Below are 57,671 nucleotides of genomic sequence, written 5' to 3'. Positions count from 1 at the left end.
AGCAACATCCCGCGTAGCGAAATATTTTTAACCACTAAGGTGTGGAACAATAAGCTCAATAAAACCGACTTTATTGCCAGTGTAAAAAAATCGCTTGAAAAGCTACAAGTAGAGTCTGTTGATTTACTACTTATTCACTGGCCATCACCAGCAAATGATGAACCAATGAGCGAATACCTTACTGAACTTTTAAAAGCTAAACAGCTTGGTTTAACTAAACATATTGGTGTATCAAACTTCACTATTGCAAATTTAAACGAAGCAATGCAAACGCTCGACTCGCGTGAAATTTTTACCAATCAGGTTGAGGTTCACCCATACTTAACTAATACTAAATTGCGCGCATTTTGTGCTCAGCACGATATACACGTAACAGCGTATATGCCATTTGTAGTAGGCAAAGTACTTAAAGATGAAACGATTATTGATATTGCCAATAAGTATAATGCGTCGCCAGCGCAAGTGGTTATTGCATGGGTAAACGCCAATGGCATGACAACGATCCCCTCATCTACTAAGCGTAAAAACTTAGAAGATAACTTTAACGATCATGTTAAATTAGATGATGAGGACATTGCCCGTATTGACGGCCTTGATTGCGGCGACCGCCAAGCAACGCCAGATTTTGCGCCGCAGTGGGATCAGTAATAAAATACGCAATACGGTGTTAGGTGCAGAAAATCTGCACCTTTATTTTTAAAAGGACTGAGCATGTTAACGGTAATCGCCACTATTTCGAGTAAAAATATTGATGCAGACGTTGTATTAACCGCACTCGAAAACCTACAAAAGTACTCGCGACAAGAAGTAGGTTGCCTGCGTTATGAGCTATCGGTTAAAAGTGATGCGCAGCAAACTACTTATTTAGTGAGTGAGCAGTGGGCATCTGATGAGCATTTTGAAGCACATAAAAATGAGCCGCATTTTAAAGCCTTTGGCACACAAGTGACGGGCCTAGTAACCAGCAGTAATATTGATGTATATAAATCAATTGGCTAGGCATAACTAATTGATTCAATGAATTTAAACGGCGGCGTAAATCTACACCGCCTTTTAAAGTTTTATATTCCCTTGCTAAGGTTTAGCTTTACTATTTTTTATTTTATGGATAAGTCGTACTTTAAAATAAGCGCATCTATATAGCGAGCGCGTAGGGTTTGCTGTTTTTCGTGATCGGCCCCGTGGCCTAGTGCTTTGTTTAATAGTTTCATAGCGGGGTGTAGTTGTGTACGCTCTTGTTGATTTAAGGTTGCTTTAGTGCGCAGCTCAGTGATGTCGTCTACCAATAGGCGGCCAATATCTACACATACTATTTCATCAATTAACCCGTTTTGTGTAAGCACACCATATTTACTACATAAAAACTGCTGCCATACTTGTTGTAGGTGTTCTTCTATTTCACAACCGAACAATTCTTCGTTAAAGGTAAAGCCCTGCTGAGCAAGTTTAGTAAGGCTTGCCGTGTATTGCTGTGCAAAATAATTAAAGGCATTACTTGATGATTCAATTTTTTGTTTAATTAGCCCTTGCCCCCAATTTACACAACCGCGCGGGTAATAGTCATCGTACTCTTCACACTCATACAATCCAGAATACGAACTGCAACTTAATTGACTTTTTATGCAATAGCTTGGTTTAGGAAATACGCTGTGTTGCTGCCATGTATCTAGCTGCTCGGCGTCAATATTTAAAGCATGGCAAAGCTCATCAGTATTATAAAAATGAGTGGCTAAGTAGTTAGATAAACGCATAAAGGCTCGCTTAAAGTTAAAAATATAAACACTGTTTAAATGTACAGTGTTTATATTTTGTATTATCAAACTAAATAACACAAGCCATTTTACGTTTATTATTAGCTTAAGCCTGCAAAAATGCGTGTAAGTGTGTTACAAATAGCGCAAGTTTTTTAAATAATGAATTTTTATGCGCACCCTAGAACGAATTAAACAAGCAAGCTTAATTACCGCTATTAAAACCCCGTACTTAGCCAATGGTGAAATAGACCTAGCAAAGTACGACGAACTCGTTGAAATACAAATAACGGCAGGAGTAGATGGCATTGTGGTTGGTGGTACAACCGGCGAAGGCCAGTTAATGAACTGGGAAGAGCATTTAATGCTTATTGCGCATAGTGCAAACAAGTATGGCAATAAGCTACTGATTGTAGGTAATACAGGTAGCAACAATACACGTGAAGCAATAAAAGCCACTAAATACGGCTTTGCCAGTGGTATGCATGCAGCGCTGCAAATTAACCCATATTATGGCCGCACGTCTATCGCAGGTGTTAACGAGCATTTTAAACGTGTACTTGATATAGGCCCTGCGTTTATTTACAACGTTGCAGGGCGTACAGGGCAAGATTTAACCCCTGATATTATTGAGCCATTAGCACAGCATCCTAACCTAATTGGTATAAAAGAATGTGGCGGCAATGAACGTATTGCCCATTACGAGCAGCAGGGAATTGCATGTTGGTCAGGTAACGATGACGAAGCCCACGATGCGCGCCATGTACACAAAGCACACGGTGTTATTTCGGTTACCTCTAATCTTATTCCTGGGTTGTTCCGCCAATTAATGGATACTAAAAATGATTCGTTAAATACCGCATTACAACCTTTAATGAACTGGCTGTTCTGCGAGCCAAACCCGATTGCAATTAACACCGCAATGATGATGACAGGCGCAGTAAATCCCGTATTTAGATTACCGTATTTGCCTTTAAATGAAGAGCAGCAACAAATAGGGTTGCCACTTATTAATCAGTTAAATGAAGCCGATGTAGTTGGTGGCAAGGCTAGTTTACTTAACAGCGATGAAGTATTAACTCTTTCTTAATTAAGGTATGAGGCTAAAAGTGAAGCGTAAATAATTTCACTCTTGGCCTTTTTTATTGCCAGTAATAATTTAATTTAAGTTTCCAGCTTGTTAGGTTTGAATGTTTGTAACTAACGCGAATGTCAAAATTTTGATTTATAGGAATTGATATTTCAGCTTGGGTTGATGACTTATCATCATTTCCTAATATAAATTGTTCGTGAGAAGTTCTTAATTTAATATCTGAGTATAGTGTTGTTATTAGACCTAGTTCTAACGATGCATCATAAATATTGTCTGTAGCAGCAAGATCTCCAATATACCCGTTAGCAAGCGTAAAGAGCAGGGTTTTATTATTATTGGTCAGATAAGATTTACCTATTCCACCCATTACAAACGTGTTTGTGCAGCTTTGGCAAAGTGTATTCTGCCTTTCAAAACCAGCATTGATTTTCCATGAAAGGTTATTTTCTTTTGGCCATTTAACATAGGCTGGTGAAAATGACTCTAAATCCAGTAAGTGCAGTTTATCTAGATACAAATTAGAGTTTAAGATAGAGACTTCAGTATCAACCATTTCTAAATTGGAAAACGCAATGCGTGCAACATCTGACGCTAAAGAGTCAAAATAACTGAGTCTAAATCCCAAACCAAAGTTGTGTTGCTTGTTTACCTGGGTTGACGAAACAGACATATTTGATGGTTTTTGTCCTTTATGAGGCGCTTGCTGGGTATATGATGAAACGTGCACTTCATTGCCAATTGGGAGCGTTAAACGCGTTTTAATTAGTGCTTTTTTTAAGCTTTTAATATGCTCAATATTGTGTTTTTTTATTTGCTGTAATTGGGCTAGCTCAAATAATATTTCAATAATTCGCTTTTTACTTTTTATATTGAGTGAGATGAAATCATCTTGCTCAAGAAAGTCAGGTGTTTTGTATATTTGCTCTGCAATGGTTGATTCGTTGCTAGTCAGCTTTTTCATATACTCAATAAAAACAGTACTTCGAGATGGCGTAAAGCGTACCTCTTGAACCAGCTTTTTATTGTTATAAGTAGCCTGATTTAACTTTGAAAAAACAGTTGTCGGGATCATCCATGGCGAGCTGTTATTTGTTAACTGCTCTCCTATAACAAGTTCTATTAGTTGCGCAATATGAAACGCGCAGTTTTCATCAGCAAAATAGTAATCGAATTGCGCACCGAGTATTTCCCATAAATGATTAGCAATAAACTTTGTATCGTCATTTTTTAAGGCAAGCTTATATTCCCAAAGATCTCTAAGTTCTATTTCACCGTAATTATGTTGATGACGGTAAAATAATTGATCCGAAAACCCTGCTTTATAACCGCCAAACAAGCCTTTTGTTATATAAACTAGACCATTTTCGTTATCCGGTACATGAGCACCATAATTTATGCTGTAATCGAGTAATTTATTATTTTTGGCCGATGACCGATTTAGTTTTAACAACAAATGCCCATAAAGTGATGCCGGATTACTCATATAACCAGATGCAAATATTAGGCTTATAGAATGTATGGGTTGCGCATCTCGCCATTGTTCTAGTTCAATACAGGAGGACTTAGGCTGCGTAAATGTTAACCCTTGTTTTTGTAGCCAGGTGTATCGTGCAGGATATTTACATTGTGCTAGTGGGTCTTTGTTAAAGCTTTGCACTGTCGCTTTTAGCTCTTCAAAAGGGCTTGTTGCTCCGCGAGAAGATATAAAAAATGATGTGTTCGTAATATAGCTTTTATTAAACGCTGGTTTTTTGTAATGGCCTAAATTTAACCACGTGGGATGTTGGGCTAATTGTTTTAATGTTGCAGATGCTTGAAGATTAAACGAAGCAATGAAAAAGATAAAAATTATAAAAGAATAAATTTTCATAAATACCCAACAGGCTTGGGGTAGAAAAGGCTAAAAGGGCTAAAATTAGCCCTTTTATATATTATATTGCAGAACAGTTAGCTGAGAACTGGCTAGCAATATTGCTTTCAACAAGTGTGTATAGAGCCTGAGCATCGTTTACAGATGTTTGTGCAAAATCATTACGTATCGTTGTGATCATTTGAGAATGAGCTGAGCTATCACACCCACGTACATTTAGCATTGCTGAGATGTACTCGCCTTCACCTTGTGCAATTTCTTGCTCTAGGATTGGGAATGTTTGTTGTATAAATTGTGCAGTTTTAACGTTTGCACCTTTACAGCTTTCTACAGATGAAACATTTGAAGAAACAGCAGTTGTTCCTAAATCCCAAATAACATTTGAGATAGCAGCGGCTGTGCCATTATCAGGAAAAACCATTGCACCAATACCACATTGCTGCCATGGGTTAACATCTGCTTGCGCTGGTGTTACTACGAAAGCGCTTGCTAATACTGCTGCAGCTAAACATCTTTTTATCATTATTAAATCCTTATTTATATGTCCCTTAAATGGGGCTTGAATTCTATACATAAGAAAGCTTAAGAACAATAACCAGTTTTAAAAAAATTAATAATAAGTATATTTTGTAAATTTTATGGGGTAAATATTTTCGATAAGTGAGGCTCTGAACACTTTGTGAGAGAAGCTATTGATTTATTGGTAAGCAATTTTAATAAAACAAAATATTTAAATAGTAATATTGTTTAAAACTAACTGTTGGCTCATTTTTACTGTATAATTTGCGACCCTTGATAATGTGGCCGTAGGTTATACAGCATGAATTTTAAATCTTTTAGTTTCGCACCTGAAATCATCCAGGCATTAGACGAACTTAACTATCACACTCTTACGCCCATTCAGCGCGCAGCTATTCCAGCTGTTCGTAAAGGTAAAGACGTTTTAGCCAGTGCACAAACTGGTACCGGCAAAACTGCCGCGTTTGCTTTACCTGTTATTCAAAAATTAATTGAGTCAGACTTAAGTACAACCAACGCACCTAGTGCACTGGTATTAGCGCCTACACGCGAATTAGCAGAGCAAATAGCCAATAACTGCAAAGAGTATGCAAAGCATACCTCGCTAAAAGTAGTGAGTTTATTTGGTGGGGTGAATACTACAGGTCAAGAAAACGCATTAAAAGCAGGTGTTGATATTGTTGTGGCAACTCCGGGCCGTTTATTAGATCACATTCGCCTAGGTAACTTAAGCTTAGCGAATGTAAAGCATTTAGTATTAGATGAAGCTGACCGCATGCTTGATATGGGCTTTATCACAGACATGCAAACTGTGATAAAAAGCTGTGCAGATGATCGTCAAATTTTATTGTTTTCGGCTACATTCCCAGCTGCGATTAAACAGTTTGCCTCTAAAGTACTTAAGCAACCAGAAATTGTACGTGTTGACCAAACTAACAGTACAGCAAGTACCGTTCAGCACGTTGTGTACCCAGTCGAAGAGCGCCGTAAGCAAGAACTTCTTTCAGAGCTGATTGGTAAAAAGAACTGGCAACAAGTACTTGTGTTTGTAAATATGAAAGACACCGCGGACGAGCTAGTTAAAGAACTTAACCTTGATGGTATTCCTGCAACAGTTTGCCATGGCGATAAGTCACAAGGTAACCGACGCCGAGCTTTACGTGAATTTAAAGAAGGTAAAGTGCGTGTGCTAGTGGCCACTGAAGTTGCCGCCCGAGGTATTGATATTGATGGATTACCCCGTGTAATTAATATTGATTTACCTTGGCTTGCTGAAGATTACGTTCACCGTATTGGCCGAACAGGCCGAGCTGGTAACCAAGGTCAGGCAATATCGTTTGTAAGCCGTGAAGAAGAAAATACACTATTTGAAATAGAAACATTAATTGGTCAAAAAATTAAGCGTATTTACCTCGAAGGCTATGAAGTAAGTAACCGTGAAGTACTTATTGATAAGATAGGTAAAAAACCCGCTCATTTACGCCGTACTCGTTCTAATAAACTATCAGGACAGGCAACGGGTGAAGCTCGCGCAGTAAACCGTTCGCGTATATCTAACGTGCGTAAAAGCTTAAAAGGTGCAAAGCTGTCACTTAAGAAATAACAGCTAATATAAGAATTAGTAAAAACCTGAGTTTACTCAGGTTTTTTTATGGTCGAAATAAAAGCTTCGTCGATTATTTGAGCATGCTGATAGGCTGCCTGTTGCTGGTTTTTATTTGCAATAATAGACAATCCAACGGGTAAACCACTTACCTTACCAACGGGAAGGGTAATATGAGTTGTGCCGGCAATTGCTGATAAAGAGCTACTACTGCCTTTAAAGTTATCACCATTTACCAAGTCTGTTTTCCACGCAGGCGATGTGGTTGGAGCAACGACTACATCCACATTATTATTTTTGTATAAATTAGTAATGGCGGCGGTGGCTAATGTGCGGTAACGCTGTTTAGTTTTTTGGTATTTGTCTGTTTGTGTTAAGTCGATAGCGTTGGCTTGTATTAAAATGTCTTGCCCAAAATGGGGCATTTCAGCTGCCTTGTTTTGTTTATTAAAATCAATCAGTGCACTTAAACTTTTTACCTTCACTTGGGCAGCAGTATTTGCTAAGTAATGGTTTATTTCCTTTTTAAAGTCGTAAAGCAATACATAATATTCATCGACAAATAGCGTAGTTAAATCATCTGTTATATCAATATTAATTACTTTATGGCCAGCCTGTTGGAGAGCTGAAAGTTGATTTTGGTATAAACGCTGTGTTTCTACTGTAAATTTATCACTTGGTAGTGCACCAATAACTAATGATGACTTTTTAGCATCTGGCAATGCTTGTAATTGAAAACTATGCGTTGAGGTATCAAGCGTATCGCGACCTTGTATAACTGATAATACAAGGCGGGCATCTTTTAATGAGTGTGCCATTGGGCCAACACTGTCTTGGCTACTTGAAAGTGGCACCACACCAGAGCGCGATACTTGGCCCATGCTTGGTTTTATCGCGTAGACACCGTTTACAGAAGCTGGGCAAGTAATAGAGCCATCGGTTTCTGTGCCAAGGGCTACAGGAGCAAAGTTAAGTGCGATGGCAACAGCTGATCCCGAGCTCGAACCACAAGGATTACGAGTTATGTCATGCGCATTGTGTGTTTGCCCCCCAACGGCGCTCCATCCTGATGATGAGTAAGACGATCGAAAATTAGCCCACTCACTTAAATTAGTTTTACCTAAAATAATGGCGCCAGCATTACGTAACTGCTTAACCACAAAGGCATCATTGTTAGTAATGTTATTTTTAAGTGCTAACGAGCCTGCTGTTGTTGGTAATGAGCCTGTGGTTTCTATGTTATCTTTCAAAAGTACCGGTATTCCATGAAGAGGCCCAGCCCACAGCCCTTTAGCACTAAGCTCATCAATTTTTTTAGCTTGCGTAATAGCACTAGGCTCAATATTAATGACCGCATTGAATTGAGGGTTAAGTTTATTAATACGATTAATATAGTATTGGGTAAGTTGCTGGGCACTAATTGTATTATTTTTAAACGCCGAGTGAATTTCATCTATTGTTTTTAGCTCGTGTGCTGAAGTGTTTAAAGCAACGACACAGGTTAATAATCCTAGTAATATTTTTATCATAAAAAAGCACGCAAATAGTTGTTTGGTTACTTTTAACACAAAAAAGCCCCACAATGTGAGGCTTTACGATAATTAACTAAATATAGCGTTTAAGTGTTTTCAAGCATTGATAGCGCAACAGCTTCGGCTGCTTTTATGCCATCAATGCCCGCTGATAATATACCGCCCGCGTAGCCTGCGCCTTCACCTGCAGGGTAAAGCCCTTTAGTATTAATGCTTTGATAGCTTCTGTCGCGTTTTATACTAATGGGTGATGACGTGCGTGTTTCTACACCCGTTAGTAACCCGTCATTAGTAGAAAACCCACGTATTTGTTTGTTAAAAGCAGGGATAGCCTCACGAAGCGCTTCAATTGCAAAAGCAGGCAACACATTACTGAGATCGGTTAACTTAATCCCGGGCGTATATGAAGGCTTTACATCGCCTAAATCAGCAGAAGATTTGCCTTTTAAAAAGTCGCCGATAAGCTGGGCTGGTGCATCGTAGTTTTCGCCGCCTAACTTGTAAGCTTGCTCTTCTAATTTGCGCTGTAAATCAATACCCGCAAGAGGGTGACCTGGGAAATCTTTTTCAGGTGAAATACCTACAACAATAGCACTATTTGCATTGCGCTCACTGCGTGAATACTGGCTCATTCCATTGGTTACAACACGGCCTTCTTCAGATGTTGCAGCAACTACAGTGCCACCAGGGCACATGCAAAAACTATATACAGTGCGACCGTTATTGCAGTGGTGCACAAGTTTATAATCGGCAGAGCCTAAAATTGGGTTTCCAGCATTTGGCCCAAAACGACACTCGTCAATCATTGATTGTTTGTGCTCAATTCTAAATCCCACTGAAAATGGTTTGGCCTCAATATATATCCCTTTGTCATGAATCATTTTAAAGGTATCGCGTGCGCTGTGCCCAACAGCAAGAACAACGTGGCGTGTTTCAATATGTTCACCGTTAGACAAGGTAAGGCCTGTTACTTGACCATTATCTAAGTGGATATCGTCTACACGCGTGCTAAAACGAATTTCTCCGCCAAGTTCTATAATACGGGCGCGCATTTTTTCAATCATAGTGACGAGTTTAAAGGTACCAATATGAGGTTTGCTTACATACAAAATTTCTTCAGGTGCGCCGGCTTCAACAAATTCAGTAATAACTTTTCGTCCATAATGTTTTGGATCTTTTACTTGGCTGTATAATTTTCCATCTGAGAATGTCCCCGCGCCGCCTTCACCAAACTGTACATTTGATTCGGTGTTTAGTGCTTTTTTACGCCAAAACCCAAAGGTGTCTTTGGTACGCTCTCGAACTTCTTTGCCTCGCTCAACAATAATTGGGTTAAAGCCCATTTGGGCAAGCACTAAGCCTGCAAACAAACCGCATGGACCAAAACCGATAACAACAGGACGCTCGGTGATATTTTCGTTTGCTTGCGCTACAAATTTATAAGATGTGTCGGGTGCTGTTTTTACATGTTGATCTTTTGCAAATGTGGCTAAAAGCTCAGCTTCGTTATCAACTTCTATATCAAGGGTGTAAATGAGTAATATGGCTGTTTTTTTACGAGCATCGTAACCGCGTTTAAATACGTTATAACTGTGTAATTGTGCAGGTTGGATTTTTAGTTTGTTGATAATGGCTTGGCCAATGGCATTTTCATCATGATCAAGTGGCAATTTTATTTCAGTTAAACGTATCATTATTATCTCTATTTGGTGTCTTAGCGGGTGTTTTTCCGCTCACAATAAGAAAGTGTAGGGCACGAATTGGCTTTACATTAAGGGCGCACATACTACGTTAAATTGGCAAAATATGGCAGTTATTTATTGTATTTTTAAGGTGAAAGGGTATGATCGCCCACTGTTAAATTAGCTTTATGGTACAAAAATATTATGGCGTTTGTAGTTACCGAAAATTGCATAAAATGTAAGTACACCGATTGCGTATCAGTGTGTCCTGCGGATGCATTTTTTGAAGGCCCTAATTTTTTAGCTATTAGCCCGATTGACTGTATTGATTGTGGTTTATGTGTTCCAGAGTGCCCAGCAGAAGCAATTTATCAAGAAGATGAACTACCTGAATCTCAAAAAGAATTTACCGAACTCAATGCAGAGCTTGCTCTTATTTGGCCTCGTATTACACAGGTAAAAACAGCCCCTAAAGATGCTGACACATGGAACGGTGTTGAAAATAAGCTAAAGCTACTTGATACCTAAGAATAGAACAAATAATCCTTTATTATTAATTAGTTAATATTTTGCGAAATTATGTTTGCAAGGTATTAACAAATGTACCCGCTTAAATTACACTCCGGTTTAGAAATTACTCATATTGAGTAAAGTTGTTTTAAATGGATGTTTATGCAGTACTTTATAACTATAAAAAAACCACTCACGTTTTTACTTTTATCGTTCTTCCTACTAGTTAATAGCTACAGTGCATTTGCTAAAAAAGAGCAGGTATCGCTGGCTCGAATAAATCAAAATATCAGTGTTGATGGCGTACTAGATGAAGCGCATTGGCAAAAAGCGACCTATGTCCCTTTGCTTGTTCAAGATGAGCCTAATGAAAGAGGTACCCCTCCTGTAAAAACTGATGCGTACATGTATGAAGATGGCACAAATTTGTATGTTGGTTTTATTGCTTACGATCCTGACCCGGATCAAATACGCGCTTCACTTCGTGACCGTGATACCCTTTGGCAAGACGATACTGTAATACTTGTAATAGACACCTTTAATGATGAACGCTCAGGCTATGAGTTTTTTGTTAATCCGTTAGGCGCACAAGGCGATTTACGCATGAGCGATACTGATGGTTGGCAGTCAGATCCATCGTGGAATGCAATTTGGGATAGCGCTGGCAAAATTACCGATGAAGGCTATATAGTTGAAATGCGTATTCCTTTTAAAGCACTGCGCTTTCCAGAAAATAAAAAAGATTTAACGTGGGGGTTTTTATTAATGAGAAACTACCCTAGGGATGTACTTTATCAAATATCCAATATGGGGTTCGACCGCGATGTTAAATGTAGCTTGTGTCAGTTTGATAAGTTAACTGGCTTGAGCGAATTAGCATCAAGTAAAAATGTTCAACTTACCCCAACGCTCACAGCACTTCGCCACGATGATAAAGCCCAACTCCCTGGCGACTGGGAGAACGGTAGCATAGACACTGAGGCCGGTTTAGATTTACGCTGGGGAATAACAAAAGACGCGGTGTTAAATGCGACTATTAACCCTGACTTTTCGCAGGTAGAGACCGATTCTCTTGAGCTTGACGTGAACACAACGTACTCAATATATTATGCAGAGAAAAGACCTTTCTTTTTAGATGGTGCCTCTTACTTTAAAAGTAGCTTGTTTGAGCTTTTATACACTCGAACCATTGCAGAGCCAACGTTAGGGGCAAAGCTAACTGGTAAAACTGATGGGCACAGCTATGCACTTATGCTAGCTGATGACGAAAACAGTAATATCCTATTACCAACAAACCAAGGTTCTGGTTTTGCCTCACTGAATGAGAAAACACAGGCAGCAGTCGGTCGTTATCAATATGATTTAGGTGAACAAGGAACGTTGGGCGTATCAAGTACACACCGACAAAGTAATAATTATCGTAATACGGTGTTATCAGTTGATGGCAGTTATTGGTTTAATCAGTCAGATACATTGCTTTATCAAGTTTCGTCAGCTGATACGCGAAACTCTGACTTTTTAGTTGATAACTATGGTCTCTCTAAAACACAATCAGATCAGGCATATGCAATTGAATTAACTCGTGACAAGCGAGACTATAAACTTTTCACATCTTATGAAAATATTGGCGAGGATTATCGCACCGATTTAGGATACCAAGCCAAGGTCGATTATGAAAAAGTGCTGATTGGTGGCGGCCAAACGTGGTATCGAGATGAGTTGGATTTAATTACGTCATGGTCTTATGAAGCTGATTGGGATAAAACCTGGGCGCAAAGTGGTGACTTGCTTGAAGAAGAATATGAAGGCTTTTTAAGTTTTAAGGGGCAAAAGCAGTCTTTATTTAATATTGGCTTTATTCATCGTAAAGAGAGTTATTACGATGAGTTTTACAATCAAAATATAGGTTACCTTTATACTTCACTTAAACCCACTAAAGACTTGAATCTATCGTTTTATTTAGAATATGCAAGCCGTATTGACTATACAAATCTTGAGCTTGGCGATGTAATTAATACACAAACTCAAGCAGTGTGGGATATAAACGATCATTGGCAAGTGGATATAAGACACAGTTACAGCAAGTTAGATAACCCACGGGATGATCGCGTTTATACAGCAAATTTGGTCGACTTTAGACTGCATTATAAATTTAACATGCGATCAATGTTAAAACTGATTTTACAAGTTGAAGATATAGACAGAAACAAAGAGGCTTATTTTTATCAAGTAAGCCAAACAAATATAGACTATGGTAGCCAACTGGTTTATTCGTATAAGATTAACGCACAAACTTTATTTTATTTAGGTTACTCAGATAGAGGGTATCAGGACGATACACTAGAAAATATTGAGCGTGACCAACGCACCTTTTTCACAAAAGTGAGTTATGCATGGCAGCTCTAACAAGGTAATGTAAATATGGGCTCATAACCAGGCGTCAAATAGAGTCTGCTTATGGGTGCACATTTAAGTTTTATATTTTAGCCTCACTTAAAACCTAAACCCCTCGCTCTTTTTCAGTCATCGCTACACTTTTTTTCGCACAAAATATCGACACATATCAGATAAATAATTGCTTACAAATGAAAATAGGAGATATAATGAACATTTAGTTATTAAGGATCAGTATTGTTAGGGAATTTTTCATGAAAAAATTAAAGCATGTTGGATTAATTTCCTTACTCATTTTGCTATTTTGCTTTTACCTAAATACTGAATTGACGAGCCAGATAAGCCGCACCAATCTGTTCCAGTCTAATTTTAGCGTTAAAAAATTTGATATAAGCAGCACCAATTTAGATATTGCCCCTTGGTACAACCCAGTTCTGAGCGGCCATTATACAATTGACAGTGCTTCTCAAACATTACTCCTTGTTAAAACAACGGAACAATCTTTTATTGCGGCTGATGCCAATGTACTCATTTTGATGGTGCTAACGTCGCCTAAAAACATCATTATTTTCTTCTCTTGTATACTTTTGCTTGCTGTTTATATAAAAAAACAAAGCAGGAAACAAAATCATAAACACAAGTTAAGTCAACTTAATCAGCAGGCTAATAAACTTTTAGAGTCGTTTAATTTAGAGATTGAACCTGCTCAAAACCCTAATGGTATTAGCAATTTAAGTAAATCTATTACCACCCTAAATATGCATGTAGCCAATTATGTAAAACAAACACAAACAAGCATATGCCAAGATAAATTAACCCAACTCATAGATAGACATGCCTACATTGAGCATATTGGTAGGCACATAAACCAAACAGGTCAAAAGAAATTAACCTGTGCATTATTATTCATTGATTTAGATGGATTTAAGCAAGTTAACGACTCATTTGGGCATAGCTTTGGTGATGAGATACTTGTACAAGTGGCAACACGTTTGGCTAATGTTTTGCGTCACCATAAATTAAGTAATATAAACTCAGCTAATCAGCTTGAACAAAATTTATCGCGTTTAGGGGGGGATGAGTTTTCTATTTTTATTGAGTCGTTGGACGAAAGCGACAAGGTTGTCGACATAGCAAAACAAGTACTTAGTGAGCTTGAAAAAGATTTTGTGCTTGGCAATAAAATTGTAAAAATTAGTGCAAGCATTGGTATTGCTACTTATCCAGAAAGCGCATCTACACCACAAGCATTGTTGCAGTTAGCAGATGTAGCAATGTATCGAGCTAAAAGTGACGGTAAGGGTATTTTTAAGGTGTATTCCCCTGAAATGGGTAACAAAATGCGCCGCTATCATTATTTACTCGAAGAGCTTCGCTTAGCCATTGCATGTAAAGATTTTTATCTATCGTTTCAGCCCATCGTGCACGTAGAAGATTGCATGATTGACTATTTTGAAGCACTCACACGCTGGAACCACCCAGTTGAAGGCATGATTTCACCTGCTGAATTTATCCCTATTGCTGAAGAGTCAAATTTAATATTAGAGTTGGGTGATTGGATTATGCTTGAGTCATGCAGGCAAATGGCTGCTTGGCACAATGCAGGTATGCGCAAAGTAAAAATATCGGTAAATATTTCAGGGATTCAGTTAAAACACCGTGATATATATGATTGGATCACAAAAACACTCAAAAGTACGGGGTTACCTGCAACGTCTTTAATGCTTGAGGTGACAGAGTCTACCTTTATTCAGGCAAGTACTAGAATTATTGATGAGCTTAGTAAGCTAAGAGAAGACGGTGTGACTATTGCTATAGACGATTTTGGTACCGGATTTAGCTCTTTAAGCACCCTTGCAGATTTACCTATTGATGTTATTAAAATTGATCGCTCGTTTATAACTCAAGCCAATAAAAGTAAAAAGTATAACGATATACTCAATACTATTAGTGAGCTAGGGCAAAGGTTGGGTCTAAAAATAGTAGCGGAAGGTGTGGAAGAAATTGCCCAATTTGAGCTTGTAAAAAAATTAGGTGTGAGCTCAGTTCAAGGCTATTTAGTGAGTCGTCCAGAGTCTTCTATTAATGTTGGAAATAAAGTATTACGCAATAATAATGCTAATTTATCTGCATCGGGTTCTAGTGCCTGGGAAATTACTAAATAAAAATGTGTTACTTGGGCGTTTACTGGACAATTTTTTAATTAAGACATAGTTTTAGTTACATAAATAATAAAAACGAGATGTTAAGGCTTAGATAATATGCATCGAAGCTCCCTAATCGAAGAAAACCTTAATGATACCGTAAGATTACTTTACGAGAACGCTTATTCAGGTTTACTCGTTTCTTTATTTGCGAGCGCCTGTATTGCTTTTAGTTTTAATAAAGGCGAGTTATTAAGTTATAACGATAAGCTAGTTTGGTGGCTTATTATGCTTTTTGTTTTGGGGGTTCGTTTTTTAGATATCCGCACATTTTTAAAAATAGACAAACGTGCTACTCAATTTGACCTGCTAAGATTTTCATCAGGGGTTATCATAACCGCTATTGTATGGTCCAGTTATGCTTTGTATTTTCACACTTCTTTCGAGCCTTTAGAAGCCACAAGTATCATAATTATATTATCTGCTCTTGGTGGTGGCTCTGCTAATGTGTTGTCTGCACATAAGTTGACCTGTTTTGCTTATGCATTTATTCTGTTATTTCCCTACGCATTATTGTTAATAATGTCTTCACATTATTACGAAAATGTACTTGGCTTTTTAGGTATTGGCTATGGCTCAATTAATTTATTAACTCTCAATAAAGCATCTGCATTTACACAGCAAGCAATACACTTAAAAAATCAAAACAGCGATTTACTTGAAAAAATGGAGTTAAGAGTTGACGCGCGTACTGAAGAAATAATGCACCTGTCAAATTCTGACTCTCTGACCCAATTATTAAATCGAAATGCATTTTTAAATGATGCCAAAAACCGAATTAAACATTATCCAGATCCACCTTTTGCGCTGTTTTTTATAGACCTAGATGGGTTTAAGAATATAAATGATGTGATGGGTCACAAGGTCGGTGATAACGTTCTAAAAAGAACAGCGAAACGTATTTCTGATGTGTGTGCTCATAATCAGCAAAAGTGCCGCTGGGGCGGCGATGAGTTTTTAATTTTAAGTGATTTTGTATGCAAAGAAAATACTTACGATTTTGCTAAAGAAATTATTGATGCAATTACACAGGATCATCCAGAAACTGAGCGCGGCGCACGGGTAGGGGCAACCATAGGCATTGCACTTTACCCAGAGCATGGTAAAGACCTAGAAAGCTTAATTTTAAATGCCGATATGGCAATGTATCACCAAAAAAGAATGAATCGTGGGCAAATTAGTTTTTTTAGCGAGTCCCTTCGTTCAGAATTAGAAAGAAAGCGCCTACTTAGCGAAGAGCTTTTAACCGCGCTTGCCAATAATTGTTTTTCGTTGGTATACCAGCCCATTATTGACTCTAAAACACATGATATATACGCGATTGAGGCGCTCATTCGTTGGCAATTAAAAGGAGAAAACATACCACCTGACGAATTTATACCAATTGCAGAGCAGTATGGGTTAATTTCAAAAATAGGCTTTTGGGTACTTGAAACGGCGTGCGGACAAGCACTTACTTTTCAACAACTCTCCCCAGATTTATCAGTCAGCATTAATGTATCTGTGATGCAGCTTAAAGAAATAGAGTTTGCCAAGAAGGTTAAGAATATTTTGGCGAATTTGAATTTTCCTGCCCATAAGCTTCATTTAGAAGTAACTGAATCTGTATTTGCAAACGATAAGCATACATTTTTGTATGTGGTTAAATCATTACAAGAACTGGGTGTAAGAATTTCAATAGATGACTTTGGTACAGGGTATTCTTCTTTATCGAGCATGCTTGATGTAGGTGTCGATATTGTAAAAGTGGATAAAAGTTTTGTTCAAGATGAGGATGAAAGAGGCTTAAGCATTGTTAACGCAGTAGTGCAAATGGCAAGTTCGCTTAATTTTAATGTTATTGCTGAAGGGGTTGAAACACCTTTGCAGTGTAAGCAGCTTACTCAACTAGGCGTATCGCATTTACAAGGGTATTACTTTTCAAGGCCGCTGACCTCAAGCGCATTAATCGAGTATTTAAATAATAAAAAAGCCTCATAAGGAGGCTTTTTTGAGTATGACGAACCTGAGTTGTGGTTCGCCACGCTAATGTTCAAAGTTAAAATTAATTAATCTTTATAAATCAAATGTTCTTGAAATTGCTAGTACGATGCGCTCATCGGCGTAGTCGTAATCAAGGCTAGTATTCTCAGCGGCTACTTCAATACCAAAGCCTTCGTAACTGGTTTGATAAGCAAGACGGTAGTGACTGTACGATTTCTTTTGGTTTACATCCCACGCCCATTTTTCACCGTCAAGTGAATTAGAAATATCAAAACTTGCACGTATTGCATGATTTGGTGCAAGTTCATAAGTATGAGCAATCATTGAAACTACATGGCCCGCACTTGTTCCAAAATAATCCCAGCTGTACCAAAAATTAAGCTCTGTTTGGCCGTAATCACTGGCGTAACCAAATTTTGTGTAAACCTCAGGGTAATTTCCATCACTGTTATTACCTTGGTATGTGTAGTATGCAATACCGTAGTCAACACTAAACTTATCGTTTAATTGTACATAGCGACCAACGTATCCATCTAGTTCAAAATCGGTATCATCACCAAAGTCTACGTTTGATGCCCATACACCGGCATACACGCCATTATCAAAAGCATAATCCAAACTTGCTTGTAATGCAGGATCGTTATCTGTTTGGCTTACACCGTTAAACGTGTAATCTGATGCTGCTGTAATAGTTGTTGACCAGTCGGCAGCTGCCGTTGTTGATAAAAGAGCGAATGGCACTGCTACTGCAAGTTGTTTTAGTTTATTGTTCATTATAAATTCCTAGCTTTGTGTTTCAATTTTAGTGTAGTCAATTTTGTTTGCTTTTGGTGAGCTATCAATATTCTTAACTGTTTTAAACTTACTGTAGCCAATAAAGCCAGCACACAGGAAGAACAAGGCAATCACTAATGCACCTACCCACTGTATTTGTAAAAATTCTAGCTTAAACAATAATGTTAATAATGAAAGCGCAAGTATGTTTCCAATCATATACTTCGCTTTACCAAAGCGTTTTACAGTAATGTTTAAGTTGTCTGTGTATAAACGCACTAACGAGTCGAGTGAGTTAATTACAAACACAATACCTACAAATACCATGGCAAAGTTTTTAATGCCTTGCGTTGGAATACCCGCTTCGTGGTAGTGGTAAAGTACGCTAAACCAGATTGCAATTGGTATTGAAGGGAAAATTAACATAGCGCCTAGAACTTGGTAAGTTTTTAAACCGCCTACAAAACGAGAGGTAAACTGACCAATCATAATGCTCCAAGCAAACCACCAAAATAAGTAAAACTCATGGTAATCGTTAAGCGGTAAAACAAATTCATTTATGTTGGCAAAGTATGTGCCGATAGAGGCTAAGTTATCAGTGAATGCTGACATTTCACTGTCACCTAATACAAACGCACCTGCCCACATAAAGCCAATTAGTGCTATAAATAACCAAGTAGTAGCAATACTTAAAAATCGTACGTACTTAATGTCTGTACTTGAATATACGGCAAAACAAATTGCTGCAAATACAATTAAGTAAAACTCAGAAACAATACTTGAACCATCGCCAATTTCTGGCAAATACCATGGAAGGTTAGAAAGTAAGAGGTAAGCGGTAAAAGCACATGTACCAATAATAACTACGTTATTAATGAACTTTACCCAAGGTATTTCGAAAAATTTAACTTTAGGTTCTATTACACAGAAATAAAAGCACGTAAGAAAGTAAAATCCCCAGATTAAAAATCCCCAATAACCAAACTCAATGGCCAGTGGATTTGCAAACGCGTATTCTGGGCTTGCTTTTATGTCTGCATAACCTGCAAACTCAGTTAAAGGAAACATTATAAGGCCAACATCAAGGCCTGAGGTAAAGAGTATTGCGATAAAGGTAAGTGTTTTAACTGGTGTAACACCAACAACACGTACATTACCCCATTTTAATAAAATGATCGTAATTGCAAGTAGGGTAAAAATAATACCAGCATTAAGCCAAATGGTCATTGGTACCCTCCAATAGTGAGTTATTCATAAGCACTCCGTTTTTTATTGTTCAATCTTGCATTATTACAACATAACCAATTTATGTTGTTCGCCACTGCAAGGCTCATAGAGTTAGTCTGACGAGACTAACTCTATAAGTAGCTGATTAAATTTTTGCTGCACGCTGTGTTTCTTGCCAGTTTTGAGTCATAGCAACATCAGCATTTGCTTTTTGTAAAGCAACGTTTCCTAAAATGATGTCTGCCGCTTTTTCTGCAACCATGATTGTAGGGGCATTCAGGTTACCGTTAGGTACTGTCGGAAATATTGACGAATCAACAACATGTAAACCTTCAATACCGTGCACCTGCGTATTTGAATTAACTACGGCCATGTCGTCTTCCCCCATTTTGCATGAACAAGAAGGGTGGTAAGCGCTTTCTACGGCTTGGCGTACAAAAGCATCTATTTCTTCATCTGTTTGAATATGTTTACCTGGTTGAATTTCTTCATCCCGGTAATCGTCAAAGGCACTTTGCTCAATAATGTCGCGAGTTAAACGCACACAGGCTCTAAAGCCTTCAATATCGTCTTTATGCTGTAAGTAATTAAACAAAATTTGTGGTGGCTGCTCAGGGTTAGCTGATTGAATAGTTACGCTGCCACGGCTTTTTGGTTTGTTATGACCTACGTGAACTTGAAAACCATGACCTGCAAATGCACTACGGCCATCGTATCGCATAGCGGCTGGTAAAAAGTGATACTGAATATCAGGCCATTCAACACCGGGCTTTGAGCGAATAAATGCACACGACTCAAAGTGGTTAGTTGCGCCTAAACCTTTTCGGGTAAAGAACCATTTAGCACCAATTAAGCCCTTGGAAATAAGGCCCAACTTTCCGTTTAGTGTAATTGGCTGCTTACATTTGTATTGAAAGTAAAATTCAAGATGGTCTTGTAAGTTTTGACCCACACCCGGTAAGTGGTGTTTAACTGCAACGCCCGCTTTTTCAAGGGTGTCTTTATCGCCAATACCAGAGAGCTGTAATATATGCGGAGAGCCAATAGGGCCAGCACTTAAAACCACCTCTTTTGCCGCGTGAGCTGTTTGAACGTGACCGTTAACTTTGTACTCAATACCTGTGGCTTTTTTACCATCAAGAATCACTTTTTGAGCAAGTGCGCCGGTAATGACAGTTAAATTACTACGCGACTTTACAGGGTCTAAATATTCACGAGAAGCCGAGCTGCGCACACCGTTTTTAACGGTCATGTGCATTGGGCCAAAGCCTTCTTGCTGCGATGCGTTATAATCGTCTGTGCTAGCATAACCTGCTTCTACACCGGCTTTTATAAATGTGGTGTACAACGGGTTTTGCATTTCGTTACCGTTATTAACGCCAAGTGGACCTTTACCACCTCGGTATGTGTTTTCACCAAGGTAGAAGCTTTCCGCTTTTTGAAAATACGGTAGACACGATTGGTAGTCCCAACCATTAGCACCGTGCTGTTGCCACTCATCAAAATCTTTTGCGTGGCCGCGTACGTAAACCATGCCATTAATCGATGATGAGCCACCGAGTACCTTACCGCGAGGGCAATGCATTTCACGGTTGTCTAAGTACGGCTCTGGCTGAGTGTGAAACTGCCAAGCATATTTGTCAGTATTCATAGGAATAGATAACGCCGTTGGCATTTTTATAAAAATACTTTTATCACTGCCGCCAGTTTCAAGCAGTAGCACTTTGTTGCTTGAATCTTCAGATAAGCGATTTGCTAAAACACAACCCGCAGATCCTGCACCAACAATAATATAGTCGTAATGATTACTCATAGTTACCACCTTAAAACGGGCTTTCTATGTCGGCCATGCCCACATAAATAGACTTGGTTTGCGTGTAATGATCAAGTGTTTCTATTCCGTTTTCACGGCCAATACCTGATTGCTTATAACCACCCACAGGCATTTCAGCAGGTGAGTTACCATAGGCATTAATCCAACAAATACCCGCTTCTAATTGATGAATAACACGGTGAGCGCGTTTAATGTCGCTCGTAAATACGCCTGCGGCTAAGCCTAGATGAGTGCCATTGGCACGTTCAATAACATCGTCTTCGTCTTCAAAAACAAGTACGCTCATTACTGGGCCAAATATTTCTTCTTTAACGATAGTCATATCATCGTTGCAATCAATAAACACGGTAGGTGCAACAAAGTAGCCCTTAGGCGCAGATTCAGGTGAAAGCGTTGAACCACCGGTAAGTAGTGTTGCGCCTTCATCAATCCCTTTATTAATATAACTCATTACTAAGTCTTGGTGCTTCTTAGAGATAAGCGCACCAAAGTTAGTATTTAAATCTTGCGGATCGCCAGCAATAATATTTTGCTCTGTACGCGTTTTAAGCTCATCAATAAATTGCTGATATATATTTTTATGAACATAAATACGTGTACAGTTAGTGCAAATCTCCCCTTGCGTATAAAAGTTACCTAGCATGGCTGCGCTTACTGCTTGCTCTATGTTTGCATCATCAAATACAACAAGCGGCGATTTACCACCTAACTCCATTGTTACGTCTTTTAAGGTACCCGCAGCGCTTGCTACTACTTTTTTACCTGTACCTACTTCACCAGTAAACGACACTTTGTCAATCTCACTGTGCGAGGTTAACCATTGGCCTACGTCACCTGCACCTTGTACAACGTTAAATACGCCTGCAGGTACACCTGCTTCAACAAATACTTCGGCAAGTTTAATCGCGCCTAGTGGTGTTTCTTCAGATGGTTTAAAAATAAATGCGTTGCCCGCAGCAAGGGCTGGGCCAGATTTCCAACATGCTATTTGTAGCGGGTAGTTCCATGCACCAATACCGGCACAAATTCCTAGTGGCTCTTTACGAGTGTAGTAAAAGTCTTCGCCCACCATTTGTTGTTGGCCAACTTGCGCCGGTGCTAGGCCTGCAAAGTATTCGATTACATCTGCACCGGTTTCTATATCAACACAGTTTGCCTCTTGCATTGATTTACCGGTATCAAGCACTTCTATCAAGGCTAGTTCATCGTTGCGCTCGCGAAGTATTGCTACGGCTTTTAATAAAATACGGCTACGTTCAATAGGGGCCATTTTAGACCACTGTGCAAAACCTTGTTTTGCGCTTTCAATCGCTGCGTTTTGAACAAATTCATCGGCAACTTCAACACGGTAAATAACTTCACCTGTTGCAGGGTTAGTTACATCAAAAGTTTCACCGCTTTGGTTAGCAAGAAAATGACCATTAATAAAGTTTTGATAGACTGGTGTGCTCACGCTAGGCTCCATATTGCTTGATGAGTGAATTTACATAGCTTTTTGCTAAAGTTTCACTGTGTTTAAACTGGTTTTTGTCTGATTTACTAAGTACTGCTCTTAACCATAGGCCATCAATCATAGCGGCGCTGAGTTCAGCAGCTTGTTTTGCTTGCTCAATAGGCATTAATTGCTTAAACGAAAATGCTAAATTACTTTGCAAGCGTGTACTGTTTACATTCTGCAGTCTGTGAAGTTCATCATCGTGCATTGATTGCGCCCAAAAGCTCAACCAAGTTTTGGTGGTATCACTGCGCTGTTGTACAAGCGCAAAGTTAGCTTCAACAATAAACATTAGGCGCTGTGTAGCGCTGGTGTTATGGCTAACTTTTTCAATAAGGTCTTTTTTAAGATTAGAAAGCAAATAGCGAACAGTTGCTTCTATTAACCCCTGCTTACCACCAAAGTAATGACTAATAATGCCTGACGATAACCCTGCATTTTTACTGATGCTGTTAATGGTGGTTGCTTGTAACCCACGCATCGCCACTGACTCAATTGTTGCGTCAATTAACTGTTGACGCCTGACCGGTTCCATTCCAACTTTAGGCATAATTTTTATTAATTGAACGTTCAATAAAGATAAGCTTAAGGTAATAGCTCTAACAATTCAAGGGCGAAGTAAATAGTCAGATACTAAAATGTAGATGAATTATTAATAAAACTAACAGAAGGAGTAGGGATGCTAGAGGTTGTAGCAGTTGATTAATTTATATTTAAAACAGTGAGTTAAGTGATTGACTTTAAATATTTGAAAGTGTAATTATTTCTTTACTCATTGTTCTTAAATAAAAGGTGAATAAAATTATTTGAGTGGTAATAATTAGAGTACTAATAGTATTTTTTTACAGCAAGTGAGCACAAACTCAACAATTACTTAGTGCACTAATAACTTAGGCAAGCAACTGCTCAAGATAAGTGTTGCTTATGTTTCTAAATAAGACACGACAAGATACTTAGCTCTGGCTAAGTATTACTAACCACGCTAATTTCAAACCTAATACACAAAAACCGCTTAGTATTAGTTACATGACTTGCAAATAAATTTTTTTTGTATAAACAAGGTTGCTATTGTTGTTTGCCAACAACACCTTTGAATAAAAGAGGATAACGTCTCAAGCGATTTCCTATATAGTCGTCAGCTAATATTTGGTCACAGATAAAATTAACATCATCGCTTGCCTCAAAAACCCAATCAAAGCGCTCTATAGCAAGTAAAAACCCGCGTTTTAAATGGCGTTGGTCTCTGTACTGTTCAAGATTTTTTTGAATGATAGTGAGTTTTGATGGATCTGACTTAAGCGCAGCTATTACTTGGTTTATAAAGGCTTTGTTGAGCTTGCTGTCGCTGCGCATTCTTACTTTTCGTGGATACATTAGTCTTCATTAGCAATGTTGTTTAATTTTTTTAAAAAATCATCTTTATGTTTATCGTGTTCGTAATCAAGATGATATGTATTATGAAAGCCAAAGCGTAAAAGCACGCCACTACCTTGTAAATAAATTGTGTAACCATCAATATCTGAAAACGCTGTAACGCCTTGATAATGCTTACCTTCGTCGTTTATCTCTCCGCGCTTTTGAATTCGCTCATATACGGCAAGTATTTGTTTGTTGTCGAGTTCATTTTTCATATTTTGCACCTTTAATTTAAGATTCAATACGTATTTGTTATGAGGGTCGATCAGCATAAAAACAACAGATAAAATTGATTGATAATGCTTTGCGATTTACTGTTTATAAATTATGCTCATGGTTCATTTTTTATCGAGCTTTCACCATGATAGACAAGGCGTTACTGCTTAAAACTCGTGAGTTATCAGATCAACTAATTGCACTTCAAACACCTATTCGAATTCTTGATGCAATAAATTGGGATAAACAGATCAAAGAAGAATTTTTTAGGCAAAAGTGTCAAAAAAACCCCCTTATAGATCGTGCATACTACCAACAGCGCGATTTAGGCTTTGTGCCTAGTGAGTTACGCCAGGCCTTTTCAACATTACACCGAAACATTATTAACCAGTTAGGTCAGTTAAACCCTATTTCTCAATATATGGGTAAAATGTGTGGCGAATATAAAACGGTATTAAGTATGTTGGAGTACCGGGGTACACCAGAATTTCACGATTTATCAGTCGAGCTTTTTGGTCATCCTAAAGATTTATTTCATGCGGGTGAGCCTTCACTCTCTGAGCTAGCGAATATGTTAGAGCAACCACTGCAAAATTTATTAATGGCTGACATTTTACCCGATGATCCTAAAAATATAGATGCTAGCGACGCGGTGCGAATTTTATCTGAGCAAGTTAATGCCAGTATGCCAGGCATAAATGTAGAGGTTATGTTGAGCGATGGGATTGTAAGCGACGCAGCAGCAGGTGCTAATAATATAAAGCTAAACCAAGATGTGAAATTCTCACAACGTGAATTAGATATATTAGAAGTACATGAAGGGTGGATTCATGTGGGCACGACTCAAAATGGTTTAGCCCAACCTTATTTAACGTGTTTGAGTAAGGGCACACCAAGCTCAACAGTGACACAAGAGGGGTTGGCCGTATTAACTGAAATTATTACCTTAAAATCTACCCCTAGGCGCTTATCGAAATTGGTTAATCGAATTCAAGCGGTCACCAAAGTAATTGATGGTGCTGAATTTGTTGATATATACCGAGATTACGTAGCTCAAGGAGTATCTAAAGACGATAGTTATACGTTAGCTCAGCGTGTATTTAGAGGCAGCACAGCAACAGGGTTACCGTTTACTAAAGACATTGCCTACATAAAAGGCTTTGTTTTGGTGTATAACTTAATACGTGTGGCAATTCAGTTAGGGCGCATCGATCAGTTACCGTTGTTATTAGTCGGTAAGTTGTCTATTGATGATTTTAGGTTAATTTCTCAGCTTCATGATTTAGGTGTGATTGAAAGCCCTAAGTTTGTTCCCCCGCATTTTAAAGATTTACGCGGGTTAGCAACATGGCTTAGTTTTGGGCGCTTTATAGGTGACTTATCGTTTGAGCAACTAGAAAACGACTATAAACCCTTGTTTTTATGATGTAGGTATTTTATCTGCATGCTTAAGTTAGTGAGCATAAAAAAAGCCCGTAAGGGCTTTTTTTGTTTTCATCAAATTATCGTGCGTTGGTGCTTTCAAATATTTTATCTGCAGACGCTGCAACAAAGCCTGTGTAAAGTTCACCATCAGCTTTAGGGTAACGTATTGCAAACTCATAAAAACAGCTAGGAATGCGCATGTCGTCGTCGCTAAAACTGACAGCGTATTCATCAGCCAGTGTTGATGATTGCTCTAGTAGCACCTCTGGCGAGCCTTTTACTTCACCGCCTGATGTATTAAGCGTAAAGCCGGCATCCTTAAGTGCTTGGTTAACATCGTGAATGTTATCAAACTTAGCAAGCGTATTAATGTTTACAGTGAAATGGTTAGCTCGGTATCCCCAAGCTGACATCCATGCAGCGTATTCACTCTCAGCAAGTAGTTGTTTGTAAGTATCTGTAGACACTTGCCAATGCGTACCTGAATATAGAAAATTATCAGCGGTAACGGCGCTCTCATCTATTTGCTCAACCATGTCAGTAACGATTGCTTGAAGTGCTTGTGAGCACTTTTCTACTAAAAGTTCAGAAATAAATACTTTAGGTTGCGATGGATCAGTATGTTCGTAGTGTTTAGCGTACAGTTTTTTTGCTTCAAAATGGTATTCACCACACTCTTTGTAACCAATTGCCAAAAAGTGCGCAGCTAACTTCTCAAGGTTTACTTTTTCAATATTGAATGTACGAAGTGCAATGTGGTCGTTAATAATATCGTTTTGCTGCGTTGAGCCTAACAGTGAATGAATCTTATCAGCCGACGGGGTTACTTCAACATAATTTTGCCAAAGATTTTCAAATAATGTGTTTACATCTGTATGCATGGTCAATCCTTAAATTTGGTTACTTTATTTATTCTATTATTAAGCCCGGTGCGAGGGTTTGCGGTAGGTTCACTTTATCTGATTCAACAGAAGCTACAGGGTATGCACAGTAATCAGCTGCGTAATACGCACTTGCTCTGTGGTTACCACTGGCGCCAATACCGCCAAATGGTGCGGCACTTGAAGCGCCAGTAATAGGGCGGTTCCAGTTAACAATACCTGCACGAATGCGTTTTAAAAAGTGTGCGTAATCATCTTCGTTGTCAGCTAGTAACCCGGCTGATAATCCAAAGCTGGTGTTGTTAGCTTCGGCGATGGCGCTATTAAATTCAGTATATCGGTATACCTTAATTAAAGGGCCAAAATGTTCCTCATCCGGCATATCTGTAATGTGTGTTACATCAATAATACCTGGGCTAACAAAGCCTGTTCCACCCTTTAAATGTTTTAATTTAACTAAAGAGGTAGCGCCTTTTTTAATAAGCTCATTTTGCGCAGCAACCATACCAAGGGCTGCTTTTTCACTTATCATTGCGCCCATAAATGGCTGCTCTGTTGCAAAGCTATCGTCAACCACAATATTTTTAGTCGCGCTAATAAGTTTTTCTAAAATGGCATCGCCATTGGCTGAATTTTCTATAAACACACGGCGAGCACAGGTACAGCGCTGACCTGAAGTGATAAAACCTGACTGGATAATATCGTGTACTGCAGCGCTTACATCGGCTACATTTTTAACTATTAATGGGTTATTACCGCCCATTTCAAGTGCCAAAATTTTACCCGGATGGCCAGCAAATTGTTTATGTAGTAAATGTCCGGTATTAGAGCTGCCGGTAAAAAATAGCCCATCAATGTCTTGATGAGAAGCAAGGGCCTTACCGGTTTCTATTTCACCTTGGACAAGGTTTATAACACCTGCTGGTAAACCTGCTTTTAACCAAAGTGATAATGTAAACTCAGCCACATGTGGTGTTAATTCAGAAGGTTTAAATACTACGGTGTTACCCGCTAAAATAGCCGGGACTATATGGCCGTTGGGTAAATGCCCCGGAAAGTTATACGGGCCAAAAATAGCAACAACACCGTGTGGCTTATGGCGTATAAACGCTTTTGCACCTGGCATTGGGTTTTCGGTTGTGCCTGTGCGCTCATTGTAGGCTTTAATTGAAATAGCCACTTTACCCGTCATTGCGCCCACTTCTGTGCGCGTTTCCCAAAGTGGCTTTCCTGTTTCTCGGGCTATAATAGTGGCAAATTCTTCGCTGTTTTCTTTTAACTGCTGTACGAAGTTTTCTAGTAGGGCAATTCGTGCTTCCAGCGGTGTATCGGCCCATGAGAGTTGTGCAGTTCTTGCTGCTTTAATAGCACTATTTACTTGATCTGCATTCGCGCCATTGCCTTGCCACACAGTTTCTCCGTTACTTGGGTTCACAGATGTAAATGCTGGGCCTTGGCCGTTGTGCCAACGGTTATTAATTAGTTGTGTGTTCATAAGTGTATTTACAGTCGAAAGAATCGGGCTGCATCTCCTTGACTTAAATTGAGGGCGTCAGCAACGTCTTGGCTGATCACCAATGTATGTTTGGCATGGTTATAATGTGCATGCTGAGTAAATGTAGCTCTAAAACCGCTCACTCCTTGATTGCATACAGCAAGTGTATCTGAGCTTTTTTCACTAATGTGCTCAAGCTCGCCAATAGTAATTGGGCAAACTTGCGACTCTCTAACACTTCTAATATTACCAAGCTTTGCTTCTACAGTTGGGCCTGCATCAAAAAGGTCAACGTAACCTCTGTGTTCAAACCCTTCTTTTTCTAGAAGTTTTAAGGCTGGCTTGGTTTTTTCATGCACATGGCCTATGACTGCTTGAGCTTTTTTACTTAATAAGTTTACGTAAATAGGGTACTTAGGCATGAGTTCACTAATAAACACTTTATCGCCAAGGCCGACTAAATGATCGGCTTGTGGAAATTCAATACTGAAAAAATGTTCTTGTAACCATTGCCAAAATGGTGAGTGGCCGTGTTCGTCACTCACACCGCGCATTTCAGCAATCACGGTATCGGCAAAACGTTCGCTGTGCTGGGCCATAAATAAAAAGCGTGAGCGTGATAAAAAGCGGCCGGTTAAACCTTTGCGATTGTTTTCCCGTAAAAACAACGTACATATTTCAGAGCAACCGGTGTAATCATTACACATGCTCAAAATATCTACCGTGTTGTAAACATTAAGCGTAGGGGAGTGATGAACCGTTTTACCCAAATGATAATGATACAAGGGCACTGTTAAGCCGACCGCCGCTTCAATTGCCGTTGTACCAATCACTTGACCGGTTTCACTGTCCTCTAAGACAAATAAATAGCTTTCATCTATCGGCTTATTGATATTTTTAGCAAAGCTTTTTTCAGCGCGGCTAATTTTGTCTTTTAACTGTTCGTCATCAACAGGTAAAGAAGTAAACCCATGGCCAGATTCGATAGCAATTTGTTTAAGCGCATCGAAATCGTTGGCTGTAATAGGACGTAATACTTGCATTTAGTGCATGCTCCAGTAGCACGGCAAGCCGTGCTAATTTAACTTTATTAACCGTTTACAACATCGTTAATTGCTTTATCGAAACGTGCTAAGCCTTCTTTAATATCTTCAAATGGGATCACTAGAGAAGGTGTAAAACGAATCACATCCATACCTGCTACTAAGTTCATTAACCCATTGTTAGCACTCGCCACTAAAAAGTCGCGTGCACGTCCTGCAAATTGCTCGTTTAATACAGCACCAATTAATAAACCTTTACCACGCACTTCGCTAAACACATTGTATTTTTCGTTTATTGCAGTTAAGCCTTCGCGAAATAGTTGCTCACGTTCCTTTACGCCATTTAATACATCTTCAGTATTAACAGTGTCAAAGGCAGCTTCTGCTACTGCACACGCCAGTGGGTTACCACCATAAGTTGACCCATGCGTCCCTACTTTTAGATGAGCAGCAATGTCTGTTGTTGTGATCATTGCACCGATAGGAAATCCGCCACCTAATGCTTTAGCGCTTGTTAAAATATCAGGAATAACATCTAAACCTTGGTACGCATATAAGTCACCCGTTCGGCCAACACCTGTTTGTACTTCGTCAAAAATGAGTAATGCGTTATGTTTAGTACACAGCTCGCGTACTTTTTTGGCAAAATCGTTTGTTGGAGAAATAATACCGCCTTCACCTTGAAGTGGTTCCATCATTACAGCACATGTTTTGTCACTAATAAGTGCTTCAAATGCTGCTAGATCATTGTAATCACAATGGACAATGTCACCCGGTTTAGGACCAAAACCGTCTGAATAGGCTGCTTGACCACCTACCGTCACGGTAAAGAAAGTGCGGCCGTGAAAACCTTTGTTAAATGCGATGATTTGTGATTTTTCTGCGCCAAATTTATCAAGTGCAAAGCGACGTGCTAATTTAAGTGCTGCTTCGTTCGCTTCTGCTCCCGAGTTTGCAAAGTAAACTTTTTCGGCAAACGTTGCATCAACCATTTTTTTTGCAAGGCGAAGTGCTGGTTCATTAGTCATTACATTTGATAAGTGCCAAATTTTGTCACCTTGCTCTTTAAGTGCATTAACAAGAGCAGGGTGACAATGGCCTAAACAATTAACTGCGATACCGCCAGCAAAATCAATAAATTCGTTGTTATTTTGATCCCACACGCGAGAACCTTCACCGCGTACTGGAATAACAGCTGAAGGATTGTAGTTCGGTACCATTACGTCGTTAAATAAATCTCTTGTTACTTGCATCATTACACCTAAATTATATGGGCTAGATTGAAATGTTAGTTGCTAATGTAAAGAGGAGTTAAGCCATTACGCCTCAGCAAACTAATAATTATTTTATGTTGAGTGTCATTATCGAAGGTTGGAAGTTAAAATTGTAGTGCTATTTTGTGAAAAATGACTAAAATAAAAATCAAAATAACGAAATTAATTGCCAATATGATAACACCTCAAGATGAAAAGCTACTTTCTATACTTAAAACAAACGCCAGAGCGAGTATTTCTGATTTAGCTAGGCTCCTTAATTTATCTCGATCTACAGTACAAAGTAGGATGCTTAAATTAGAAGAAACGGGTGTGATTAAAGGTTATAGCGTTGATTATGGCGATGCTTTTTTAAGTAAAATGGTATCGGCACATGTATCAATTAAAGTGATTCAAAAGCTGACTACAAAAACGAATATTGAATTAAAGCAGATTGATGCCATATCGCAGCTTTATGCTATTAGTGGTGAGTTTGACTTAATTGCAGTGGTCCAAGCACAGAATTTAGAAAAGTTGAGTCATTTACTCGATGATATTGGTAATTTAGATGGTGTGGAACGCACAACTTCTTCGGTTATTTTAGAGACCAAGTTTAAGCGTTAATGTATTTCATTTATGAATTTATAGCTTATTTAAGTATAGGGTTAGCGCGTTTAACAATTACTTTTTTTGCTGTATCAAGTTTTATGAAGTAGGCGTTACCCCCTATGCCCTTAAACTCCTCATCTGTGAATACAATTGTATTGTCGTCATAGAAGGTGATGGCTTCTTTTTGTGTAATGATGCCTAAATCTATTTTAGATACATCACCAGAGAAAAACTGATCATCTTCAAAGTTTTCAAATAACCAAATACTGGTAGAGTCGAGTAGCACAAGTTTTTTACGATCTGGACTTAACGCTGCCGACGTGATCCAACACAGTTTTTCCATTGTTGTACAGGTTTTAAAAGATCCAATTAATTGCGCTTTAAAGTTAGCTGCGTGGTCGCCTACTTTGTATAGATTTGTAATGCCATCAAAAGGCTCAGTGCGATTTTTTGTGAATAAATATAGGTGGCGACCCAGAGCTACAAACGCCTCAAGATCAAAATTACGATTGCTTGGTTTTATTGGGCTGCCATCCATTTCAGGGTAGGTAAACTTTATTATTTCGGCCTTTGTTGAGTCGGTTTTAATATCGATTGGATTCTCTATTTTATAAATAGTTAGCCAACGTCTATCATTTTTATTGTTACCAAAATCACCTAAAAAGAAATGACCAAATTTATTTTGCGTCATGTCTTCCCAATCAATGTTTTTAGCATTTGAGACTAAAATTTCTTGCGCAATCGAACCATCTTTATTCAAGCGGTAAAGCTTAGGTTCGTCGCCACCGTCGTTAATTGCCCACAAGCGATTACGCTTATCAAATTCAATGCCTGATATTTCTTTAAGCTTAGGATCGAATGTGATTTCTTTTTTACTGTATAGGGTATAAATTGAACTAAGGGTAGACACTATTGCAACTATAAAAATAACAGCCATAGTTAATAAAATGCTTTTTTTCAACATGAAATTTACGATATTTCAGAGTGTTAACTTGCTGTGTATTATCACTTAAGTGAATACGTAACTAAAGCAGTTTATCAAACAAGTTATTTGGTCGGCTTGAATTGATTTATCAGAGTATTAGAGATAAATATTAAATGCCTACAATTGCTCTAATTGGTTTAAAAATTGCTCTATGTTGTGTATGTCATTCTTAATGTCTATGTTTTCATATTTTATGCACTAATAAAGTGCGATAAAAAGATTGCTTGCACTGTAATAAAGCGTAAACAAAAATTTGCTTTACTACGGTAAGCTCAAAGTTTGAATGAATACAATCCCACATCGCCAACTTTAAAACAGGCCCTGTGGCAATAATTAAATACCTTTTACTGTTTAGTTGGAGCCTACTATGTTGCATAAACGTTTTTTTAAAACAAAAGATGAAGCGGAAATCACCTTCGAATTTGCTCACCCGGACGCGCAAGAAGTCTGTTTAATTGGTGAATTCAATAGTTGGCAACCCGTGCCAATGAAGCTTAATAAAAAACAAGGTGTGTTTAAATGCAAACAACGCCTTCCCCTGGATCAACAGTACCACTTTCGTTATTTGATAAATGGCGAATTTTGGGATAACGATCATAAAGCGGACGCTTATGAGGCTAACAGTTTTGGCACTGAAAATAGTATTGTAAATACCCAACGTATCAATTAAGGCCTGTAAATGAATGAACTTTCGCAGTTGTTTTACTTACATGGCATTGGTTATGAATTTACCAAGTACACAGGCGAGCAAATATTTTTTAGTGAAGATACCCGTAAGCGTGCCTTGCAATGCTGCGGAATCAATACTTACGATCATAACAAAATAGCTCAATTAAATTACAAGCTTGATGTACTGCCTTGGATGCAATTGTTGCCAAATGTAAGCTTAGTTGAACAAACAGACTGTTATTTAAAAGTTAAAATAGATGACAGACAACTTGGCCAAACTGCATCAGTAAGTGTTGCACAACTGGGTATACAGTGTGAGTTTACTGACCTTACTAATTTAACAGTCACAGGTGAATACCACTTCAATGGTGCCCGTTACATTGAAATTGCGCTTCCTATACCAGTCATGCCTGCAGGGTATTACCAAGTGAGTATTAATGTAGGCGAACACCATTCAAGCACCGAAATTTGGTCTGTACCTGAGCGTGTTTTTCAGGTTGAAGATACAAAAAAAACGGGTTTGTCGATTCAGTTATATACGCTTAAAAACAATGAAAGATTAGGAATTGGAGACTTTTCAGACTTACTTACGCTTGTAGATTTATGCAGTGAGCATAATATGGATTACATTTTGCTCAACCCTCTGCATTTGTTGTTCTGCGACATGCCTGAGCGTGCAAGCCCATACAGCCCTAATAGTCGTGCTTTACTAAACCCTTTATATATATCGATTGGTTTATGTGAAGACAGTAAAAATAATGCTGAAATCACAAAAATTATGCAAAGTAATGAAGCTACTTTACTTCTAAATAACAGTAAACAGTTTATTAATTACGAGAATGTTAGTTGCGTTAAATACAAATTGTTTAAGGCACTGTATAACCACTTCGAATTAACAGCCAGCAAACTACGCCGTGACGCATTTAATGCTTTTTGCGACAAACATCAGCCAACGTTACAAACTTTAGAATCAAAAAATCCTCTTTTCGACTATTACCTTCAGTGGCAAGCGCATTTACAACTTGGTTTATGTCAAGCGCGTTGTGTGCAGGGGGGTATGAAAATAGGTTTGATTAATGATTTAGCTGTTGGGTGCGCCGGCGACGGTGTTGAGTTCAAATCACAACAATCATTATTTGCTGATAATGCCAGTGTGGGCGCACCACCTGACCCTTGGGCTGAAGGTGGTCAAAATTGGGGGTTGCCGGCTTTAAACCCGCAAAGTTTAGCACATGATAACTACTCGTTTTACCGTTCATTAATTCGTGAAAATATGCAGAATGTAGGCGGGTTAAGAATCGACCATGTTATGGCTATTCGTCGTTTATGGTGGTGTTTTGAAAATAACGGTCAGCAAGATGGTTGCTATATTTATTACCCCTTTGAACATTTGCTGGCTATTTTGAAAATAGAGTCGCATATTAATCAAAGTATAGTTATAGGCGAAGATTTAGGCATTGTTCCACCAGAGGTAAAGCATGCTTTGTCATGCAGTGGTATTTTTTCAAACAGTTTATTTTATTTTGAAAAGCATAACGACGGTGACTTTTTACCGGTACACAAATTACCCGCTCAGTGTTTATTAATGATTGCAAACCACGATGTACCTCCATTTACAGGCTGGTGGCAGCACGATGACATAGCTATAAAGCTAAAATACCAATTAATTGACAACGCACAATCAACGCAATTAACCGACCAAAGAGCTGATGAGCAAATACGGTTGCTGCGTTTTATTAATGCTTCGGCTGGGCTTAAATTAACCATACACAGCGATGCTAAGTCGGTTTATGGTGCACTTAGTCAGTGCTTAGCTGGCTCAGACTCTCGGTTGTTTGCTTTACAAATAGATGATTTAGATGAACAGCAATACCCGGTGAATATTCCTGGTACAGACAAAGAGTATCCAAATTGGCGACGTGTATTAACACATACATGTGAAGAAATTTTTGCAAACAACGCCACGCTTTTAGCTGCAATCGATTCAATAAGGAAAGGTTAAATGAGCAGTACAGCTTCAAATAGTTCGGTATTATCTAAATCTCAAAACGCTGACTACGATGCGCAAGTTAATGCGCTTGGCACGGGACGATTTAAAGACCCATTTAGCTTTTTAGGTGCACATAAAGTAAATGAATCAAATGCAGAGGTGCGTTTATATTTACCCGATGCACAAAGCGCTTCTCTAACAATAAATAACAAATTAGTCGAAACACAACGATATAAGCAAAGTGACTTATTTATAGCCTATATAAGCCAGTTACCTGACTCGCCTTATTTATGTACTGCCCAATATAGCGACACTTCGAGTACGTTTTTTGATGAGTATAGTTTTAAAAGTGAGCTTGATACTGATGCCATGTACTTATTTAACGAAGGCAGCTTAGAGCATGCATACTTGCACTTTGGTGCACATTTCACTAACCAGCAAGATGTAGATGGCGTTCGCTTTTGTTTATGGGCACCTAATGCCGCCAGTGTTTCTGTTATTGGCGAGTTCAATTTTTGGCAAGCAAACCGGCATTTCATGCGTTTTCATCCTGCCAGTGGTGTTTGGGAATTATTTGTTCCCGGACTCAAAGCAGACATGTGCTACAAATTTGCTATCACAGCGCAAAGTGGTGAGGTAATAGAGAAAGCAGACCCTTATGCTTTTAAAATGCAACAGGCACCAGGTACCGCAAGTGTTCTGCAGTTCAAACCAGAAGCAATAACTCTAAGTGAACAAGCAATCAGCAATAGGCAAAAGCGCAATCATATAGACGCACCAATCAGTATTTATGAGGTGCACTTAGCGTCGTGGCAGCGTGGTGAAGATAATCGTTATTTGAGTTATATCGAGCTTGCCGACAAACTCGTAGGCTACGCGCTTGAAATGAACTTTACCCACTTGCAGCTTATGCCCATAAGTGAATATCCGTTTGACGGTTCATGGGGATATCAGCCAGTCGGATTATTCGCGCCGACCAGTCGTTTTGGTGATTACAACAGCTTTAAGTATTTTGTAGAGCAATGCCATAAATACAACGTAGGTATTTTACTTGATTGGGTTCCGGGGCATTTTCCAAGCGATCCCCATGGTTTACATCGATTTGATGGTACACACTTGTACGAACATGCCGACATGCGCCAAGGCTTTCATCCAGATTGGAACACGTATATTTATAATTATGATCGCCCAGAAGTTAAGAGCTTTTTAATTTCTAATGCAATGTATTGGCTTCATCAATTTGGCTTAGATGGTTTGAGGGTTGATGCCGTTGCGTCAATGCTGTACTTAGATTACAGCCGCAAAGAGGGAGAGTGGATACCTAATTGTTATGGCGGTCGCGAAAACCTCGGTGCCATTGAGTGCCTCAAACAAGTTAATTTACGCAGTTATAAAAACAACCCTGGCATTATGATGGTGGCAGAAGAGTCGACTGCTTGGCCGGGAGTCACACAAAGTGTAGAGCATAATGGCTTAGGTTTTGGCTATAAATGGAATATGGGGTGGATGAACGACAGCTTATTATATATGCAGCGTGATCCACTTTTTAAGCAACATCACCATCATGAAATTACGTTTTCGATGGTGTATGCATTTAGTGAAAACTTTATTTTACCGCTTAGCCATGACGAAGTTGTTCATGGGAAAGGCGCGCTAATTGAAAAAATGCCAGGCGATGATTGGCAAAAATTCGCAAATTTACGTGCTTATTATGCATTTATGTGGGCACACCCAGGCAAAAAGTTATTATTTATGGGTGGTGAAATAGCTCAACGGGCTGAGTGGGGGCATGATCATTCTATTGATTGGCATTTGCTAGAACATGAAAGTCATAAAGGTATAAAGCAGACAGTAAAAACGTTAAATCAGGTCTATAAAAATCAACCCGCGCTTTATGAACTTGATTCAAGTGCCGCAGGTTTTGATTGGATTGATAACAATAATAACGAGCAAAGCATTTTAAGTTTTGTACGTTATGCTAAAAATGCCCATGACTTTATAGTTGTGATTGCAAACTTTACGCCTATGTCATATCAAGAATATACCTTGGGCGTTCCGAGCAAAGGCGTTTATAAAGTAATCATGAACACCGATGAAAGCGATTTTTTTGGTTCGGGTATTAAAGTATCGCATAACCAATCAAATACAGTTGTCACTAACGATAATCCTCAACATGGTTTTAACCAAAGCATCACGATTGCTATGGGTGGCTTAACCACAATATATTTGCAAAAGGTACAAGATGAGTAATCAATTTGAAGTCACTCACGGCCTTGTTGAGCCCCTCGGATCAAGCTTGCATGCAAATGGTGTTAATTTTTCATTGTATGCGCCAAATGCGACACAAGCGTATGTGTGTTTATTTGATAAAAGTGGCCACTCTGAAATACTTAAAGTGGCTATGAATATAAACGAAGGCGGTATATGGAGTGTTCATATTGCACCGCTTAATACTGGGGCACTGTATGGGTTTAGGGTTGAGGGTGAATACAATCCAAATACTGGGATGCTATTTAATGAACATAAATTATTAATTGACCCTTACGCAAAAGATTTATTTGGTGAGTTTACATGGAGTGAGCGCCATTATGGACAAATGCCGATAGGCACCAAAAGTACGGTTAACAATGCCATTGATATACCAAAATCAAAAGTGTCATCACTTGTTTCATATGAACATAAAAAACCGAATCACAGGTGGTCGCAAACAGTCATTTATGAGTGTCATGTAAAAGGGACTACGTGTCGTCACCCTCAAATACCTAAAGCTTTGCAAGGTAAGTTTTTAGGATTGAGCCATCCGTTTTTTATTGAACATTTAAAAAGCTTTGGAGTAACAGCAATAGAGCTACTCCCTGTGCATGCTTTTATTAGCGAGCAATTTTTAACAGGCAAAGGCCTACAAAATTATTGGGGGTATAACACGCTTAACTTTTTTACTCCTCATAAAGACTATTTAGTAAACGACGATATTAACGACTTTAAACAGATGGTTAAGGAGCTTCATGCTGCAGATATCGAAGTTATTTTAGATGTTGTTTATAACCATACAGCCGAAGCGGGCAACGATGGTCCTATTTTGTCATTGCGTGGGTTAGACAACCTTGCTTACTACCGCACAGCAGAAGCACAACCTAATGTATACATAAACGATACGGGGTGTGGCAATACTATTAATATTGATCACCCAAAAACGTTGCAGCTAGTGCTCGATAGCTTGCGATATTGGGTTGAAGTAATGGGTGTTGATGGCTTTAGGTTTGATTTAGCAACAATACTCGGTCGCTCTAAATCAGGATTTAGTTCAGCGCATACGTTTTTGCAAACCATTGCTCAAGACCCTGTTTTAAACAAGGTAAAGTTAATTAGTGAACCATGGGATATTGGCCCGGGCGGTTATCAACTTGGGGCTTTTCCTCCACCTTGGCGAGAGTGGAATGACCAATACCGAGATGTAATTCGTCGTTTTTGGAAAAGTGAGGAAGGCATTATAGCCAGTGTAGCTAAACGCTTGCATGGATCGTTTGATATATTTGAGCACAGCCAACGTGGCCCATTAAACAGTATTAATTTCATAACCAGTCATGATGGATTTACGCTGGCAGATTTAGTGAGTTACGAGCATAAACACAACGAAGCAAATGGTGAGAATAACAGAGATGGCCACAGTGCTAATTACTCATTTAATTGCGGAGTAGAAGGTTTTAGCAATGATGAAAAAATAACCGCATTAAGATTACAACAACAAAAAAACTTTTTGCTTACATTAATTCTTTCTAAAGGTGTTCCTATGATTGCTGCTGGCAGTGAAATAGGGCACTCGCAAGGAGGCAATAACAATGCATATTGTCAAAATAATCGTACGAGTTGGCTTGCTTGGAAAGAATCACAACTTAATCATTCATTAACTCAATTTATAGACGATGCACTTAAAATTAGGCGTGCGCACAGCGCATTCAAACACAGTGTATTTTTAGAAGACATAGATGAGCGTTTTACCGTTAAATGGTTTACCGAAACAGGAAAAACCATGACAGATTCGCATTGGCATGAAAATTCGCGTCAATTTTTAATGTACAGCTTACTTGATAAGCAAAATAAGCATGCGTTACTTATTGTATTTAATGCCAGTAAAAAAAGTATTTTTTGCCAGCTACCTGCATCACCTATTAATGCACCGTGGCAATTGGTTTTATCAAGTGTAAATAATGCATCTTTAATAACTCACCAAGATGCAACCGTTGAAATTTCTGCACAGAGTAGTTGGGTTTTTAGTGCTAACTTAGAGGACGTAGCTAATGGCTAAGCAAGTTGAACAAGTATGTGTTGTAAAAGGGTGGCAAGAAGGCCCTGTGATTGACGAAAGCACCTTAAAAGATGATTTAACACGCCATTTTTATTACACCCTAGGTCGAGATAAAGTCGGCGAATCGCAGCTTTATTTATACCATGCATTAGCATTAACGATCCGCGATCGTTTGGTTGCGCGGTGCCGAGAAACTAATAAAAAAATAAAACAGCAAAAAAGCAGAAAAACGAGTTACCTTTCACTTGAATTTTTAATGGGGCGCGCACTGGGCAATGCGGTATTAAATCTTGATTTAGAAGATCAAGTTTCATCGGCATTGCAAGAGTACTGCACTAAAATTGAAACAATTGAAGATGCAGAGCACGACGCGGGTCTTGGTAACGGTGGCTTAGGGCGCTTAGCGGCATGTTTTTTAGATAGCTGCGCAAGTTTAGCTCTACCCGTTGTTGGTTATGGTATTCGTTATGAATACGGAATGTTTAACCAATCAATCAGTGACGGTAATCAAATAGAGCAACCCGATAATTGGCTACGCGAAGGGCATCCTTGGGAGCTGAGTGCCCCCGAGCATTCTAAGCGTATTAAGTTTGGTGGTTATGTAAATAGTTATACCGATAAACAGGGTCGAGAGCACCGCCAGTGGGTTAGTAGCCATGATGTGTTAGCAGTGCCTTACGATGTGCCCATTCCTGGTTATAAAAATAATATAGTAAATACACTACGCTTATGGAAATCAGAAGCGACTGACGAATTTAACCTAACCGAATTTAATGCAGGTAGTTACTCCGAAGCGGTTGCACAAAAAAACTTAGCCGAACAAATTACCATGGTACTTTACCCTAACGACAGCAGTGAAAATGGTAAAGAGCTACGACTACGCCAACAATACTTTTTATCATCAGCAAGTATTCAAGATATTGTTGATCAATGGGTGAATGATCATGGTGAAAGCTTTACTGACTTTGCTGATTATCATGTTTTTCAATTAAACGATACCCATCCAAGTATCGCAGTTGCAGAACTCATGCGTGTTTTAGTTGATGATTACGAGCTCGACTGGGATGATGCATGGCAAATAACTACAAAAACAATGGCCTACACAAACCATACGTTATTACCAGAAGCGTTGGAGAAATGGTCAGTTTCATTATTTTCAAAATTGTTACCGCGTATTTTAGAAATAGTATTTGAGATAAACGCACGTTTTTTAGCAGACGTTGCACAGCATTGGCCTGGTGATGTTGATAAACAGCGAGAGCTATCACTGATAGAAGAAGGTGGCGAACCGCAAATCCGCATGGCTTATTTAGCCATTGTGGGTAGCTATTCAGTTAACGGTGTTGCTGCACTGCATACAGAACTATTAAAAGCCGGTTTATTTAAAGAGTTTTATGCACTATGGCCAAATAAGTTTAATAACAAAACCAATGGGGTTACACCTCGCCGCTGGCTTGCCCATTGTAACCCAACCTTGAGTGAATTGATTAGTGAGAAAATAGGCAGCGATTGGGTACGCGACTTTGCTCAAATAAATCAGTTACGCCGTTTTTATGATGACACATCATTTCAAACACAGTGGCAAAACGCCAAAGTAATAAACAAACAACGTTTAGTTGATTTAGTTAAAGAGCGCTGTGGTGTAGAGTTTGATGTGTCTATGATGTTTGACGTTCAAGTTAAGCGCATTCATGAGTACAAGCGTCAGCTACTAAATATCCTCCATGTTATCCATTTATATGACCGCATTCGTCGTGGCGACACGCAAGGACTCGTGCCTCGTTGTGTTTTACTCGGTGGTAAAGCTGCACCGGGTTACTACATGGCTAAAAAAATAATTAAGCTAATCAATAATGTAGCAGATGTGATCAATAAAGACCCACTAGCGTCATCGTACTTACGCGTGGCTTTTTTACCTAATTATAATGTCACAGCCATGGAAGTTATTTGTCCCGCTACTGATTTGTCTGAGCAAGTCTCAACAGCCGGTAAAGAAGCTTCAGGCACAGGCAATATGAAGTTTATGATGAATGGTGCATTAACTATTGGCACGTTAGATGGTGCCAATATCGAAATTAGAGATGCTGTTGGTGCTGATAATTTCTTCTTATTTGGCGCTGAAGCGCATCAGATTGATGATATTAAATCGCGTTATAACCCCGCACATTTAATTGAGCAAAATAGCGATTTAGCCAATGTCATGCATTTGCTAGAAAGCGGACACTTTAATTTATTTGAACCTTGCCTATTTGACGATGTAATTAACGCAATTAAGAGCCCACACGATCCATGGCTTGTTGCACACGATTTCGAAAGCTACGTATCTGCACAAAAGCAAGTAGATAAAGCCTATGCTGATCAAGCTTATTGGACGCAAATGAGTATTTTAAATACCGCTGCCAGTGGCATATTTTCAAGTGATAGGACCATAAGCCAATACAGTGACGACATTTGGCATTTAACCCCACTCAATACTAGTGACACTGACTCAACGACAGCTACCAGTAAAGCCACTAAAAGTTAGATAAATGGAGAGAAAAGTATGCCTAATTATGCAAATCGCTACATAAGTAGCCTAACTAGAGAAACGTATGCGTTAATACTTGCTGGTGGTCGTGGTTCTCGCCTGCACGAATTAACCGATTGGCGTGCAAAGCCAGCCGTATACTTTGGTGGTAAACACAGAATTATTGATTTTCCTTTGTCTAACTGTATTAACTCGGGTGTTAGGCGTGTGGGTATAGCAACACAATATAAATCTCACTCACTTATTCGCCACGTAAATCGAGCTTGGGGACACTTTAAAAAGGAATTGGGTGAATCGGTTGAAATATTACCTGCATCACAACGCCATGGTGATGAATGGTATTGCGGTACCGCCGATGCTGTTTTTCAAAATATGGATATTATTCGTCATGAGTTGCCTAAATATGTAATGATTTTATCAGGCGACCACGTTTATCGTATGGATTACGGTGCATTGCTTGCTGAGCATGTTCAAAAAGGGGCCGATATGACCGTGTGTTGTATTGAAGTACCCGTTGAAGAAGCTGCAGATACCTTTGGTGTAATGACAGTAGATGAAGAAAGCCGTGTTTGCCGTTTTGATGAAAAGCCAGCTATGCCTAGCTCAGTGCCAGGCAAGCCGGGTACATGTTTAGCATCCATGGGTAACTACATATTTAATACTGAGTTCTTATTTGAGCAACTTAAGAAAGATGCAGAAAATGAAGGCTCAGGCCGCGATTTTGGGCATGATATAATCCCTGCAATTATTGAAGAGCATAACGTTTTTGCATTCCCATTTAGAGACCCTCAACAGGAAGGTCAACCTTATTGGCGCGATGTAGGAACACTCGACTCATTTTGGGAGGCTAATATGGAGCTCGTTATGCCAGAGCCTCAACTTGACCTATACGACCCAGCGTGGCCAATTTGGACATACCAAGAGCAATTACCTCCCGCTAAATTTATATTTGATGATGACGACAGACGAGGAATGGCCCTTGATTCTACCGTATCTGGTGGGTGTATTATTTCGGGTTCGGCAGTAAGAAAATCATTGTTGTTTTCTAACGTGCATGTGCGCTCATTTTGTGAAATTGAGCAATCGGTTATTTTACCGGGTGCTATTATTAACCGCGGTTGTAAAATTAAACGTGCAATAATAGACAGAAGTTGTGAAATACCAGCAGGGCTTGAAATAGGCTTTGATCGCAAAACAGATGAAGAGAATGGCTTTAGGGTATCAAAAAAAGGCATTGTACTTGTTACGCGAGAAATGCTTAGTGAACTTGCTAAAAAATTAGAACGTCAAACACAAGAAAATAAGAAACTAGCTTAATACAGAGTTAGGTAAAAACAAGCTTGCCCTGAAGCGGGCGAGCTTATTAAAACAAAGGAAGCAGTAAATTAATGCATGTATTAATGGTGGGTGCAGAAAACGATGCGTTACCTGGCGCTAAAGTAGGTGGTGTAGCAGATGTAGTTCGTGATGCACCTAAAGCTCTTGCAAAGCAAGGCGTATCGGTAGATGTGGTGATCCCAGATTATGGATTTGAGCCATTAAATAGGCATTACATAGGTGAAGTAACGGTAGCCTTTAATGCTCAATCTCATGTATTGACCTTGTTTAAAGTGGATCAAACAAAAAATAACATAACCCAAATTGTGATAAGTCACCCAATGTTTAGTGAATCGGGTAGTGTTTATTGTAATGATGCACCGGGCAGGCCATTTGCAACCGATGCAACAAAATTTGCGCTATTTAATGCCGCGGTTTGCGAAGCATTATTGCAAGGGTTACTAAAACACCCTAATACGTTGCATTTGCATGATTGGCATAGTGCATGTGTTGCTGTTCTCTTAAAGTTTGAACCGCGTTACAGCCCACTAATTGATATACATTTAGCCTATACAGTACACAATTTAGCACTACAAGGAATAAGACCTTTTAAGCACGATGAGTCGAGCTTAGAGGCTTGGTTTCCATCACTAAGTTATAACGGCCAACACTTGTGTGATCCAAGGTACACAAATTGTTTTAACCCAATGCGAAGCGCTATTAATTTAGCAGATAAAATTCATTTAGTGTCGCCTACCTATAGCCAAGAAGTACTTAAGCCAAGTAATTATAACGATGGCTTTTTTGGTGGTGAAGGGCTTGAGCACGATCTTCAAAATGCAGCTAATCTAGGGAAAGTCGTCGGCATTTTGAATGGCTGTGAATACCCTGGGCCTGAAGTAATAAAGGCAGATATTAATGAGCTGTACAGCGAGGCTGAAAAAAGTTTGTTTAGTTGGATGGGTAATAGCGAACAGCTTGAAAGCGGTCACTACATTGCACACCAACGATTGAAACAGTTTAAAGCAACCCCACATAACGGCCCACTAGTAACTAGCGTAGGTAGACTTACAGAGCAAAAAGTATTGCTATTGTGCCAGTCTTTAAATGGTGAACTTGCTATAGACGCAGTATGTAATAGTATTAATGAGTACGGTGGGCGTTTAATTATATTAGGCTCTGGCGATAAAGTGTTAGAAGCCGTGTTCACAAAAGCTATGACGCGTAACGAAAACTTATTATTTTTAAAAGGTTATGCACAAAAAGTAGGCGACTTAATGTATCAATTAGGTGATTTATTTTTAATGCCTAGTTCGTTTGAACCGTGTGGAATTAGCCAAATGCTGGCAATGCGTGCAGGTCAACCTTGTTTGGTGCATAGCGTTGGCGGATTAAAAGATACAGTAAAACACAACGAAAATGGGTTTAGTTTTAACGGCGCAACATTACTTGAGCAAACACATAGTTTGCACGTATGCCTAGCTGAAACGCTAGCATTTTATAAACAATATCCAAAAAAATGGCAGCAAATAAAATCTAATGCAAAAGCAGTACGCTTTTCGTGGTTGCAGGTTGCAAGTGATTACATTTCAACCTTGTACCGATAAAGTTTATGTGATTTAACTTAAGCGAAGTGACATTTTAGATTATTTACGCTATTAATAACTTGGTATTAATGGATTTAAATAAAGTAGGTAAAGTGTCTATATTTGTTGCAAGGCAAGCAATTTTCAATCGGCGTCAAAAAGTAGTTGCGTATGAGCTGCTTTTTAGGGACAGCCCTAAAAACTTTTTTCCAGATATAGCCGAGGGACAGGCAACTGCGCGGCTTATTATGGAAAATCAGCTTAATTTGGGTACACGCCATATCACCTCAGGTAAAAAAGCACTTATCAACATTGGGCCAGAATCTTTAGAGCTTGACCTATGTGCCTTTTTACCATGCCAAGACGTTGTAATAGAGCTGCTTGAGAGCATAGAGCCCACCGATACAAATTACGAGTTATGCCGAGAGTTATTTCATAGTAATTTTAATCTCGCCCTTGACGATTTTGTTTATAAACCGCAATGGGATCGTTTTTTAAAGCTCGTTAAACTCATAAAATTTGATATAACCATAACCCCATTAGATGATATTCACCCTATTATAAAAAAGCTTAAAGATCACAAACAAATTAAGTTGCTGGCCGAAAAAATAGAAACACAACAAGAATATGAAGTTGCCGCTGGTATGGGCTTTGATTACTTTCAAGGTTATTTTTTTGCAAAACCCACCATGATGAAGCATAACGACATTGATTATAACTACGGGTTAGTTGTAGCTATTTACGCTGAGATAATGAAACCTAATCCAGATCTAACGGCAATAGCACAATTGTTTGAACTTGATGCAGCACTAGCTTATAAATTACTGCGTTTAATTAATAGCGGTGTGTTTCCAATACAAAGTAAAATTGCGTCGTTAAAGCAAGCGCTTGTTTATTTAGGACAGGAGCGTTTAAAAAAGTTTGTTAGTTTAATCGTGACAGCTCACACTGCCGGTAAAAAGCCTGCAGAGCTAATGCAAGTGTGCGTGGTGCGTGCCCGTTTTTGTGAATTGATTGCTAAAAAAGTGGCCAAGCATCAGTCAGGAGAGGCTTTTTTAACCGGATTATTTTCACTCCTTGATGCTATTTTAGATCAACCAATGAGCTTGCTTGTCGAAAAGTTACCTTTTCAAGATGATATAAAAGCAGCCCTGCTTGAAGAAAAAAACACACTGTATTACATTTTAAAAGTTGTTAAAGCATACGAAACCGGCAGCTGGTGGGCACTCGAACAAGCAGTTATATTTTTAAATATACAAAGTGATATACTACCAGAGCTTTACCAAATGTCGGTTGACTGGGCCGACAGCTATAAAAATAATATTTAACGGAAAATAGCGCTAATGCGAAATTATAATATGGACTTTATTCGCGGCATTGCCGTGCTTGGCTTAGTGTTTATGAATGGCTATGCTTTTGGTTTTATGGAATTTGGTTATGTGCCATTAACCACCCCCCCTGTAAGCGACACCCTCATTCAATATATGAATATACTGTTTATAGAAGGCCGATTTAGAACGCTGTTTAGTCTACTTTTTGGCGCAGGTTTATATATTCAATGGCAGCGCTATAAGTCATCAGTTCAAATAAAGAGCAGATTATATTGGCTAATAATTTTTGGCCTCATACACGGCTTTTTACTTTGGGCTGGTGATATTTTGTTTGTTTATGGTGTATCTGGCTGGTTTATTATTAAATATTTAGACACCGACAACCCCAAGCTATTGCAAAGAGGGCTTGAGTTTACGGCTCTCTCAGCAGTAGTTACATTTTTAGTGTTGTTGAGTATTCCTGACGATCAGGCTTATCGTGATTCTGCCAAGTTTATCGAGTTATTTAGCCCCCATTACAGTGATTATTTTAATGAAAATCTTTATATAAATATTCTTATGCTAATAACAGTACCGCTAATGACTATGTGGATGTGCGTTGGCATTATGCTAATAGGTATTTACGCGTATAAAGAGGGGGTTTTTAGCAAAGGTTTATCAACTCAGCAGTTGTGGATATGTACAGTAGGTGTACTTATTTCTTGTGCTATAAGATTAATCACATCAACGCTTACTGGTGGCTTGGGTTTTAGTTTACAAGAAATTTCTAACATGTTCGCCGCCCTGTTTATGGCCGGGCTTTATATTCATGTAATTGTTAAGTTTTGTGGCAATAGCTCACAGTTTGGCAAACTAATACAGCAGGCGGGTCGCATGGCATTCACACTATATATCAGCCAAACCGTTATGCAATTGCTTATTTATAGAGTGTTATTTCCAGAGTGGATACTTAGCTTTAACAGAATAGATTACTGGTTAGTTGCCGCTAGCTTAGTTGCTGCACAGTTATTATTTACGTTATTTTACAGTTGTTATTTTAAACAAGGGCCGCTTGAAGTGCTTTGGCGTAAATTAACCGACATTAAATCGGCGGCATAACTCGCATTTTTAGGTGGTTTGGGTATACACTAGCGACCCTAAAAAATTAATACCATTAAGTGATATGACCGAATTAAAACGTTTAAATAAATTTATTAGTGAAACAGGTTTTTGTTCACGCCGTGAAGCCGATAAATATATTGAGCAAGGTCGTGTGTCAGTTAATGGTAATTCGCCAGAAATGGGCGTAAAGGTTGCAGCAACCGATGTCGTATTGGTCGATGGAAAACCATTAAAAACGCCACCTAAACGCGTTTATATTGCTTACAATAAACCAGTGGGTATAACGTGTACAACCGAGCGAAAAATACAAAGCAATATTGTTAAAGCGGTTAATTATCCCGATCGTATATTTCCAATTGGGCGATTAGATAGACCCTCTGAAGGATTAATTTTTTTAACCAACGAAGGCGATATTGTTAACAAAATTTTGCGTGCGGGTAATAACCACGAAAAAGAATATGTAGTCACCGTAGACAAACCACTTAATCGCCAATTTGTATCTAAAATGGTCAACGGCATTCCTATTTTAGATACTGTGACCAAAAAGTGTAAGGTTACACAAACTGCCCCTAAAGAATTTAAGATTATTTTAACCCAGGGATTAAATCGCCAAATTCGTAGAATGTGTGAGTATTTAGGTTACGAGGTGGTTACTTTAAAGCGCACTCGCATAATGAATGTAACGTTAAAAGGCTTAAAAGTAGGGCAGTGGCGTCATTTATCAGATGTTGAAATGGCGCAAATTAACGACTCGATTGCAGACTCAGGAAAAACTCAAGAGCATTCTTTAGATACTAATAAGGTTGTGGATAAAAACATTGGGGTGTCGCCCAAGCGTGACTTTCAGGGTGAAAACCCGCGCCGTAATAAACAAAAAGAGCCAGGGGGCGAGCAAAAAAATAATCGCGCTAAAGCATCTTACCAAAAGCGCTCTACAACCTATGTCGGTAAACCAAAAACGGTAAAAGCAAATAGTGCATCTAGCAATAAAGCAGGCGCACGAACAAAGCTAAGTTTAAAAAAATAAGCTAAACAATTACCATTATATTTGTTTAAGTTATAAAAAATGCCACAGTTTACGCTGTGGCATTTTTATTTAGATAAACACTTAATATGTCGTTATTTACTTGGTTCGTATTCAATTCTAAAAATCATAGTATATAAAACAGGCACTACTATTAATGTCAGTATAGTGGCAAAGCCTAAACCAAACATGATAGTGACCGCCATTGATTGAAAAAACACATCAAACAGTAATGGGATCATACCTAAAATAGTGGTTATTGCTGCCATTGCGACAGGGCGCACACGGCTTACGCCAGATTCGAACACTGCTTGATATGGCGATTTACCATCGCGAAGCTCAAGGTTTATTTGATCGACTAACACTATACCATTTTTAATAAGCATGCCGCTTAAGCTTAATAACCCAAGTAGGCCCATAAAACTAAACGGTGCGTTCATAGCTAATAAACCGGCACTTACACCAATAATTGCTAATGGTACCGTAGCCCAAATTACAAGAGGCTGTTTTAAAGAATTAAAAAGTAAAACAGTTATAGCAAACATAGCTAAATAGCCCAGCGGTAAAGAACCGAATATTGCTTTTTGAGCCTTACTAGATGATTCATATTCGCCGCCCCATTCTAAAGAGTAGCCATGAGGTAGCTCTATAGATTCAATGGGGCCTCGTACTCGGGCAAATAATTTAGCGGCTGTTTCGTCGCCTAATACATTTTGATCGGCCATTATCGTAATCGTTCGCTTTCTATCGCGACGCATTATTAGGCTATCTTCCCATTCAACTATAAACTCATCAACTACTTGTGTTACCGGCACAAATACACCTAAAACAGGGCTGTATATTTGTAAATCATGAACGCTGTCTACATTTAGGCGCTCATTCGCAGGTGAGCGAGCAATAATAGGTAAAAGCTGGGTTCCATCACGATATACACCGACTTGTTTACCCGAAAGGCTTGTAAGCAGCACATCATCCAGGTCTGATTTACTGATCCCTAAACGTCGCGCTTTTTGCTCGTTAAACTGTGGGCGAATCATTTTAGTACGTGCACGCCAATCGTTTCGGATATTAAACGCGCCGTCGTCTTGCGACATTAGTTTTTCAGCCTCTGCAGCGAGTTTTCTCAGAATAACAGGATCTGGGCCGGTAAAACGAGCTTCTATTTTTGCATCAGTTGAAGGACCAATTTCCATTGGTTTTATCTTTAGCTCGGCTGATAACGCTGAGTTTTGTGAATAATCTCGTACTTTTTGCATGACGACTGCAACAGCTTCGCGGTCTTTTACTCTTATGATAAGTTGTCCATAAGACGAATAAGACTTTTGAGGCGCATAAGTTAGCATAAAGCGCGGCGCACCTTGGCCTGTCGTGCTTGTTACTTCTTCTACAAGTTCTTCTTTTTGCAAATAGTGTTCAAGCTTTTTAATACCGTCTATTGTTGCGCGTATATCTGAACCTTGTTGTTGCCAGTAATCTACGTAAAACATAGGTGTGTTAGAGGCCGGGAAAAACGACTGCTTAACCGAGCCAAACCCCACTACTGCACTGCAAAGTAATACAACCATGAGGATCATAGTTGATTTACGGTAATGCATTGCTAAATCTAAGAGTGTTTTATAGCCTGTAAAAATAAATCCTTGGTATGGGTCGTTATCTGAATCGTCTCCGGTATTTTTATCTTTTTTAAACTCATTTTCTGAAAACATAAGGTTTGCAAAAAATGGCGTTAAGGTAATAGCGGTTATCCAGCTGAGTAACAACGATATGAATAACACCCAAAATAAGCTGCCGGCAAACTCACCCGTTGCGTCAGAACTCAAACCAATTGGCGCAAACGCAGTAATGCCTATGATGGTCGCACCCAATAATGGCCACTTGGTCTGCTCTACAATATTAACAGCGGCTTTAAGTTTAGTTTGACCCCGTTTTAAGTTAATTAATATGCCTTCGGTCACCACAATAGCGTTATCTACTAACATACCAAGCGCAATGATCAGTGCACCTAGTGATATACGTTGTAAATCTATGGCAAACAGCTTCATAAAAATAAAGGTGCCTAAAACAGTTAGTAATAAAATACCACCAATTAAAATGCCACTTTTAAGACCCATAAAAATAAGCAAAACAACAATGACGATTGCAATAGCCTCTAGCAAGCTTACAATGAAGCCGTCAACGGAGGTTTCTACTTCTTTTGGTTGGTTATAAACAGCATTAACGTCAATACCATGGGGGCGCTGGTACTCAAGCTCTGCTAAATGAGCATCAATACGTTTACCCACATCAACTACATTAACGCCATTCATAAACGACACACCAATTAATAGTGCTTGTTCAGAATTGTATCTAATAACATTAGTAGGTACTTCAGCGTATTCCCTAAATACCTCGGCAACATCACCTAAGTAAATAAGCTCGCTGGCACCTGGTTTAGAAATCAGCAGGGTTTCAAGCTCTTTAACATCTTTAAATTCGCCGGTAGGGTGAAAACGAATTGATTCGTCGCCCACTCTAATTTTACCTGCGTTAGATACCGTGTTTTGTGACTGTAATAAAGCAAATATATGGCTAGGGGCTATACCAAGTTGGGCTAATTTACGGGTAGATATTTCTACCATTACTTGTGGCTGTTGCTCACCGGCAATGGTTACTTTGCTTACCCCTTTTACTAATACCAATTCACGTTTTAAATAGTCGGTATAGTCTTTTAGTTCATCGTAAGAGTAGCCGTCACCCACAACAGAATATAAAACACCATATACATCGCCAAAGTCATCTAAAATGGTGCTTGGATAAACACCACTAGGTAGTGATGGCGAAAGGTCATTAATTTTACGACGCATTTCATCCCAAATTTGACGAAGTTGCTCTTTTCGGTAGGTGCTCTTCATTTCTACGGCTATTTGAGATTTGCCATTTGACGAAATAGACGTGACATGATCAACATACGGTAATTGTTGAATTGCATTTTCTAAAGGAAACGTAACTTCTTCTTCAACCTGTTGCGGCGAAGCACCTGGGTACATGGTAATAACCATAGCTTGCTTTAAAGTAAACTCAGGGTCCTCTAGTTGGCCTAAATCAAAATAAGATACACTTCCGCCAATTAAAAGCAGCAGTGCAAACATCCAACTAATTACTTTTTTTTCTATGGAAAGTTGTGCAAAGCTCATAATTATAAGCCTCGCTCTTTATTCCATGGGCGAACTTTCATGCCTTCTTCTATTGAATGCACACCCGCAGACACCACAATTTGGCCCTCTTTAATACCGCTAAGTACTTCTATGCCATCATGGTGTAATTGGCCAACTTCAACAGCTTGCTTATGAACTTGGCCGGTATTTTCATCATAAAGCCAAACATAGGCATTATTGTTAATCGCTTTTTGAGGATCAGAAAAAACCGACTCAATAGGCAATATGGTATAAGCAACCTGCGAGCGAGTTACTTTACTTAAATCAATTAACACACGGCCAGTCATACCGGCTAGTAAGTTAAAGTCATCAGGGACGGGTAGCGAAAATACAACTTTATAGGTCAGTGTTGCAGGATCGGCTTGGGTGTCCCATTCTTTAATGTCGAGGGTGTATTCTTTATCTTCAAAGCCATCAAATTTAACCGTTGGATGGTAATCAGTGCCTTTTTTAAAACGTGCCACTATTTTTTCAGGCACTTGAATTTCTACATCCATTAAATCGCGAGTTTCTAGGCGCAAAATATTTTGCTTTGCCTGAATGTTTTCAAAGTTTTTTACAAATACCTTTGCAACGGTACCGGCAAATGGCGCACGCAACTCGCTGTATTCGAGGTTGGTTTCAGCGATTTTAAAGGCCGATTCAGCAATTTGCATATTAGCTAAAGCTTGGTCTAACTCAGATTGGCTGGTGATTTTTTTCTCAAATAGCTGTTCTATTCTGCTCAATTGCGACTTTGCCAACTCATAACGTGCCTTTCGTTCATCAAACTGCAGTTGAAAATCTTCAGGGTCTAATTTTGCTAATAAATCACCTTTTTCAACGTGTTCACCGGCAAGAACCGGAAACTCTATAAGTTCTCCGTTTACTCTAAATGCAAGGTATGAGCCCTGGTTTGCAACCACTTCAGCTGGAAAACTACGAATATTAATTTGTGAGTCGTGGCCTATAGTGAAAAGCTTAACAGGGCGGATAGGCTCTTCTTTAACTTGTTGTTCTGGCTCAGAACACGCTATTAAGCTAAGTAAGGTCGTTGTTAATAAACATAGACGAAAGAGTTTCATGTCTTCTCCGTTGCAATATTGGCAAATTAATTAAGTGCAGAATACGCTGCAAACATATAAAATAAAATTCATTAAATCTTACATACTTAATAAGTTTTTTTTATGATGTTTTTGGGCACAATATGAAGCTGAATCAATTAGTAATTTTAGATGCCATAGTACAAAGCGCAAGCTTAAGCGGGGCTGCTCAAAGGCTTCATAAAACGCAGCCTGCGTTAACATTGGCTATTAAAAACCTAGAATCGCAAATAGGGTTTGAGCTTTTAGACAGAACTAAGTATAGATTACAGCTGACTGAAAAAGGGCGTATCTTCCATCGTGAAGCCCAACAGCTGCTGCATGCGAACGACGAGCTTGCCAAACTGGCAGAAGAGCTCTCATTAGGGAATGAACCGCAATATAAAATTTGTTACGAGCAGCTTTGTCATAAGCAAAGCTACAACCAGATCATAAGTAATACTTTTAAACAGTTTACCAGTACCGAGTTTTGTATTAGCAGTGGAAAACGATTTGCGTCGTTAGAGCAAGTAAACAATGGACAAGCAGAGCTAGGCATTGGCCCATGGTTTGATTTATTTCATGCCACTGGCGATTTAGAAAGTTTGCCCATAGGCAAGCTCGATATTGGAATAGTAAGCGCAAAAGGGGTTTTACCCAAACAGCTCACTTATACTCAACTACAAAACTACCCCTGCTTAGCCATGTTTGAAAGCGATTTAAGTATAGACAGCGAAAGGCTTTCGTATTCCAAAGGCTCCGCAATGATGAAAATAGACGATGTGGCGACCTTAAAATCGTTTTTACTCTCAGGAGCTGGTTGGGCCATGATGAGCTTAGAGCATTGCGCGCCTGAAATAAAAGCAGATTTATTACAAGAAATCCTTATTACCGACCGCGAGCATAAATTTAGCGCACAAATAAGAGCGTTTAGGCAACACGCCATTCATCATGGCCCAGTGGCACGCACTGTATGGGACCAATTTAAACAACTGAGTAAGGTCTACGCTAATAAAAATGGATATTGATAAAGAAACCCTTATTTATACTGTTATAGCAGGCATCCCAGCTGGAAAAGTAGCAAGTTACGGGCAAGTTGCAACTCTTGCGGGCTACCCACAAAACTCACGTTTAGTAGGGCGTTTATTAAAAATAATGCCAAGTGATTCGGTTATTCCATGGCATCGTGTTGTTAATAGCCAAGGTAAAATATCGTTTCCTGTGGGCAGTGACAAATACCAAGAACAGCGCCAAAAGTTATTATCAGAAGGTGTGCTTTTTAAAAACGACAAAGTAAAGATGCGAGAGTGTAAGTGGGAGTAAAGTTACCATTGTTAGCCAATTGGCAGTGTAGGTCCGATAAATTAAGTGCCATTTGACACAGTGAAATATCTTGCCGGCCATTATAAAATTTATGTTTTCGGATGACTGAAGAGTGCCAATTGTGGACACTTATAACCTTAGTCACTTGTTAGTTTCCAGTTTCACCAAACTTACTCAAGAATTGCTCAGTAAGCACTTGCGCCTGTTCAATATCTTGAAATTCCATATTTTGAGTTATACGCCGTTTGATGAAATCTAATTTCACGTAAATGTCGTTATCCTCTACTATCTCCAACCCAAAATTCGCATATGCTATGGCTCTTAGATAATTTGGATTCCCAGAGTCTGGATCGTAATTTTGATACTCTTTAACCAGCCTTAATATTGACTGCTCTCCGCCATTTAAAGCAATACTTTCAGAAAGTTCGAATTTCAATTTATTAAATTTAATTCTATGTTCTATTGTTTCTTCTCGGCTTAATTCAAATAACCCTTTACTTTGAAAGTATTCTTTATCCGAAATAGCCCATAACTCGGTCACCGCGTTATCAGATCCTAATTTAATTGCTTTTACGAGTTGCTCAACAAAGTCATCAGATATTAAGTTAGAATGTGAACAGCGCTCAAAACGAGATAAAACATCTTCGATATACTCGTAGGGCTCATCTACCCCATTTGCTTTACTAAGCCAATCATCAAGTTCATCTTGAGTTTTGGGTATTGTGTTACAGCGACGTATTTCTTTTGCTTCAAACAAGTATTCTTCAGGGGTTGCAAAAACATTGTCTTCAAAGCTAGTTTCAATTGAAATAGTCTCTTTAGTGTTCAGGTGTTTGGCAGCTACTTTGCTGCTATCATTTCCGGCACTCAACTTATCAAGTTTGCTTTGTTCTTTTATAAGAAAGCAAATAATGACAAAGGCTAAAATAGATATGACAAGAGCAACTTTTTTCACGGGGCCTCGATAGGAAACTAACGCCGCAAATAAACGGCTAAAAATAGTTGGCTATAATTTGTGAGGCACGAACAAAGCCAACTGTTTTTTGTCCTCACTTTTAATTTGCTTTGTTATATGCCGTTTACAACATGTATTTCCCAAAGTTTGTCAAACTCTCGCTGAGTAATAACCTTAGCGACAAATAAAGGATCTGAGTTTATTTCCTCGATACTAGGGACTACATCAGTTCCAAGTAATATTGTTTTCGAACCTTGATTACCTGTAGCAAAGCCCGCAGTGCCGTCAGAGAAAAACTCAAGTTTCCTAGTTTCGAAGTTATCAGCACTAATCTCTGAAACCAGCCTTATAGGGTATACGCTCGATTCATGGTTCCAATTTACATCTATGTATTTCAAGTGCTCGATTTCCCCTAGGCATATAACATGTTTATAGCGAGCGAATCGTGCGTTCTTCTACCACCGCGCCGCTCGTTTGTCTGAATTACTCATTTGTAACAAACTTCTTAACTATTTGCCAGCACTAGCAAAATATAGTAGTTCTGGTTTTTACTTAAGGACAAAAACGAGCGATTAGGTCGTTTTCTTGACTATGCAAGCAATATACTTTGACGAAATTGAAAAGTAACGGTTCACGACAGCTCTAAGCTGCCATTAATAAACATAGTTACTTATTGAAATGTAATGGCAAACACAGCCTGCTATTACGAATAAGTGCCAAATGGCGTGGCTAAACTGAGTGGTTTTTGCGCTATAAAATAATGTGCCGGCACTATAAAAAACGCCGCCAGCGAGTAACCAGTAAAGTGCTTTTATATTAACGCTTGAATACAGCGGGTAAATAATGGCTAATGCAAACCATCCCATGAGTAGGTAAGTGGCAAGGGATATTTTTTTATTGCCATTTTTAACAAGTATTTTGTACGCAACACCCGCAATAGCAACACTCCATATAAAAGTGAGTGTTCCCCATGACCAAGCCCCTGAAAGTGAGAGCAATAAAAAAGGAGTGTAGGTGCCAGCAATAAGTAAATAAATGGCGCAGTGGTCACACTTTTTATATAAGGCACGTAAACGTGGTTGGACGCTGGCGTGGTATAGGGTTGATGATAAAAAGAGTATAAACAAGGTACTACTGTATATTGCAGTACTTATATAGGCTTTGGGATTTGTAGCTTGACTAAATAGATCCCACATAACAAACACGGCAAAAATAATACCCAGAGCATGGCTTATAACATTGAGCTGTTCTTCTTTACGAGAATAAGGGGCGTCGAGTGACATTACTGCTCCTACCACTATTTAATTAGCGTTTAGTGTACAAGTGTACGCTGAAATTTTCAATCACTGTACAAGTTAAACCTTTTTCTTGATTTTAAACAAAAATAATTCACTATGGGTTGGCCTATTTTCAACATAACTCAAGTTAAAAACCATGAAAGCAAATTTAAAAGCCGCATTACTAACAGCCATTATTTATCCAGGGGCTGGGCACTTTTCGTTAAAAAAGCATTTAATAGGTGCAATATTTGCTGGTGTGTTTTCGGTATTATTAATTTTAACTATGAAGGATATTTTTGCCGTTGCACAATGCACAGCCAATGAAATTGTGGCAGGGAAAATACCTATGACTCTTACCTCTATATTTGGTGCCGCAAAAGAGCCGTCACAAGCATGTGCAAAACTTGCAGAATACAAATACTTACCACTTATGATTGTGATTTGGGTGTTGAGTATGGTTGATGCCTATCGTTTAGGTAAAAAGTAAGCCTAAGCCTAAGCCTAAGCCTATTAATCTCTTTATATTCACTGATCTTATTATTTCAAAACCATTATGTATGGTTGCGTGTTTTTAATAATGACTTTGTGATTGACCGACCATTTTAATTTAATGCTTTTGCGAATTTATAAAACTGAGCATACCCACTATTTATTTTAACTAAAAAGTGGCTAAAAAATAAATTTAAGTGGTTAAATTAACCTCTCCTGAATTTTTATAAATTACCTAAATTGTAAAATAATTATATATATCAATAATTTAAACTTTATTTTCATCTTGGCACAACCCTTGAGTATATAACTACGTCTAAACAATACACCAACAAGGAATACCATTATGAAACATTCAATTAAAATCGCTATGGCTAGTTTATTAGTATTAGGTTCTTCGCAAGTAAACGCGACAGAAGTTGACCTAGATGTAACTGATATTTTAACAAGCAGTGTGACAAGCTACATTAAGCAAACCACCATAGAGCTTGAAAAATCTATAAAAGATACCCTTTATTTTGATACAAAACTAACACTTGAATCGTTAATTGAGCCTGCTGACTTAGTCAGTAATGAAGTAGCTGAAAGTACGAATCCAGCAGTAAAAACCGCAAAATAAGCAACTTAAAGGAATAAGACGATGAGTACCGAACTTGGATTATTTGCACTTATGTTAGCACCTGTAGTGAGTATTATAACTGCGTATGTATCTGTACAAGCATTAAAGAGCATGGGCGGGTGGCTTAATATTTAACCAGTTAAGTATATTGCAATTAATTCGATTTAGTTAAAGCTGATCGACTTAGTAAAAACGCACGTAAATAAAGGCAGTGTTATTGATAGAAGTAGACTTTATGAAACGTGCGATTTTCCCATTACCCATTTTTATTTTACCTGAAGGTTACACGCGTTTGCGTATTTTTGAGCCTCGTTATTTAAATATGGTTAAAACCGCATTAAAAAATAGCACTGGCTTTGTACTATGCACGTTTGAGCACGACACACCTTTTAATATAAGCGCCCAAGGCTGTTTGGTTGACATAATCGATTTTGACCAAGACGACAATGACGTGCTACTTATTGATGTTTTTGCGTCTAAAAGCGTTCAAATTAACGATGTTTACCAAGACGAAGAAGAACTCCGTCATGGTTTAATATCTGACTGCAAAACGCCTTATTGGTATAACGAAACAAACACTGCTGTTGCGGAGCATTTTTTGCTACATGATGCGTTGCGCAATGTGTTTTATGGCAACCCTGAATTAAACCTACTTTATAAAACAACTAACTTTAACAATCTAGCGTGGATAGCCGCACGTTGGCTTGAGCTATTACCTATTTCGATCGAGAAAAAACAACAACTTGCGTTCGAAACTAACTTTGATAACTTACTCAATTTCCTCCATACTGTGATTAATAACGAATTTGCCTAAATAATGTGATCCTACACAATTTATTGTACGTATTACTCATATCAAAACAATAATGGGATTAATTACTATGGTAAGTCAACAACAGTCAACTCGTTGTGAACCTAATACAGGTAAGTATACTGCCATGCCAGAAACGCCTAGTTCTGAACTTATGCAAGCATTAATTTCGGTTGCACAAGACCGCGATAAAAAAGCATTTGCCTATTTATTTGAATATTTTTCACCAAAAATTAAGCGCTTTGGAATAAAGCAGTTTGGTGTTGAGGCACAAGCGATGGAGCTTGTGCAAGA

At 38.8% G+C, this 57,671-nt stretch carries 48 protein-coding genes (2 of these 48 cut by a window edge); 26 read left to right on the top strand and 22 right to left on the bottom strand.

Annotated elements, in window-relative coordinates; all coding sequences use genetic code 11:
- A protein-coding gene (gene dkgB / locus CWB62_RS08240; protein WP_058404198.1) for a 2,5-didehydrogluconate reductase DkgB crosses the window boundary here: on the top strand, positions 1-648 show its 3' portion. Its footprint begins 168 nt before the window's first position; the window shows 648 of its 816 coding nt (coding positions 169-816); its start codon lies beyond the left edge, outside the window; its stop codon occupies positions 646-648.
- A gap of 63 nt (positions 649-711) precedes the next feature.
- Positions 712-999: a putative quinol monooxygenase gene (locus tag CWB62_RS08235; RefSeq protein WP_138529030.1), complete on the top strand. Its 288-nt coding sequence runs from the start codon at positions 712-714 to the stop codon at positions 997-999.
- A 98-nt stretch (positions 1,000-1,097) separates the two neighbouring features.
- Here the strand turns inward: CWB62_RS08235 and CWB62_RS08230 are convergent, their stop codons facing one another.
- Positions 1,098-1,751, bottom strand: a complete 654-nt coding sequence (locus CWB62_RS08230; protein WP_058404196.1) for a DUF6058 family natural product biosynthesis protein — start codon at positions 1,749-1,751, stop codon at positions 1,098-1,100.
- Between the two features lie 172 nt (positions 1,752-1,923).
- Here CWB62_RS08230 and dapA point away from each other — a divergent pair, with 172 nt between their 5' ends.
- Positions 1,924-2,841: a 4-hydroxy-tetrahydrodipicolinate synthase gene (gene dapA, locus CWB62_RS08225; protein ID WP_138529028.1), complete on the top strand. Its 918-nt coding sequence runs from the start codon at positions 1,924-1,926 to the stop codon at positions 2,839-2,841.
- Positions 2,842-2,893: 52 nt separating this feature from the next.
- On the opposite strand, the gene CWB62_RS08220 is transcribed toward dapA, so the two are convergent.
- Together CWB62_RS08220 and CWB62_RS08215 are read right to left on the bottom strand one after the other, a co-directional pair.
- The gene (locus tag CWB62_RS08220) at positions 2,894-4,714 is read right to left on the bottom strand and encodes an Lnb N-terminal periplasmic domain-containing protein (RefSeq protein WP_138529026.1); all 1,821 of its coding nucleotides are present in this window, start codon (positions 4,712-4,714) and stop codon (positions 2,894-2,896) included.
- A 61-nt stretch (positions 4,715-4,775) separates the two neighbouring features.
- Complete coding sequence (locus CWB62_RS08215) at positions 4,776-5,237, bottom strand: DUF3015 family protein (RefSeq protein ID WP_058404194.1); 462 nt, start codon at positions 5,235-5,237, stop codon at positions 4,776-4,778.
- A gap of 297 nt (positions 5,238-5,534) precedes the next feature.
- Between CWB62_RS08215 and CWB62_RS08210 the strand changes: the two genes are divergently transcribed.
- Positions 5,535-6,836, top strand: a complete 1,302-nt coding sequence (locus CWB62_RS08210) for a DEAD/DEAH box helicase (protein ID WP_058404193.1) — start codon at positions 5,535-5,537, stop codon at positions 6,834-6,836.
- A 32-nt stretch (positions 6,837-6,868) separates the two neighbouring features.
- Here the strand turns inward: CWB62_RS08210 and CWB62_RS08205 are convergent, their stop codons facing one another.
- Both CWB62_RS08205 and CWB62_RS08200 read right to left on the bottom strand, forming a co-directional pair.
- Positions 6,869-8,365 (bottom strand): amidase family protein, encoded by a 1,497-nt coding sequence (locus CWB62_RS08205; RefSeq protein WP_138529024.1) that lies wholly within the window; start codon positions 8,363-8,365, stop codon positions 6,869-6,871.
- A gap of 89 nt (positions 8,366-8,454) precedes the next feature.
- Positions 8,455-10,062 (bottom strand): NAD(P)/FAD-dependent oxidoreductase, encoded by a 1,608-nt coding sequence (locus CWB62_RS08200; protein ID WP_138529022.1) that lies wholly within the window; start codon positions 10,060-10,062, stop codon positions 8,455-8,457.
- A gap of 192 nt (positions 10,063-10,254) precedes the next feature.
- Here CWB62_RS08200 and fdxA point away from each other — a divergent pair, with 192 nt between their 5' ends.
- The 4 genes from fdxA to CWB62_RS08180 all read left to right on the top strand — a co-directional run bounded on the left by fdxA (position 10,255) and on the right by CWB62_RS08180 (position 17,138).
- A complete protein-coding gene (gene fdxA, locus CWB62_RS08195) occupies positions 10,255-10,578 on the top strand; it encodes a ferredoxin FdxA (RefSeq protein ID WP_058404191.1) in 324 nt (107 codons plus the stop codon).
- A 144-nt stretch (positions 10,579-10,722) separates the two neighbouring features.
- Positions 10,723-12,966 (top strand): carbohydrate binding family 9 domain-containing protein, encoded by a 2,244-nt coding sequence (locus CWB62_RS08190; RefSeq protein ID WP_138529020.1) that lies wholly within the window; start codon positions 10,723-10,725, stop codon positions 12,964-12,966.
- A 242-nt stretch (positions 12,967-13,208) separates the two neighbouring features.
- Positions 13,209-15,119 carry a putative bifunctional diguanylate cyclase/phosphodiesterase gene (locus CWB62_RS08185; RefSeq protein WP_138529018.1) on the top strand — a complete coding sequence of 637 codons (1,911 nt, stop codon included), beginning with the start codon at positions 13,209-13,211 and terminating at the stop codon, positions 15,117-15,119.
- A gap of 96 nt (positions 15,120-15,215) precedes the next feature.
- Positions 15,216-17,138, top strand: coding sequence for a putative bifunctional diguanylate cyclase/phosphodiesterase (locus tag CWB62_RS08180; protein ID WP_138529016.1), 1,923 nt, complete (start codon positions 15,216-15,218; stop codon positions 17,136-17,138).
- A 75-nt stretch (positions 17,139-17,213) separates the two neighbouring features.
- Here CWB62_RS08180 and CWB62_RS08175 read toward each other — a convergent pair whose 3' ends face one another.
- From CWB62_RS08175 to CWB62_RS08145, 7 genes are all read right to left on the bottom strand, one after another.
- On the bottom strand, positions 17,214-17,915 hold the full coding sequence (locus tag CWB62_RS08175) for a TorF family putative porin (protein ID WP_138529014.1): 702 nt from the start codon (positions 17,913-17,915) through the stop codon (positions 17,214-17,216).
- A gap of 9 nt (positions 17,916-17,924) precedes the next feature.
- A complete protein-coding gene (locus tag CWB62_RS08170; RefSeq protein ID WP_138529012.1) occupies positions 17,925-19,142 on the bottom strand; it encodes a BCCT family transporter in 1,218 nt (405 codons plus the stop codon).
- A gap of 145 nt (positions 19,143-19,287) precedes the next feature.
- Positions 19,288-20,955: a choline dehydrogenase gene (gene betA, locus CWB62_RS08165; protein WP_138529010.1), complete on the bottom strand. Its 1,668-nt coding sequence runs from the start codon at positions 20,953-20,955 to the stop codon at positions 19,288-19,290.
- 10 nt (positions 20,956-20,965) lie between these two features.
- Positions 20,966-22,429 carry a betaine-aldehyde dehydrogenase gene (gene betB / locus CWB62_RS08160; protein ID WP_138529009.1) on the bottom strand — a complete coding sequence of 488 codons (1,464 nt, stop codon included), beginning with the start codon at positions 22,427-22,429 and terminating at the stop codon, positions 20,966-20,968.
- Position 22,430: 1 nt separating this feature from the next.
- Positions 22,431-23,006 (bottom strand): transcriptional regulator BetI, encoded by a 576-nt coding sequence (betI, locus tag CWB62_RS08155; protein WP_171034604.1) that lies wholly within the window; start codon positions 23,004-23,006, stop codon positions 22,431-22,433.
- 530 nt (positions 23,007-23,536) lie between these two features.
- Complete coding sequence (locus CWB62_RS08150) at positions 23,537-23,845, bottom strand: hypothetical protein (protein WP_138529008.1); 309 nt, start codon at positions 23,843-23,845, stop codon at positions 23,537-23,539.
- Entirely contained in the window at positions 23,845-24,102 is a 258-nt protein-coding gene (locus tag CWB62_RS08145) for a DUF3081 domain-containing protein (RefSeq protein WP_058552354.1), read from the bottom strand. The genes CWB62_RS08150 and CWB62_RS08145 overlap by 1 nt, the downstream gene beginning before the upstream one ends.
- Positions 24,103-24,248: 146 nt before the next feature.
- Between CWB62_RS08145 and CWB62_RS08140 the strand changes: the two genes are divergently transcribed.
- A complete protein-coding gene (locus tag CWB62_RS08140) occupies positions 24,249-25,529 on the top strand; it encodes a flavohemoglobin expression-modulating QEGLA motif protein (protein ID WP_138529006.1) in 1,281 nt (426 codons plus the stop codon).
- A gap of 76 nt (positions 25,530-25,605) precedes the next feature.
- On the opposite strand, the gene CWB62_RS08135 is transcribed toward CWB62_RS08140, so the two are convergent.
- The 4 genes from CWB62_RS08135 to CWB62_RS08120 are packed head-to-tail and all read right to left on the bottom strand — an operon-like array spanning position 25,606 to position 30,200.
- Positions 25,606-26,409, bottom strand: a complete 804-nt coding sequence (locus CWB62_RS08135; protein WP_138529004.1) for a DUF1338 domain-containing protein — start codon at positions 26,407-26,409, stop codon at positions 25,606-25,608.
- Between the two features lie 28 nt (positions 26,410-26,437).
- Positions 26,438-27,904 carry a succinylglutamate-semialdehyde dehydrogenase gene (gene astD, locus CWB62_RS08130; protein WP_138529002.1) on the bottom strand — a complete coding sequence of 489 codons (1,467 nt, stop codon included), beginning with the start codon at positions 27,902-27,904 and terminating at the stop codon, positions 26,438-26,440.
- 8 nt (positions 27,905-27,912) lie between these two features.
- Entirely contained in the window at positions 27,913-28,947 is a 1,035-nt protein-coding gene (gene astA / locus CWB62_RS08125) for an arginine N-succinyltransferase (RefSeq protein ID WP_058404180.1), read from the bottom strand.
- A gap of 47 nt (positions 28,948-28,994) precedes the next feature.
- Positions 28,995-30,200 carry an aspartate aminotransferase family protein gene (locus tag CWB62_RS08120; protein ID WP_138529000.1) on the bottom strand — a complete coding sequence of 402 codons (1,206 nt, stop codon included), beginning with the start codon at positions 30,198-30,200 and terminating at the stop codon, positions 28,995-28,997.
- A gap of 195 nt (positions 30,201-30,395) precedes the next feature.
- Between CWB62_RS08120 and CWB62_RS08115 the strand changes: the two genes are divergently transcribed.
- Positions 30,396-30,824, top strand: a complete 429-nt coding sequence (locus CWB62_RS08115; RefSeq protein WP_058404217.1) for an Lrp/AsnC family transcriptional regulator — start codon at positions 30,396-30,398, stop codon at positions 30,822-30,824.
- Positions 30,825-30,849: 25 nt separating this feature from the next.
- Here the strand turns inward: CWB62_RS08115 and CWB62_RS08110 are convergent, their stop codons facing one another.
- Entirely contained in the window at positions 30,850-31,773 is a 924-nt protein-coding gene (locus tag CWB62_RS08110; RefSeq protein ID WP_058404178.1) for a hypothetical protein, read from the bottom strand.
- 388 nt (positions 31,774-32,161) lie between these two features.
- On the opposite strand from CWB62_RS08110, the gene CWB62_RS08105 reads away from it, so the two are divergent.
- The 10 genes from CWB62_RS08105 to rluF all read left to right on the top strand — a co-directional run bounded on the left by CWB62_RS08105 (position 32,162) and on the right by rluF (position 47,648).
- Positions 32,162-32,464: an isoamylase early set domain-containing protein gene (locus tag CWB62_RS08105; RefSeq protein ID WP_008127875.1), complete on the top strand. Its 303-nt coding sequence runs from the start codon at positions 32,162-32,164 to the stop codon at positions 32,462-32,464.
- Between the two features lie 9 nt (positions 32,465-32,473).
- On the top strand, positions 32,474-34,465 hold the full coding sequence (gene malQ / locus CWB62_RS08100; RefSeq protein WP_138528998.1) for a 4-alpha-glucanotransferase: 1,992 nt from the start codon (positions 32,474-32,476) through the stop codon (positions 34,463-34,465).
- Positions 34,466-36,703: a 1,4-alpha-glucan branching protein GlgB gene (glgB, locus tag CWB62_RS08095; protein ID WP_138528996.1), complete on the top strand. Its 2,238-nt coding sequence runs from the start codon at positions 34,466-34,468 to the stop codon at positions 36,701-36,703.
- The gene (glgX, locus tag CWB62_RS08090; RefSeq protein ID WP_138528994.1) at positions 36,696-38,759 is read left to right on the top strand and encodes a glycogen debranching protein GlgX; all 2,064 of its coding nucleotides are present in this window, start codon (positions 36,696-36,698) and stop codon (positions 38,757-38,759) included. Before glgB ends, glgX begins: the two co-directional genes overlap by 8 nt.
- On the top strand, positions 38,752-41,283 hold the full coding sequence (locus CWB62_RS08085) for a glycogen/starch/alpha-glucan phosphorylase (RefSeq protein WP_138528992.1): 2,532 nt from the start codon (positions 38,752-38,754) through the stop codon (positions 41,281-41,283). The genes glgX and CWB62_RS08085 overlap by 8 nt, the downstream gene beginning before the upstream one ends.
- Before the next feature lie 18 nt (positions 41,284-41,301).
- Positions 41,302-42,603 (top strand): glucose-1-phosphate adenylyltransferase, encoded by a 1,302-nt coding sequence (gene glgC / locus CWB62_RS08080; RefSeq protein ID WP_058552342.1) that lies wholly within the window; start codon positions 41,302-41,304, stop codon positions 42,601-42,603.
- A gap of 71 nt (positions 42,604-42,674) precedes the next feature.
- Positions 42,675-44,210 (top strand): glycogen synthase, encoded by a 1,536-nt coding sequence (locus CWB62_RS08075; RefSeq protein ID WP_138528990.1) that lies wholly within the window; start codon positions 42,675-42,677, stop codon positions 44,208-44,210.
- Between the two features lie 92 nt (positions 44,211-44,302).
- Positions 44,303-45,517 carry an EAL and HDOD domain-containing protein gene (locus CWB62_RS08070; protein ID WP_138529062.1) on the top strand — a complete coding sequence of 405 codons (1,215 nt, stop codon included), beginning with the start codon at positions 44,303-44,305 and terminating at the stop codon, positions 45,515-45,517.
- Between the two features lie 15 nt (positions 45,518-45,532).
- The gene (locus CWB62_RS08065; RefSeq protein WP_502704948.1) at positions 45,533-46,618 is read left to right on the top strand and encodes a DUF418 domain-containing protein; all 1,086 of its coding nucleotides are present in this window, start codon (positions 45,533-45,535) and stop codon (positions 46,616-46,618) included.
- Positions 46,619-46,682: 64 nt separating this feature from the next.
- Positions 46,683-47,648, top strand: a complete 966-nt coding sequence (gene rluF / locus CWB62_RS08060) for a 23S rRNA pseudouridine(2604) synthase RluF (protein ID WP_138528988.1) — start codon at positions 46,683-46,685, stop codon at positions 47,646-47,648.
- Between the two features lie 92 nt (positions 47,649-47,740).
- Here rluF and CWB62_RS08055 read toward each other — a convergent pair whose 3' ends face one another.
- Both CWB62_RS08055 and CWB62_RS08050 read right to left on the bottom strand, forming a co-directional pair.
- Entirely contained in the window at positions 47,741-50,818 is a 3,078-nt protein-coding gene (locus tag CWB62_RS08055) for an efflux RND transporter permease subunit (RefSeq protein WP_138528986.1), read from the bottom strand.
- Between the two features lie 2 nt (positions 50,819-50,820).
- Complete coding sequence (locus CWB62_RS08050; RefSeq protein WP_138528984.1) at positions 50,821-51,903, bottom strand: efflux RND transporter periplasmic adaptor subunit; 1,083 nt, start codon at positions 51,901-51,903, stop codon at positions 50,821-50,823.
- A gap of 122 nt (positions 51,904-52,025) precedes the next feature.
- Between CWB62_RS08050 and CWB62_RS08045 the strand changes: the two genes are divergently transcribed.
- A complete protein-coding gene (locus tag CWB62_RS08045; RefSeq protein ID WP_058404170.1) occupies positions 52,026-52,928 on the top strand; it encodes a LysR family transcriptional regulator in 903 nt (300 codons plus the stop codon).
- Positions 52,918-53,223, top strand: a complete 306-nt coding sequence (locus CWB62_RS08040) for an MGMT family protein (protein WP_138528982.1) — start codon at positions 52,918-52,920, stop codon at positions 53,221-53,223. The genes CWB62_RS08045 and CWB62_RS08040 overlap by 11 nt, the downstream gene beginning before the upstream one ends.
- Before the next feature lie 148 nt (positions 53,224-53,371).
- Here the strand turns inward: CWB62_RS08040 and CWB62_RS08035 are convergent, their stop codons facing one another.
- The 3 genes from CWB62_RS08035 to trhA form a co-directional block, all read right to left on the bottom strand.
- The gene (locus tag CWB62_RS08035; protein WP_138528980.1) at positions 53,372-54,178 is read right to left on the bottom strand and encodes a hypothetical protein; all 807 of its coding nucleotides are present in this window, start codon (positions 54,176-54,178) and stop codon (positions 53,372-53,374) included.
- 113 nt (positions 54,179-54,291) lie between these two features.
- Entirely contained in the window at positions 54,292-54,576 is a 285-nt protein-coding gene (locus CWB62_RS08030) for a DUF6881 domain-containing protein (RefSeq protein ID WP_138528978.1), read from the bottom strand.
- Positions 54,577-54,831: 255 nt separating this feature from the next.
- Positions 54,832-55,461, bottom strand: a complete 630-nt coding sequence (gene trhA / locus CWB62_RS08025; RefSeq protein WP_138528976.1) for a PAQR family membrane homeostasis protein TrhA — start codon at positions 55,459-55,461, stop codon at positions 54,832-54,834.
- Between the two features lie 151 nt (positions 55,462-55,612).
- Here trhA and CWB62_RS08020 point away from each other — a divergent pair, with 151 nt between their 5' ends.
- The 4 genes from CWB62_RS08020 to CWB62_RS08005 all read left to right on the top strand — a co-directional run.
- Positions 55,613-55,945 carry a hypothetical protein gene (locus tag CWB62_RS08020; protein WP_138528974.1) on the top strand — a complete coding sequence of 111 codons (333 nt, stop codon included), beginning with the start codon at positions 55,613-55,615 and terminating at the stop codon, positions 55,943-55,945.
- Between the two features lie 348 nt (positions 55,946-56,293).
- A complete protein-coding gene (locus CWB62_RS08015; protein ID WP_138528972.1) occupies positions 56,294-56,566 on the top strand; it encodes a hypothetical protein in 273 nt (90 codons plus the stop codon).
- A 235-nt stretch (positions 56,567-56,801) separates the two neighbouring features.
- On the top strand, positions 56,802-57,380 hold the full coding sequence (locus CWB62_RS08010) for an LON peptidase substrate-binding domain-containing protein (protein ID WP_171034603.1): 579 nt from the start codon (positions 56,802-56,804) through the stop codon (positions 57,378-57,380).
- A gap of 67 nt (positions 57,381-57,447) precedes the next feature.
- Positions 57,448-57,671, top strand: the start of a protein-coding gene (locus CWB62_RS08005) for a sigma-70 family RNA polymerase sigma factor (RefSeq protein ID WP_138528970.1). It continues 400 nt past the right edge of the window; only the first 224 of its 624 coding nucleotides appear in the window; its start codon is at positions 57,448-57,450; its stop codon lies off the right edge, out of view.

This window comes from Pseudoalteromonas sp. S408 (genome assembly GCF_005886645.1).
Lineage (GTDB): Bacteria > Pseudomonadota > Gammaproteobacteria > Enterobacterales > Alteromonadaceae > Pseudoalteromonas.
Note: the sequence above shows the minus strand (reverse complement) of the source record. Positions and strands in the feature narration are given on the sequence as shown.

Coding starts and splice junctions, on each gene's coding strand:
- CWB62_RS08235 (WP_138529030.1), top strand. CDS start 712: ATGTTAACGGTAATCGCCACTATTTCGAGTAAAAATATTGATGCAGAC.
- CWB62_RS08230 (WP_058404196.1), bottom strand. CDS start 1,751: ATGCGTTTATCTAACTACTTAGCCACTCATTTTTATAATACTGATGAG.
- dapA (WP_138529028.1), top strand. CDS start 1,924: ATGCGCACCCTAGAACGAATTAAACAAGCAAGCTTAATTACCGCTATT.
- CWB62_RS08220 (WP_138529026.1), bottom strand. CDS start 4,714: ATGAAAATTTATTCTTTTATAATTTTTATCTTTTTCATTGCTTCGTTT.
- CWB62_RS08215 (WP_058404194.1), bottom strand. CDS start 5,237: ATGATAAAAAGATGTTTAGCTGCAGCAGTATTAGCAAGCGCTTTCGTA.
- CWB62_RS08210 (WP_058404193.1), top strand. CDS start 5,535: ATGAATTTTAAATCTTTTAGTTTCGCACCTGAAATCATCCAGGCATTA.
- CWB62_RS08205 (WP_138529024.1), bottom strand. CDS start 8,365: ATGATAAAAATATTACTAGGATTATTAACCTGTGTCGTTGCTTTAAAC.
- CWB62_RS08200 (WP_138529022.1), bottom strand. CDS start 10,062: ATGATACGTTTAACTGAAATAAAATTGCCACTTGATCATGATGAAAAT.
- fdxA (WP_058404191.1), top strand. CDS start 10,255: ATGGCGTTTGTAGTTACCGAAAATTGCATAAAATGTAAGTACACCGAT.
- CWB62_RS08190 (WP_138529020.1), top strand. CDS start 10,723: ATGCAGTACTTTATAACTATAAAAAAACCACTCACGTTTTTACTTTTA.
- CWB62_RS08185 (WP_138529018.1), top strand. CDS start 13,209: ATGAAAAAATTAAAGCATGTTGGATTAATTTCCTTACTCATTTTGCTA.
- CWB62_RS08180 (WP_138529016.1), top strand. CDS start 15,216: ATGCATCGAAGCTCCCTAATCGAAGAAAACCTTAATGATACCGTAAGA.
- CWB62_RS08175 (WP_138529014.1), bottom strand. CDS start 17,915: ATGAACAATAAACTAAAACAACTTGCAGTAGCAGTGCCATTCGCTCTT.
- CWB62_RS08170 (WP_138529012.1), bottom strand. CDS start 19,142: ATGACCATTTGGCTTAATGCTGGTATTATTTTTACCCTACTTGCAATT.
- betA (WP_138529010.1), bottom strand. CDS start 20,955: ATGAGTAATCATTACGACTATATTATTGTTGGTGCAGGATCTGCGGGT.
- betI (WP_171034604.1), bottom strand. CDS start 23,006: ATGGAACCGGTCAGGCGTCAACAGTTAATTGACGCAACAATTGAGTCA.
- CWB62_RS08150 (WP_138529008.1), bottom strand. CDS start 23,845: ATGTATCCACGAAAAGTAAGAATGCGCAGCGACAGCAAGCTCAACAAA.
- CWB62_RS08145 (WP_058552354.1), bottom strand. CDS start 24,102: ATGAAAAATGAACTCGACAACAAACAAATACTTGCCGTATATGAGCGA.
- CWB62_RS08140 (WP_138529006.1), top strand. CDS start 24,249: ATGATAGACAAGGCGTTACTGCTTAAAACTCGTGAGTTATCAGATCAA.
- CWB62_RS08135 (WP_138529004.1), bottom strand. CDS start 26,409: ATGCATACAGATGTAAACACATTATTTGAAAATCTTTGGCAAAATTAT.
- astD (WP_138529002.1), bottom strand. CDS start 27,904: ATGAACACACAACTAATTAATAACCGTTGGCACAACGGCCAAGGCCCA.
- astA (WP_058404180.1), bottom strand. CDS start 28,947: ATGCAAGTATTACGTCCTATTACAGCCAACGATTTCGATGCGCTTAAA.
- CWB62_RS08120 (WP_138529000.1), bottom strand. CDS start 30,200: ATGCAAGTAACAAGAGATTTATTTAACGACGTAATGGTACCGAACTAC.
- CWB62_RS08115 (WP_058404217.1), top strand. CDS start 30,396: ATGATAACACCTCAAGATGAAAAGCTACTTTCTATACTTAAAACAAAC.
- CWB62_RS08110 (WP_058404178.1), bottom strand. CDS start 31,773: ATGTTGAAAAAAAGCATTTTATTAACTATGGCTGTTATTTTTATAGTT.
- CWB62_RS08105 (WP_008127875.1), top strand. CDS start 32,162: ATGTTGCATAAACGTTTTTTTAAAACAAAAGATGAAGCGGAAATCACC.
- malQ (WP_138528998.1), top strand. CDS start 32,474: ATGAATGAACTTTCGCAGTTGTTTTACTTACATGGCATTGGTTATGAA.
- glgB (WP_138528996.1), top strand. CDS start 34,466: ATGAGCAGTACAGCTTCAAATAGTTCGGTATTATCTAAATCTCAAAAC.
- glgX (WP_138528994.1), top strand. CDS start 36,696: ATGAGTAATCAATTTGAAGTCACTCACGGCCTTGTTGAGCCCCTCGGA.
- CWB62_RS08085 (WP_138528992.1), top strand. CDS start 38,752: ATGGCTAAGCAAGTTGAACAAGTATGTGTTGTAAAAGGGTGGCAAGAA.
- glgC (WP_058552342.1), top strand. CDS start 41,302: ATGCCTAATTATGCAAATCGCTACATAAGTAGCCTAACTAGAGAAACG.
- CWB62_RS08075 (WP_138528990.1), top strand. CDS start 42,675: ATGCATGTATTAATGGTGGGTGCAGAAAACGATGCGTTACCTGGCGCT.
- CWB62_RS08065 (WP_502704948.1), top strand. CDS start 45,533: ATGCGAAATTATAATATGGACTTTATTCGCGGCATTGCCGTGCTTGGC.
- rluF (WP_138528988.1), top strand. CDS start 46,683: ATGACCGAATTAAAACGTTTAAATAAATTTATTAGTGAAACAGGTTTT.
- CWB62_RS08055 (WP_138528986.1), bottom strand. CDS start 50,818: ATGAGCTTTGCACAACTTTCCATAGAAAAAAAAGTAATTAGTTGGATG.
- CWB62_RS08050 (WP_138528984.1), bottom strand. CDS start 51,903: ATGAAACTCTTTCGTCTATGTTTATTAACAACGACCTTACTTAGCTTA.
- CWB62_RS08045 (WP_058404170.1), top strand. CDS start 52,026: ATGAAGCTGAATCAATTAGTAATTTTAGATGCCATAGTACAAAGCGCA.
- CWB62_RS08040 (WP_138528982.1), top strand. CDS start 52,918: ATGGATATTGATAAAGAAACCCTTATTTATACTGTTATAGCAGGCATC.
- trhA (WP_138528976.1), bottom strand. CDS start 55,461: ATGTCACTCGACGCCCCTTATTCTCGTAAAGAAGAACAGCTCAATGTT.
- CWB62_RS08020 (WP_138528974.1), top strand. CDS start 55,613: ATGAAAGCAAATTTAAAAGCCGCATTACTAACAGCCATTATTTATCCA.
- CWB62_RS08015 (WP_138528972.1), top strand. CDS start 56,294: ATGAAACATTCAATTAAAATCGCTATGGCTAGTTTATTAGTATTAGGT.
- CWB62_RS08010 (WP_171034603.1), top strand. CDS start 56,802: ATGAAACGTGCGATTTTCCCATTACCCATTTTTATTTTACCTGAAGGT.